General features: G+C 41.3%; 36 protein-coding genes, 2 pseudogenes and 1 riboswitch (1 of these 39 only partly in view). Of the genes and pseudogenes, 35 read left to right on the forward strand and 3 right to left on the reverse strand.

Annotated elements, in window-relative coordinates; genetic code table 11:
• The 22 genes and pseudogenes from OCV72_RS01775 to OCV72_RS01880 form a co-directional block, all read left to right on the forward strand.
• Window positions 1-3,082, forward strand: a pseudogene (locus OCV72_RS01775) (SpaA isopeptide-forming pilin-related protein); its annotated part reaches 158 nt to the left of the window's first position; the annotation flags it as partial.
• Window positions 3,083-3,309: 227 nt separating this feature from the next.
• A complete protein-coding gene (locus tag OCV72_RS01780) occupies window positions 3,310-12,666 on the forward strand; it encodes a DUF6531 domain-containing protein (RefSeq protein WP_242859186.1) in 9,357 nt (3,118 codons plus the stop codon).
• A gap of 66 nt (window positions 12,667-12,732) precedes the next feature.
• A complete protein-coding gene (locus OCV72_RS01785; RefSeq protein ID WP_007884653.1) occupies window positions 12,733-13,593 on the forward strand; it encodes a contact-dependent growth inhibition system immunity protein in 861 nt (286 codons plus the stop codon).
• Between the two features lie 17 nt (window positions 13,594-13,610).
• Window positions 13,611-14,237 carry a hypothetical protein gene (locus OCV72_RS01790; RefSeq protein WP_007884654.1) on the forward strand — a complete coding sequence of 209 codons (627 nt, stop codon included), beginning with the start codon at window positions 13,611-13,613 and terminating at the stop codon, window positions 14,235-14,237.
• Window positions 14,238-14,564: 327 nt separating this feature from the next.
• Window positions 14,565-14,999 (forward strand): helix-turn-helix transcriptional regulator, encoded by a 435-nt coding sequence (locus OCV72_RS01795; RefSeq protein WP_007886453.1) that lies wholly within the window; start codon window positions 14,565-14,567, stop codon window positions 14,997-14,999.
• A 534-nt stretch (window positions 15,000-15,533) separates the two neighbouring features.
• Complete coding sequence (locus OCV72_RS01800; protein WP_007886452.1) at window positions 15,534-17,501, forward strand: ATP-dependent DNA helicase; 1,968 nt, start codon at window positions 15,534-15,536, stop codon at window positions 17,499-17,501.
• A 155-nt stretch (window positions 17,502-17,656) separates the two neighbouring features.
• Window positions 17,657-18,781 (forward strand): tyrosine-type recombinase/integrase, encoded by a 1,125-nt coding sequence (locus tag OCV72_RS01805; protein ID WP_006426957.1) that lies wholly within the window; start codon window positions 17,657-17,659, stop codon window positions 18,779-18,781.
• A gap of 697 nt (window positions 18,782-19,478) precedes the next feature.
• On the forward strand, window positions 19,479-20,540 hold the full coding sequence (locus OCV72_RS01810) for a tyrosine-type recombinase/integrase (protein ID WP_226853056.1): 1,062 nt from the start codon (window positions 19,479-19,481) through the stop codon (window positions 20,538-20,540).
• 121 nt (window positions 20,541-20,661) lie between these two features.
• Entirely contained in the window at window positions 20,662-22,029 is a 1,368-nt protein-coding gene (locus tag OCV72_RS01815; RefSeq protein WP_226853055.1) for a tyrosine-type recombinase/integrase, read from the forward strand.
• Window positions 22,004-22,387 (forward strand): DUF6262 family protein, encoded by a 384-nt coding sequence (locus tag OCV72_RS01820; protein ID WP_015513361.1) that lies wholly within the window; start codon window positions 22,004-22,006, stop codon window positions 22,385-22,387. Before OCV72_RS01815 ends, OCV72_RS01820 begins: the two co-directional genes overlap by 26 nt.
• 140 nt (window positions 22,388-22,527) lie before the next feature.
• The gene (locus OCV72_RS01825) at window positions 22,528-23,271 is read left to right on the forward strand and encodes a hypothetical protein (RefSeq protein ID WP_006426953.1); all 744 of its coding nucleotides are present in this window, start codon (window positions 22,528-22,530) and stop codon (window positions 23,269-23,271) included.
• Window positions 23,272-23,358: 87 nt separating this feature from the next.
• Window positions 23,359-23,586: a flavodoxin gene (locus tag OCV72_RS16720; RefSeq protein ID WP_080543125.1), complete on the forward strand. Its 228-nt coding sequence runs from the start codon at window positions 23,359-23,361 to the stop codon at window positions 23,584-23,586.
• Between the two features lie 144 nt (window positions 23,587-23,730).
• Window positions 23,731-24,732, forward strand: coding sequence for an aldo/keto reductase (locus tag OCV72_RS01835; RefSeq protein ID WP_055281467.1), 1,002 nt, complete (start codon window positions 23,731-23,733; stop codon window positions 24,730-24,732).
• Between the two features lie 128 nt (window positions 24,733-24,860).
• Window positions 24,861-25,364: a flavodoxin gene (locus tag OCV72_RS01840; RefSeq protein ID WP_055281468.1), complete on the forward strand. Its 504-nt coding sequence runs from the start codon at window positions 24,861-24,863 to the stop codon at window positions 25,362-25,364.
• Between the two features lie 20 nt (window positions 25,365-25,384).
• Entirely contained in the window at window positions 25,385-25,939 is a 555-nt protein-coding gene (locus OCV72_RS01845) for a flavin reductase family protein (protein WP_055281470.1), read from the forward strand.
• Window positions 25,940-25,962: 23 nt separating this feature from the next.
• Window positions 25,963-26,133 (forward strand): annotated as a pseudogene (locus OCV72_RS16725) (carboxymuconolactone decarboxylase family protein); the annotation flags it as partial.
• Between the two features lie 237 nt (window positions 26,134-26,370).
• Window positions 26,371-26,637: a hypothetical protein gene (locus OCV72_RS01855; RefSeq protein WP_055281473.1), complete on the forward strand. Its 267-nt coding sequence runs from the start codon at window positions 26,371-26,373 to the stop codon at window positions 26,635-26,637.
• A gap of 25 nt (window positions 26,638-26,662) precedes the next feature.
• Window positions 26,663-26,791, forward strand: coding sequence for a hypothetical protein (locus OCV72_RS01860; protein WP_262568814.1), 129 nt, complete (start codon window positions 26,663-26,665; stop codon window positions 26,789-26,791).
• An 851-nt stretch (window positions 26,792-27,642) separates the two neighbouring features.
• Window positions 27,643-27,810, forward strand: coding sequence for an excinuclease ABC, A subunit (locus OCV72_RS01865; protein ID WP_306418541.1), 168 nt, complete (start codon window positions 27,643-27,645; stop codon window positions 27,808-27,810).
• Between the two features lie 7 nt (window positions 27,811-27,817).
• Complete coding sequence (locus OCV72_RS01870; protein ID WP_055281475.1) at window positions 27,818-28,339, forward strand: hypothetical protein; 522 nt, start codon at window positions 27,818-27,820, stop codon at window positions 28,337-28,339.
• Between the two features lie 71 nt (window positions 28,340-28,410).
• A complete protein-coding gene (locus tag OCV72_RS01875; protein ID WP_055281477.1) occupies window positions 28,411-29,757 on the forward strand; it encodes an MATE family efflux transporter in 1,347 nt (448 codons plus the stop codon).
• Window positions 29,758-29,812: 55 nt separating this feature from the next.
• On the forward strand, window positions 29,813-30,334 hold the full coding sequence (locus tag OCV72_RS01880) for a phosphatase PAP2 family protein (RefSeq protein ID WP_055281479.1): 522 nt from the start codon (window positions 29,813-29,815) through the stop codon (window positions 30,332-30,334).
• A 30-nt stretch (window positions 30,335-30,364) separates the two neighbouring features.
• On the opposite strand, the gene OCV72_RS01885 is transcribed toward OCV72_RS01880, so the two are convergent.
• From OCV72_RS01885 to OCV72_RS01895, 3 genes are read right to left on the reverse strand one after another with little or no spacing between them, the layout of a single operon-like run.
• A complete protein-coding gene (locus OCV72_RS01885; RefSeq protein ID WP_055281481.1) occupies window positions 30,365-31,522 on the reverse strand; it encodes an ABC transporter permease in 1,158 nt (385 codons plus the stop codon).
• Window positions 31,509-32,651, reverse strand: a complete 1,143-nt coding sequence (locus OCV72_RS01890) for an ABC transporter permease (RefSeq protein ID WP_055281483.1) — start codon at window positions 32,649-32,651, stop codon at window positions 31,509-31,511. The genes OCV72_RS01885 and OCV72_RS01890 overlap by 14 nt, the downstream gene beginning before the upstream one ends.
• Window positions 32,652-32,665: 14 nt before the next feature.
• Complete coding sequence (locus OCV72_RS01895) at window positions 32,666-33,598, reverse strand: ABC transporter ATP-binding protein (RefSeq protein ID WP_055281485.1); 933 nt, start codon at window positions 33,596-33,598, stop codon at window positions 32,666-32,668.
• A 110-nt stretch (window positions 33,599-33,708) separates the two neighbouring features.
• On the opposite strand from OCV72_RS01895, the gene OCV72_RS01900 reads away from it, so the two are divergent.
• The 13 genes from OCV72_RS01900 to lpdA all read left to right on the forward strand — a co-directional run bounded on the left by OCV72_RS01900 (window position 33,709) and on the right by lpdA (window position 47,509).
• The gene (locus OCV72_RS01900; RefSeq protein ID WP_055281487.1) at window positions 33,709-34,875 is read left to right on the forward strand and encodes a sensor histidine kinase; all 1,167 of its coding nucleotides are present in this window, start codon (window positions 33,709-33,711) and stop codon (window positions 34,873-34,875) included.
• Window positions 34,872-35,528: a response regulator transcription factor gene (locus OCV72_RS01905; RefSeq protein WP_055281489.1), complete on the forward strand. Its 657-nt coding sequence runs from the start codon at window positions 34,872-34,874 to the stop codon at window positions 35,526-35,528. The genes OCV72_RS01900 and OCV72_RS01905 overlap by 4 nt, the downstream gene beginning before the upstream one ends.
• A 17-nt stretch (window positions 35,529-35,545) precedes the next feature.
• The gene (locus tag OCV72_RS01910) at window positions 35,546-36,940 is read left to right on the forward strand and encodes an MATE family efflux transporter (RefSeq protein WP_055281491.1); all 1,395 of its coding nucleotides are present in this window, start codon (window positions 35,546-35,548) and stop codon (window positions 36,938-36,940) included.
• Between the two features lies 1 nt (window position 36,941).
• A complete protein-coding gene (locus tag OCV72_RS01915) occupies window positions 36,942-37,889 on the forward strand; it encodes an ornithine cyclodeaminase family protein (RefSeq protein ID WP_055281493.1) in 948 nt (315 codons plus the stop codon).
• Window positions 37,890-37,893: 4 nt separating this feature from the next.
• Complete coding sequence (locus tag OCV72_RS01920) at window positions 37,894-38,271, forward strand: RidA family protein (RefSeq protein WP_006428875.1); 378 nt, start codon at window positions 37,894-37,896, stop codon at window positions 38,269-38,271.
• 5 nt (window positions 38,272-38,276) lie between these two features.
• Window positions 38,277-39,110: an Mrp/NBP35 family ATP-binding protein gene (locus tag OCV72_RS01925; RefSeq protein WP_055281496.1), complete on the forward strand. Its 834-nt coding sequence runs from the start codon at window positions 38,277-38,279 to the stop codon at window positions 39,108-39,110.
• Between the two features lie 203 nt (window positions 39,111-39,313).
• A riboswitch (glycine riboswitch) is annotated at window positions 39,314-39,387 on the forward strand.
• 102 nt (window positions 39,388-39,489) lie between these two features.
• Window positions 39,490-40,737 carry a serine hydroxymethyltransferase gene (locus OCV72_RS01930; protein ID WP_055281498.1) on the forward strand — a complete coding sequence of 416 codons (1,248 nt, stop codon included), beginning with the start codon at window positions 39,490-39,492 and terminating at the stop codon, window positions 40,735-40,737.
• 12 nt (window positions 40,738-40,749) lie between these two features.
• Entirely contained in the window at window positions 40,750-41,838 is a 1,089-nt protein-coding gene (gcvT, locus tag OCV72_RS01935) for a glycine cleavage system aminomethyltransferase GcvT (RefSeq protein ID WP_055281500.1), read from the forward strand.
• Window positions 41,839-41,875: 37 nt separating this feature from the next.
• Window positions 41,876-42,256 (forward strand): glycine cleavage system protein GcvH, encoded by a 381-nt coding sequence (gene gcvH / locus OCV72_RS01940; RefSeq protein WP_055281502.1) that lies wholly within the window; start codon window positions 41,876-41,878, stop codon window positions 42,254-42,256.
• A gap of 33 nt (window positions 42,257-42,289) precedes the next feature.
• Window positions 42,290-43,609, forward strand: a complete 1,320-nt coding sequence (gene gcvPA / locus OCV72_RS01945; protein ID WP_055281504.1) for an aminomethyl-transferring glycine dehydrogenase subunit GcvPA — start codon at window positions 42,290-42,292, stop codon at window positions 43,607-43,609.
• Window positions 43,603-45,027 (forward strand): aminomethyl-transferring glycine dehydrogenase subunit GcvPB, encoded by a 1,425-nt coding sequence (gene gcvPB / locus OCV72_RS01950; protein WP_055281506.1) that lies wholly within the window; start codon window positions 43,603-43,605, stop codon window positions 45,025-45,027. Before gcvPA ends, gcvPB begins: the two co-directional genes overlap by 7 nt.
• 24 nt (window positions 45,028-45,051) lie before the next feature.
• Complete coding sequence (locus OCV72_RS01955) at window positions 45,052-46,050, forward strand: lipoate--protein ligase (RefSeq protein ID WP_055281508.1); 999 nt, start codon at window positions 45,052-45,054, stop codon at window positions 46,048-46,050.
• 52 nt (window positions 46,051-46,102) lie between these two features.
• On the forward strand, window positions 46,103-47,509 hold the full coding sequence (gene lpdA, locus OCV72_RS01960) for a dihydrolipoyl dehydrogenase (protein WP_055281511.1): 1,407 nt from the start codon (window positions 46,103-46,105) through the stop codon (window positions 47,507-47,509).
• Window positions 47,510-47,982: the final 473 nt, after the last annotated feature.

Genomic DNA, 47,982 nt, shown 5'->3' on the forward strand with positions numbered 1-47,982 from the left:
CATTCATTCGACATTCAATGAAGGTCACATGAAAGTAGAGGGCGAAACAGCCTATTGTGTAGATATTAACACCGGATTTAAAAATGGATATAAAACCAGACACGATGCAAATACCAGTATGAGTGCTACACAGATCGAAGATGTGGCATTGTCACTGGAATATGTAAAGCAGTATAGGGGCAGTCACAGTAACCTGAATGCGAATCAGGGATATCTGTTGGAACAGTGTGTGGTATGGCAGAGACTGAGTGAGTATTTAGGCTGGCAGTGTGATAATGTACGAGCTGCATATTCTGAGATTTCACAGGATATTCAGAATGAAGTGTATGCAGGAGCGAGAGCATTTGTACAGGCGAACAAAGGTCGGTATAAATGTGGAGGATATATCTATACTGGAGAGGGACAGGATCTCGGACAGTTTTGGGCAGAACTGAATGTCGGAAATGCAAAAGTAAAAAAGACAACAGCAAATGAGATTGTCACAAATGGAAATGCGATGTATACCATTGCCGGAGCAACCTTTGGCATATTCTCAGACCAGAATTGCAGCAATCAGATTGGAACACTTACAACAAATGAGAATGGTGAGACAAATGAGGTTGAAGTGACTGCAGGGAATGTTTACATCAAAGAGCTTTCTGCACCGAAGGGATATAAGCTGGATACGACAGTACACAGTCTGAAGGTTGAAGCCGGAAAAACAGCCGTATTAAATGTTTCCGATGTTCCGAAAGTGACAGAGACACTGGTAGACCTGTTCAAGATTGATATGGAGACGGGAAAAGCAACCGCACAGGGTAATGCAGCACTGACAGGAGCAGAATTTACCTGGCATTATTATGACGGACTTTATACAAAAGACAATTTGCCAGAGAAAGCAACACGTACCTGGGCTACAAAGACGGTAGCTGAAAAAGACAGTAATGGAAATATTCATTATGTGACAAAACTGGCAGATGCTTACAAAGTATCAGGAGATACATTTTACACCCAGAATGAAAAAAGCGTATTGCCACTTGGAACACTGACTGTTGAAGAAACCAAAGCACCAGACGGATATTTACTGGACGGAGCTTATATGCAGGCAGGGGACAGTACAGAGCAGATCAAAGGAATGTATCTGACACAGATCACAGAGGACGGAGAACTTGCAGTTCTTTCCGGAAGCAACCAGTATTCCGTATCTGATCAGGTAATCCGAGGTGGTGTGAAGATTCAGAAACGTGATATGGAGACAAAAGACACTAAGGCACAGGGAAGTGCTACATTAAAAGATGCAGCATTTGCAATTATTTCTCTGAACGAGAATCCGGTTCTGGTAGAAGGAAAACTGTACAAGAAAAATGAGACAGTTAAGACAATTCAGACAGGAATTGATGGAGTAGCGACAACATCGGCAGATTTACTTCCATATGGTAAATACAAACTGGAAGAAACCAAAGCACCGGAAGGTTATCTGACTGACGGGGCAAAAGCGATTGAATTTTCGATTACGGAAAATAGAAAAATAGTGGATTTAACAGGCGAAAGCCATTCCATTTACAACCAGATTAAACGTGGAGATTTGGAGGGAGTAAAGATTGGAGCAGGCACACATAAGAGACTTGCCAATGTTCCTTTTAAGATTACGAGCAAAACAACCGGAGAGAGCCATATCGTAGTAACAGATAAAAACGGTCAGTTTTCAACTGCTTCCGATTGGGCGTCTCATAAGAAAAATACAAATGCCGGAACATCCAGTGAGGACGGTATCTGGTTCGGAATTTCTGAGCCGGACGATAGCAAAGGTGCATTACTTTATGACACTTATGAGATTGAGGAGTTATCTTGTGAATCCAACAAAGGTATGAAGCTGATTTCGGCATTTGAAGTTGTTGTCAGCAGAAATAAAGTAACAATCGACCTTGGAACACTGACCGATGAGTATGAAAAAGAGATTAGCATTCATACAACCGCAACAGACAAGAAAACGGGCGAAAAGGTAATTGTTGCAGGAAAGAAAGTAACGATTGTGGATACAGTTACTCTGGACGGTCTGGAAGAAGGCAGAAAGTACCAGTTAAAAGGCTGGCAGATGCTGAAAGAGGAAAATGCAGAACTGCTCATTGATGGAAAGCGTGTGGAGAGTGATTACACTTTTGTTGCTGACAGCGAGAAAATGAAAGTAGAGATTTCTTATACGTTTGATGCATCAGAACTTGGCGGACAGAATCTGGTTACATTTGAAGAATTATACGATCTGAAGAATCCGGAAGAACCTGTAAAAGTTGCAGAGCATAAGGACACTGACGATGAAGGTCAGACAGTCCTGATTTCTGTCCCGGTGATCAGCATTATAGTCTGTATCAGGATATTGCTGCCAGACAGAAGAGGTGTGCGGTCTACGATTGTATTATTCTTACTGTTTATCAATGTGTTTATTTTCTATCTGCACGATGAGGTTCAGAAAAGTTATATTGAAACAGCAAAACAGGAAGAGATGAAAATTCAGATGAGCCAGTATGCAAAAGAACTGGAGATGATGATGAAATCACAGGACAGGCTGAATAAGATACATCATGATTACAAGCACCATCTTACAACAATAGGGGCAATGGCAAAAACGGGAGGAAATGAAGAGATTCTATCGTATCTGAAACAAATGGAGAATATAGCCGGAACAGCCTTATGTCATCATTTATATACAGAAAACCGTAATATGAATAATCTGCTGAATTATATTTTGGAAGATTCGAAATCAGTAATTGAAAATCCGGAGATTTCTGTAGAAATACCGAATCATATAGGGGAAGAATTATTTGATATAAGTATAATAGTGGGAAATCTTATGGATAATGCTATTCGTGGGACAGCAGCTTCAGATGAAAGGAGATTATCGTTTCAGATGTATTATGGAAAAGGAATCATGAATATCCAGATTGAGAATAGCATAAAAGATACACCAAAAGTGCGGAATGGAATTTATCTGACAACGAAAAGCAGGAAAGAAGGACATGGAATAGGATTACAAAATGTGAAACTCGTAGTAGAAAAATATCATGGTCAGATGGAGATCTGCCATACGGAGAAATCCTTTCAAGTGAAAATATTATTATATATGAAATTAGATGAAAAATAGTAAGGCGATGGTGTCTTACTATTTTTTTCGACCGATTTCGTCTATTTTTGCCACCTCAAGGGGCATTTTTACCATTTATGAAAATTTTGTGATTTTTTAGATTATAGTAGTGCCAAAGTCAGAAAAAAGGAGGGTAGCGGTTATTTTGTAAAGGAATTATAGAAAAAGATTACAAGAGGGAGAAAGAGACTATGAAGAGATTTCGAAAGTCGGCTATAGCCTTAGTACTTGCACTCCTGATGGCACTACAGGGAACAGAGCCTATTTTTGTACAGGCAAAAGAGGCCATTGAGGATGTACAGAAGAATGCAGATTTCTCCAGACCAGAGGCTTTGACGGAAGAGGAAGCAGGGATTACAGATTCCACATCTGGAGAACAAGATAAGAGTCAGCAGTCTGATGCGGACGTACAAAATGAAACGACGCCATCAGAAGATACAGAGACGCAGGAAGAACAGACAACTCCAGCGGAAGAAACAGAAGAAAATCCGCAGGAAAAAGAAGTGGAGTTGAAAGAACCACAGGATTACTATCCGATTCCAGAAGAACCGGAAGGTGAACTGATTGATTATGATGCCATTTCCAAGACTTATAAGACAGGGGACAAGCAGTATACAACCGTTTATGGAGGTTATGTCGGAACTTATAAGAATGAGGATGGAGATACCGAGCTGGTTGATAATACACTTGTAAAACCAGAAGAAGCAGATACTCCGGCATCCGAAGAAGCACAGGAAGCCAGCAGTGTAGTGGCAACTGAAGAAAAGGAAGAGAAAACAGAAGTTTATCAGAACAAGGCAAACGATTATGCTATCCTTCTTCCGGAACAGATGTCAGAAGAGAATGGTGTAACGATTGAAAATGGAAAGACCAGAATCGGGATCATTCCGGTAGATGGAGATTATACACATTCCGTTATTAAAGACAATGCGATCCTTTATAATGAAGTTTACGAGGGCGCAGATGTTCAGTATACAGTACTGGATTCCAGCATTAAGGAAGATATCGTACTTCAGCAGCCAACAGACAGGGAAGTCTATGAATACGAGCTGCAGATTCCGGGGTATCAGGCAGAAGTAAAAGACAATCAGGTCTATATCTATCCGGAAGGGAAGACAATCAAAGATGCGAAGTATCTTCTGGAGACGCCATCAATGGAAGATGCTGCCGGGGAAATCAGTTTCCTGATCACATTGGAACTTCGGGAAGAAGATGGAAAAACAATCCTGACCGTAAAACCAGATAGGGATTGGCTTTCGGCAGAAGAACGTCAGTATCCGGTCAGGATCGATCCGACACCAGTAGAGATTCAGAAGAGTTCCTTTAACATGATCGGTGTGGAAGAGGGAAGTCCTACCAGTCAGATTGGTGACAACAATTATCCGTATGTCGGATTTGATGATGGTATTAAGTCTGGGAACCTTGCAGGATTTGGTACTGCACACCAGAACTGCCGGACTTATATCAAAGTAAATTCAAATTTTAGTCAGATTCCGAAAGATTCCAAAATTGACAGTGCAACATTTGCAGTCAGTCAGAAAACTGCATACAGTGGTGGTGCATCCCAGTTTGGACTTTATCGTGTAGATCAGTCGTGGAACACCTCCATCACATGGAAAACAAAACCAGTAAATCTTACGTTTCAGGATGTACAGAATGCAAGTACCAGCAGGAACAGCTATATCAATTATGACGTCAAAGATCTGGTCAATGACTGGGTGCAGGGAACTCATGCGAATAACGGATTTGCACTGGTAGCCATTGCCGAGGCAAATAACCTTGGAGCTTCTATGCAGTGTGAGGTACTGAATAACAGGGCATCCGTTTATGGACCGAAACTCAGCATCCAGTGGTCACCGGCTGAAGATCCATATCTGCGAGATATGTCACTGGATGAAACAACGATCCTGCTTCGCCCGATGACAGAAAAGAATACAAATGGAAAGCTGAAGTTTGATGCCGTATTTGCAGACGGAATTGCAAAGAGCAAATCTACAGTAGAATATTATCTGCTTCCAGATGAGGAAAATGAAGAACATCACGAAACAGATGCAAAACCATTGTATTCCTATCCAGACAGTACTGAATACAATAAGCAGTTCCCGGAGGCGAATAAGTATTACAGCAAAGATTCCAACTGGCAGAGTGCACTGTATTCAGGGCTGACGAAGGACAAGCTTTATAAGATCAAAGCAAAAGCATCGAAAGAGATTGATGGAAAGCTGGAAACAGGAAAAGAAGTGACCAGTGACAGCTTTGTGATCTATGAAGTGAAGCAGTTTGATACATTCCCGAAGATTGCAAAATATTATGGTGTTCCGCTTAAGAACATTATGAAAGACAATCAGGTTATGGACGCACTGGTAGTCGCAAATAACACGATCTTTATCCGTAACCCACAGACAAATGTTCCATATAGTCCTGCACCGCTTACCGATCAGGATAAGATGCGGATTGACGGAGCATTGATGGGAAGAGGCCTGCACTGTGAATTTGGATTTGAACCAGTCAACTTAAATACTGGTAACTTCTACATGGATCAGTCCGATGCGACGATGAATGAACTGAATGGAGAATTCTCCATTACAAGAAGCTACAATTCCAAAGGAACAGACCAGCATTCCATGTTCGGACGTGGATGGAGCTTTAACTATGACCAGTCACTTTCTCAAATGGAGGACGGAAGTCTTCTGTATATGAGAGGGGACGGAAGTTATCTGATCTTTGATAAGAATGAAGATGGAAGCTACACTACTCCGGATGGTTATGTATATGATTTAAAAGCAGTCAGCTATAAAGATACAGACCATGACTACATCGGATGGGAACTGACAGATGCGGATCAGAGCGTCTGGTCATTTGATAAATATGGAATTTTACGTTATGTAACGGATGTGAATGGATTTAAGACAGTATTAGATTATGACGATGATTATAATCTGAGTAAGATTACAACACCATCCGGAAAAACATTCGGGGTAAAACAGGATAAATTCGGGCATATCAAGGAACTGTCTCTTCCAGATGGTGGAAAAGTTTCTTACAAATATGATGAGCAGGGAAATCTGATATCTGTAACAGATCCGAATGGAACAACAAAAGAGTACAAATATGATGATGACAGCCGTATGACAAGCTGGAAAGATGAGAATGGCAATACGGTTGTAAAGAATACTTACGATAAAGAAGGAAGAGTTGTAGAGCAGACTGATGCAGAAAAAGGAACGGCAACTTTCAAGTACGGAAAGAGTTCTACTACAACAACGGATAACGAAGGAAATAAGACCGTTTATCATTATGATGATCAGTACCGCACAACATCCATTGAATATCCGGATGGAACAACCTGTGAAAAGACTTATAATGCAGAGAATCAGCTTGCTTCCGAAACGACAGCAGCCGGAACAAAAACTTACACTTATGATACATTTGGCAATGTAGCAACAGAGACAAGAGAGGATGGAAAGACAGCCTCTTATACTTATAATGAGCAGAATAAGCTGACCAGTGCAACTGGATATAACGGAGCAACGGTTACTTACAGTTATGACGGTAATGGAAATATGGTCACATCTACAAAACCGGATGGAACAGCCATTACCTATACTTACGATGACAAACATCGTATGGTATCCCAGACAGACGGCAGAGGTGTCACAACAACGTATTCGTATGACGGACCGAACATGACCGGATATGTGGATGGAAATGGAGCAGCATGGGGATTCACGTATGACGCGATGAATCGTGCAGTTACCATGACAGATCCACTTGGAAATGTAACCTCGAACAGTTACGATGCGAATGGCAATCTGACTTCCAAGACAGCAGCCGATGGCGGTGTGACCGCTTATACGCTGGATGGTGTGGGAAATATTACAGCAAGTACTGACGCACTGGGGAATACCACCACTTATACTTATGATAAGATGTACAACATGACCAGTGGTACAGATCCGAAAGGAAATCAGATCAGCTACGTTTATGATAAGAATTATCAGCAGGTCAAAGCAACCGATGCAAAAGGAAATACAATTACTTATAAGTATGACAGCATGGGACGTGTCATAGAAGAGAGTAATAAAGATTTTGGAACAAAGCTCTATGAATATGACAAAGCAGGAAATCTGAAAAAATATACCGATGGAAATGGAAATGCAACCGTATCCAAGTTTGATTCTCTTGGACAGGTGCTTCAGTCCAAAGATGCAGTTGGTAATATAACCAAATATGAATATGACGCATTAGGAAATGAAACCAAGATTACTTATGGAGATGGAAGCAGCCATTCCAAGGAATATGATAACTGCGGAAGACTCGCTAAAGAGACAGATGAATTAGGTGCAGTTACCACTTATACTTATGATGCGGCAGACAATCTGGTATCAAAATCAGATGACAGTGGAAGAACCTGGACTTATACCTACGATAATACAGGAAACCGCTTAAGTGAAACCAACCCAGAAGGTGGAACTACCACATATACTTATGATAAAGCAGGAAATCTGGTATCTTCTACCGATGAAGAGGGAAGAACAGATACTTATGCTTACGACAAGGCAGGAAATCTGACTACATCCAAAGATGCCCTTGGATATACCGTATCCATGAAGTATGACTTAAATGGAAATCTGGTATCCTCTACCGATGAAAATGGAAATACCAGTACCATGACTTACGATGGTAATGGAAACATGACATCGGTAAGCGATGCAAAGGGCAACATTACAGCAATGAAATATGATTCCACCGACAATCTGGAACAGACGGTGGATGCCCTGAAAGGAAAGACCACTTACGAATACGATTCACAGGGCAACAGCACAAAGATGACAGATGCCCTCGGCAATGCGTATAGTTATGTGTATGATAAAGAGGGAAATAACACATCCATAATACTGCCGACAGGGGACAAGGTGCTGATGGAGTACGATGCCATCGGACAGCTTGTAAAATGTACGGATGCACAGGGACTCGTAATTACCTATCAATATGACGGAGCAGGCAACCTGATCCATTCCTCCGACAATGGTGGAAACAGTATGGATTATACTTATGATGGTGCCGGAAATGTACTGACACAGACCGATGAACTTGGCAGGACAGCAACATACAAGTACGATCAGTACGGCAGACTCCTGAAACTTACTGAAGCAGACGGAAGTATCACATCTTATGAATATGATGTTATGGACCGCATTACAGCGGTAACGGATGCGGAAGGTCATAAAACAACCTTTACCTACGATAAAGTCGGCAACCAGTTATCCATGACAGAAGAAGAGGAAGCCACATATAAATACGCTTACGATAAGAAAGACCGGGTTATTTCTCAGACAAATCCACTGGGAGCATCCAGCACCTTTAAGTATGACGGAAATGATAATGTGACGGAATCTGTCGATGAAAACGGTACGGTTACCAAGTATGCTTACGATAAAAATGACAATCTCGTATCCCAGACAGACGGAAATGGAAATACGACAACCTACCAGTATGATGAACTGGACCGCAAGATCGGTGAGACTTCTCCGTTAAAAGAAACAAATGAATACCGTTATGATGCCATTGGAAATCTTACCAAATCAAAAGATCCGATGGGACTCATTACCGAATACAAATATGACAGCCTGAGTAACATGACGGAACAGATTTCTCCAAAGGGAGCAGTTACCAAATATGATTACGACAAGCATGGCAATGTCATTTCTGTAACGGATGCAAAGGGAAATGAGACACAGTACAGTGTTGACCTGAATGACAATGTCACAAAGATGACACAGGCGAATGGTGGAGAGTATACCTATAGTTATGATAAAGCCGGACGTCTGAAGAGTATGACCAGTCCACTGGGTTATACTAAAAATTTCTCTTATGATAAAGTGGACAACGTGGTAAAAGAAAGCGACAGCTTAAAGAGTACCACTACTTATACTTACGATAAGCTCCATAACATGAAGTCTTCTACCAATGCACTGGATGGAACAACCAGCTTTTCTTATGATAAGTATGGCAATCTGGTGAAGGAGACAGATCCGCTTGGACGGAGCAATACCTACAGTTATGACCTGGCAGGTCAGATGACTTCTGCAGCTGATCCGCTTGGTAAGATAACTGCTTACACTTACGACCCGGCAGGAAATATTACTGAGATCACCAAACCGGGTGGAAGAAAGACCAGCTATGGATATGATAAGAATTATAATGTTACATCTGTAACAGATCCGATGGGCTATGTTGCAAAGACAGTCTACGATAAAGACAACCGTGTAACAGAAGAGACCGATGCACTGGGGCAGAAGGAATCCTATACCTATGATAAGGACAGCAGGGTAACTTCTATTACAGACAAGCGTGGATTCACAACGGGATTTGATTACGATGCACATGGGAATATTCAGGTTGTTACAGATAAGACCGGATTAAAGAGCCATCTGGAATATGACAAGAATGACAACCTGACCAAAGTAACTGATGCCCTTGGCGGTGTAACAACTTATGGTTACGACAACATGGATAACCTGGTGACCTTCACCAATGCAGCAAATAAGACAACGAATTATACTTATGACTTAGAAGGCAACCTGACATCCATCAAAGATCCGGCAGGAAGAACGGAGAAATTCGACTATGATGAAAAAGGCAGACTGACCGGACATACACAGGCAAGCGGCAAGAAAACCACGTATGATTACGACAAACTGAATGACCTGTTGGAGAAATCTTATCAGGACGCAAAAGGCGAGACATCCGAAAAGGACGTGACCTACGCATATAACAGTGCCGGGGAACGGGTATCCATGAAGGATCAGACAGGCAAGAGCAGCTACGAATACGATGCACTTGGAAGAATCACCAAAGTGACAAGCGGTTCGAAAAAGGATGTCAGCTACGTTTATGATGACGCAGATAATCTGCAGGCAATCGTATACCCGGATGGGACAAAGATCAGCTATGAATACGACTTAAATGATAATCTGGTAAAACTGACAGACCGTAATAGAAAAGTAACCACTTACAAGCATGATGCACTGAACCGTGTGACAGAAGTTACTAGAAGTAATGGAACAAAGACGGAAGTATCTTACGATGCAGAAGATCATATCACAAAGATTGTGAATACCTGTGGTTCCTGCGGCAAAGTAATCAGTACTTATGAGTACAAGTACAATGATCAGGGATATGTAGTTGGAGAAACAGCTACGGAACTGGAAGCTGGAACAAGAAAGACGCCAAGCTGGGAAGACTGGTACAACTGGGGCGATACACAGAAAGAGACAGACAAAGCAGACTGTGAGCATCAGGAAAAAGAGATCCAGACGACACGTACCTATGAATACGATGACAACTGGGAACTGACACGCTGTACAGAAAAAGCAGAGGGCGGTAAAAAGACAGTCCATAATTATACTTATGACAAGATTGGAAACCGGACCTCTTACGAGAAGATCGAGGATGGTGTCAGCAAAGCAAAATATAACTATAAGTACAACGATTCCAACCAGCTCATCAAACGCACCAATGCAAAGATCTGGGGCGATCCGGGAACAACCTACAGCTATGATAAAGATGGCAATCTGATCCAGGAATGTGATAAGACAAACAGTGCAGATCCGGTTACTTATGAATACACAGCAGAGAATCGTTTGGCAGTAGTAAAACAGGGTGGAACAGTCCTGATGGCAGCCATGTACGATGGAGATAACAACCGGGTATTCGAACTTGATAACACCTATAAATGGGAAGACTGCTATGGCGATGAAGTCCTGATCCCGGCGAACCAGCGTACCGAAGATGGAAACAGCCCGAAAGAGCAGCTTGCCTCTCTGGTAAAAGGCGGTTCCAATGCCAAAGGATACACACTGACAGAGTATATCAACGATATCAATCGCGAGAATACAGAAGTCCTTGCAGAGTATGGAGCAGACGAGAAAGTACGTCAGGCTTATACTTATGGAGAAAGTGGAATCGGAGAACGGGTAAGCGTTGATAAATCGGAAGAAAGCAGTTATTATTTATATGACGGAAGAAACAGCGTGACCGGAATCCTGACCGAAACAGCTAATCTGACGAACAGTTATCAGTATGATTCATACGGTAACCTTACATCAGGAACAGCAGACGGTGTCAATTACTACGGTTACAATGGGGAGTCCACAAATGTAAAAACAGGACTTCAGTATCTGCGGGCAAGATACTATAACGCAGAGAACGGAACCTTTACAACTGAAGATAGTGACTTTGGAACGACAGAAAATCCATTGACCAGAAACCGCTACGATTATACGACCAATAATCCGCTGAATTACAGTGATCCGACAGGACATTCATTGTGGAGCAGGATTAAGAGTACAGCTAAAAAAGCAGCGAAAGCAGTCAAGAGTGTCGGCAAGAAAATCGTTAATACTGCGAAAAAGGTAGTCAAAACAGTAGTAAATACAGCTAAGAAAGCAGCAAAAACTATTGTTAACACAGTGAAGGGGGTAGCAAAAACTGCCAAAAATGCAGCTAAACATGCAAAACAGACATATCAATCTGTGAAAAATCGTGTAACCAGTAGCAGTACATATCAAAAGATCACATCCAGAGGAAGTCAGTTTATTCGTTCTGTAAGCAATGGGGTACAGAAAATTGGAAAAACTTATACATCTTTCAAATCCTATGTTTCAGAAAGAACGGCAGAAATCCGCTCAGAAGTGGTACGACATATGTGTACGACAACAAATCGTATTACAGATAAGCTTGGAAAAGTAGACTGGAATGCGGTGAAAAAAGTAGCCATTGGTATAACTGCGGTTACAGTTTCTGGTCTTGTAGTTGCTGCAACAGGCGGTTTGGCTGCAGGAGCAGTTCTGGCAGCATTGCCAGCAATGGGTGGCTTAGGAACGGCGATGGTTTCAGGAGCAGTTATTGGAGCTATTGGTGGAGCTTCATATAGTGCAGTGAATTCAGGTTTGTCTGGAAATAGTCTGAAACAAGTAGCAAAAGATACGTTAGTCGGTGGTATTGCAGGAGCAGTGACAGGTGGCGTTATGGGTGGCCTTAGTTATGGGGCTGGGAAACTTTTGAATGTAGTAAGGAGTGCAGGAAGTACCCATAATGATGGGATTGATAAATCGTTTAAAAAATTAGTTGCAGAAGTAACCGAAACAAAATTGCCAGAAGGCACTTGGGAAAAACCACCATTAGAGCGAGGAGATATTATTGACAAAGCTATGGGAAATAACTTGGGACACAATTTCCCGACCATAGATAAAGTAGAAAATGGTGTTGTGACTAGTGTTAAAAGCCGAGACTTAGGTGCAAAGACTTATCAAAATGGTAATAAATTGGAAAAGGTAATTGTCAAGGACATTAATAAAGTTTCAGGATTTATAGGAGAAACATTTAATGGTAAATTTGTTAATGCGGAAGAAATAGTGGGTAGACAATTACAAGTAGTTGTTCCAAATGTAACATTAAGCGAAGCTCAGATAAATGCAGTTAATAATGCTACAAAACATGGTATTGATAAAGGTGTTAAACTCATTATTACAGTAGGAAAATAATAGCAAAGTAAATAGCTTAAGGGGAATATTTTATTCCCCTTAAGTAATAGAGAGGAGAAAACGGATATGATTTCTGTATATTATAATCAAAAATATGGTTTCTTAATTGTGCCTAATGCCATTGAAAGGTTTATGGGATGTTATATTTCTATCGAACCTACAATTGAAATTATGGCTGAAGAAACAATAGATAAGATAGGCTGTGCAATTAGAAAAGGAATAAAAATTGCAGAAAGTTCCCCAAAAGTAGACGAATCTCAATTAAACAATTTTTGGAAACAAACAAAATATAAAAGTTTTCCAACATTTTCCAAGAATTATCAAAGAATTGATTTGAAACAAAATGGAGATGAATTAGAAATTAGAAGATGGGAACGGAATAATAGAGGGGGATATTCGCGAAAAACGGAAGAAAAAGATTATATTAATTTTATAGAAATGTCGGATTATGAATTGGGCTTGTTTATAAAAAAAATGTTTGAACCATGTGAAATTAGAATTGATGAAACAGAAAGATTTGAAACATTAGAGGGGAAAATAATTAGTTATTCGATTCCAAATGAGCATTATAAAAATATTGGTGATGGTCATACAGATTCTTATATGACATATAGAAATGAAGATTATGATAAGTTGTATATTTCTTTTTTGATAGGTGATGGAACTGATTGTACAGATGAAGTAAGCATAAAAAATCATTACAAAAAAATATACAAGCAAATGTCGAATATTAAATTTGAAAGTAAATGTAATAAAAAATATGTACATTTTTTAACAGAAAATGGAGAAGTATTGCTGAGTTTTATTGATAATGGTTATGTGGAGTTTTTTATGTGCATTCCATATAATATTGAAAGAAAAGTTCAAAAGGAGTCAATAGAACAGTATTTAAAAATGTTATTTTCGATAAAAATTGAAGATAAATAAAGCGTGAAGGAGAGAATATGCAAAAGAAGAATTGTGTTTTGTGCATAAGTATAGGAATTATAGTATGTATATTGTTATCAGCTTGCTCCAGACAACCAGACTTTGATGCCAAATCCTACGTCCAAAGTTCTCTTGATGCACACTATCATGGAGAATATAAGGACTATGCGAATCTGTTAGAAATCTCGGAAAAAGATGCCAAGAAAGAAATCGAAGAGGATTTTAATGAGAGTATCCAACAGCAATTTGATGATTCCGATAACATTACGGATAAAGGAATTGCTGATTATGCGGAAAAACTGACAGAAGTAAAGAAACTGGCAAAATACAAAGTACAAGATGTGAAAGAAGAGGATGGAGTCTATACAGTAAGTGTACAAGTTGAACCATCCAATGTATTTCAGACATTGCAACAAAGCTCTACAGAGGTAAGCAATGAAAAAATAAAGCAGGGATTGGATGGAAATGATCCGGAAGTCTTTGCAGCTGTATTAACAGAAAGTGTCCAGAAGAGTCTTGAAAAGAACAGATATGGAAAAGCTGTTACTGTAAACGTATCCGTGGAAAAAGATAACTCAGGAAAATATGGTCTTTTGGATACAGAGATGAATAAGTTGGAAGCAGCGATGTTCCCAACAGAATAAGAATGAATGGAAAGCTATCAGAGGAAAAAAACTGGTAGCTTTCTTTTAAACTCCAAGACAAGAAAACTTGTTAAAAAAGCTATTGTAATAGTAGAAAAATTATAATAAATAATGGATGACAAGAGTCTTTTATTCATTATGAGAAAAAGAAGGAATCTCCTATGAACCAACAAGAAATATTCACGTAAGATGGAAAAAAGTGCTGTAATCGAAGAGGTTGCAGCATTTTTTTCTTCGACATTTTTCGAACATTATAACGTACCTATCCGGTCACCGCCATGCTCCGATTTGATTTCTATATCAAAAATCAGATCGGAGGAAAGATAAATGGCTTATAACAAGACAAGTGAAGAACGAAAGTGGAATTATTGGAAAGAACAGGAAGAAAAGAAATTGCGTGAACTGGGAATGGAAGAAGAGAAGATCCAAAAGCTGCGCCAGATGGACAGGGAAGACTTTCTGGAAGAGCGCAGATACCGGGAACATCTGGATGAAACGATGCAGGATATGGATTCCATAAAAGAAAAGGACAGCGAGCTGTTTGCAAGGGATGTAAAGGAGCTTCTGGATCACATAGGTGATAAGCGAATCTATGAACTATTGAAAGAAACGGAGCATCAGACACTGGAAATCCTCTTACTCAGTACATGGGGATATTCTGGAAGAGAAGTTGCTAAGATTATGGGAATGGCAGAACAGACGATTTATACCAAAAGAAACCGTTTGAGAAAAAAATTAAAAAATTTATCAAAAATTGAATAATTATGGCGTTTTTCGTCGGCTATTTAATAGGCAGGTAAATTTTGCCAGTGTACTTTGACAACCTCATACCAGCATTACAGGTACGTTCCCGTAAGTAGAAGCGTGGCAGGAAGACGCGAGGACAGATGAAAAGGGCATGGAAGAAATTAGACCAGAAAGTGAGAGGCAGAGTTCTTTTGTGGCGTTTTCGTTTCGAGCGAATCATCTTTAACTGAAACAGGACCGTGGCGGTCTTTTGCGAGGATCACTTACGAGGGGATAATGATACATAGGAACTGCCAGTGAGCAGAGGATGGACTTTGGGTTGTAATCAGCAAGACTTTTAGAAAATCCGTGAGCGGTGCAATGCCAAGCATCCGCCTGTAATGTTCCCGTAAGGCAATGGGGGAGTCGAGGACAAATACAACGCCAAAAATCAAAAGTATAAGAAATCAAGGAAGAATGTGTCGTTGATATCAGATACATACGGCTGTAGGGAGAAATCCTTTACAGCCGTATTGATGTGATATCAGCACGCATATCAGGTAACAAATTATGTATTACACAAGAGAATATCTCAATAGAGCGCATCGAGAAATTGATACTATTTTCCGAGTGCTGTTCCCGGAACATGGAATGGCAGTAAGGGAAGAACAGATTATGTTATGCCACAAAATGCTGGATAACCTGCTGGGAAGAAACATAGCACTGTGTGACGCGGGTGTCGGTATCGGCAAGACGTATGCCTATCTGGTGGCCTGTGTTCTGATGAGAAAATATTCCCTCCTTGCAGAAGGATGTTCCCCTTATGAGCAGCGTCCGGTCGTGATATCCACTTCCAGCATTGCACTCCAGAAAGCAATTCTTACAGAATATATCCCTTTTCTCTCCCGGATTCTTCAGGAGAACGGGACGATTCAGGCCCCTATTAAAGCTGTGATACGAAAAGGGAAAGAGCATTTTGTCTGCGATGAGAGGTTGGAGCACCGAATCGTTGCAATCGAAGAAAAAAACAAAAATGCGTTGCAGAAAGAAGCTCTGCTGTCGTTGAAAGAACATTATGATATGGACGAAGTGTCCAACTTAAGTGGGTTTGACAGAAGGATGGTGAGTGTACCGAAGTTCTGTTCGGGAGACTGCCCGAAAAGAGGCTCATGCAGGTATCAGCAGTATCTGGAGCGTTCCAGAGATCATGAAATGTTCATTCAGATCTGTAATCACAATTATCTGCTGGCTGATGGTTATCACAGGCTGCAGGATTACCGCCCGTTATTAAAAGACTACCGAGCATTGATTGTCGATGAAGCACATAAGCTGCCGGATGCGGCAAAGCAGATGTTTGGGAAGAGCCTCTGTTATGACGATATCCGAGAAATCTGCTTTTATCTTGGGAATGAGTACCAAGGCCCGGAGATAAGAAAACTGTCCGGGACGATCCGGATGGTGCTGGACATCATAGGAGAAAACCACAGAACCAGATATGGGATAAAAGAAGAATTCCACATGACAGAAGAGTGTGCAATGTATTTATATGAGGGGATACAGACCATGAATAAGATCATAGAAAAATTAGAAAAGAAGATTCCAAAGTGGATCAGAAACAAGCTGGAAGAAACCAAAAGTGTGCTGGAATGCTTTTTCCATCAGGATAAGAAGTATGTGCTGCATCTGAAGCAGGACCATGACCACCGGATTATATTGTGTGCATCCAGCAGACGGATTCCACAGTATCTGGACCAGATGTTATGGAGCAGAGGAATGGGAGCGATTCTGACAAGCGGAACTTTAAAAACCGGACAGGGATTTTCCCACATTCGGAAAATGACAGGATTACAGAGAGTGCGGAGAGTCCGGGAATATGTGGCAGACTCCCCGTTTGAATATCAGAAGAACTGTCTGTTATATCTGCCAAAGAATTTGAAGACATGCAGAAGAGAAAGTCAGGAAGAGGCAGAGATGATAGCAGGCCATATCCATTCACTGATCTGTTCGACTTACGGGCATACGCTAGTGCTGTTTACATCTTATCATTTGATGGGAAACGTTTACCAGATGTTAAGGGATGAAATTCCGTTCCCGATGATAGAGGTGTGGAGACATTCACCGGAAGAGATCACAAGATTTAAACAGATGGACAATGCTGTCCTTTTTGCAGCCGGCTCCTGTTGGGAAGGAGTAGACTTCCCTGGAGATATGGTATCTTCGCTGATTATAGTAAAACTGCCCTTTGCTGTTCCTGATCCCATCAGTGAAGCACAGAAGAAGGAATATGCCAGCCTGAAAGATTATATTCAGGCAGTGATTGTTCCAGACATGCAGAAAAAACTAAGACAGGGATTCGGACGTGCTCTCCGCACCGAGACAGATACTTGTGTCGTGTCCATTTTAGACGAGCGTGCAGGAGAAGGTGGCAGGTATCATGAGGAAGTAATGTGTGCGCTTCCGAGCTGCAAGATGGCAAAAGATATCAAGGATGTCCAGCACTTTATTCGAAACCGGAAAGGCGTGGAATACTACCTGTAACCGTTCGTGGTTCTGCTACAGAAAAAGCAGATTTTGCACGAAAAGTTTGGTGGTATTTCAAGGGCGTTTTCGGTGGGATTGTTGGTATTGATGAATAGCTATTTCGGCATGAAGTGGGTATACTGTGTATAGCGTTAGAGGAAAGGAGGCAGCTTATGATATACAAGGTGGAAACGATAAAAGATGGAACAGAAAAATATTTTTTCATCAGAAATCTGGAAACAATGAGTATTGAAGAACTGCCAAGTAAATATCTAATGCATAAGATTAAATGTAAACGTTCACCAAATACAGTGAAACGCACAGCATTTTCAATCTGCTATTATATGAAATATATGGCAGAGAAAGAAATGGAACTCACAGAAGTCTATCAGTTAGATTATGAAAAACAGACAGAACACTTTGTGGAATTTTTATACTGGCTTAAAGCCGGAAACCATACAGAGCAAACGGCTGGAGAAAAGAAGTGTCCGAATGAAGGAACCTGCAACGCATACTTAAAAGATGTGTTCAGGTTCTATTTATTTATAGAGGCAGAATATGAACAGTACGGAAGTCTCAAAACCTTATCGTATAACCAGATTATAGCGGTTAATCAGGTGGGAGTAAAAAAGGTACTGCGGAATCATTCTTTTAAAGCCTATCTGAAGGAAGAGGAACATCGTGGGAGAACAGCAAAAGAAAATCAGATTATTACAATTTTACAGGCCTGTACGAACCGAAGAGATCAGCTTCTGTTACTTATGTTAGCAGAAACCGGATACAGAATTGGGGAACTACTGGGAGTAAAATATGTCAAAGATATTGATTATAGGAATCACATGATAAGGGTATGCTTCCGGGAAGATAATGAAAATGAAGCGAGAGCCAAAAATGCGGAATACAGAAGTGCCAAGATAAGTAATGATACGTTTGAATTTCTCATGGATTATCTGGCAAAATATCGGAAAATCCTGCAACATCAGGATTACCTGTTTGTGAATATCATGGGTGAGAACATTGGAAAGCCATTAAGAGTGGACAGTGTATATGATATGTTGGACCGAATGGAAAAGAAAACCGGAGTTAAAATCACACCCCACATGTTACGTCACTATTTTGCAAATATGCGAAAGCAGGCAGGATGGGAACTGGAAATGATCAGTCAGGCATTGGGGCATAAACATTTGGATACGACTATAAAGTATCTGGACTGGCTGGATGATGAACTGATAGAAGCAAGTAATGAGTTTTATGCACAACACACTGCTATTTATGGGGCGGAACGTCTGCTGGAGTAGGGAGGTGTGAGAAATACCTATATATTTATTGCAACAGGCAGAACACATAACAGAATCTGAAGTAGATATTGAGAAGAAAAAGCAGGAACTATATTCAGAAATTGATGCACTTGGAATAAAAAGCGATTCAAGAATTAACAAATTGAAAAAGTTCTTGGCAGATAGAAAAATCTGGCATCTGGAAGAAATGGATTATCCTTTGCGAAATTCGTATGAACAATATTTAAGAGGACAGATACGATCACAAATTGTATCTTTCTATTTGAAAATATATGATACGGTAAAACAACAACATATCTATCAACAAATGCAGACGCTAAATGGAAAGCGGATATATGAATGGAAATATCAAAATAAAATTTATTTTCTGAAGTATTATCCGGAAAAGGAAATAGCTGAGACCTTTGAAACTTCTTATAAAACAAACCTATTGGTGTGGGATTTTACACAAAATTGTTCAGAAGTTTTAAAGAAACAAATTTTTTATACGTTGAGTCGTATCATTGCCAATACTTCAATGTCTAAGGCTTATAGAAATGTCAGGTTAAAATCCTTAAAACTTCTTTATGATTCTTGTGTTCAGTTAAATATTACGGATATTGGATTGCTGGAAATGGAACAAGTGGAAACTATTTTAAAGAATTTTCCCGAAACGAGTCAACGAAGTATTTTAGGTGAATGCAGAAGAGATGCGTTTATGCAGCAGGAACAGATCCAATGGGAAGCAAATGTATGGTATCTGGAACGATTACATCTTGGAAAACATCGGATAGACGAAAGTAAATCCTTAATTAGCATTTCTTTTATGGAAGTCAAGGAAATACAGAATCGAGAAATTTTACAGGCATACATGAAATATGAACTGGGAATTACTGGACAGGCAGTCAGCACGATTGTACGAAGATTTGTATGTATTAGAAATTTTATTGAACTGCTGGAACAAGAAAAGATACTGGCGATTCATGCAACTGTCGCAGAAGTAAAAAAGTATGCAGACGGCTTGCGAGAACGGGGAATACAGGCAAAGGGATTTAATGAAAGAATTTTCGGTATCGGTCATTTTTATAAATTCATGGAAGTTAAACAGTATATTACAAGAATGCCATTCCGAATTGAATATTTCCAACAAAAAGAAGTAATAGTACATCATGATCGTAGCGTTGAGGAAACAGTATATATGGAAATTTTGAAAAAATTATATCTTTTTCCAGAGCGATTACGATGTATGTTCCTACATCTGTGGTGTCTAGGATTACGGGCGAGTGAAGTGTGTACATTGAAAGGAAATGCTTATTATCAGCAGGGCGAGGATTATTGGATTCAGGTGTATCAGGTCAAAATGAAGAATTATAAAAGGATTCCAATCCCACAGGCACTTTATCAGATTATGAAAGTATACTTGAAAAAACATGAAATTCAGCCTGAAGAATTCATTTTTAAAAACAGCAGAGGTGGTGCTTGTCTATATGGTACATTCCGAACTCAGATGATAGAAGCGTGCCGGGAAAATAAGATTGCAAATGGAGAATATTTATTTCAATCACACGATTATCGACATACAGTAGCAACTATGTTTTATGACAGTCATGTATCACTGCAAAGTATCAGGGATTATCTTGGACATACTTATGAAGAGATGACAAGACAGTATATTGATTATATGCCGCAAAGGATTGCAAAAGCAAATGATGAGTTCTTTGAAATGCAAGGAAGTAGTTTAGCATCATGGCTAAAGAAAGAGGAAAAAGATGGAAAATGATATTATATACTTCAGCGATTTCCCCAATTTACAAGAAACAGGGACACGTAAGGATAATGGAAAATTTGATTTAACGTTGCTTCCAACGCAAGAATTAAAGGAAGAGTTTCGAGGTTATATTATGTATCGCTGCAAAAACGGAACGTTTAGAGCATTGATTCAGGATCGAACAGCTTATAATCATATTGCAAAGTTTTTGAACAGCAGAATAAATCGGAGAATCAAAAGCCTTGGAGATAGAAATCCAGAAAAATGGATATCACTTTTAAAAGGCTGGATGTTAGAACAGGGAATAACTATTGTAAAAGAAAAGAAGAGTGTGTATGGTACAGTAAGCTATGGCGAAGCAGTGACGATATTATATTTCAGAAACGTACTGAAATTTTTAGGGCCAGAAGATTTACGGGATGAGATAGAAAAAGATGTTTGGGAACTAAAAAATCTGGATATTAAAATCAGATCCAATCCAATTTATAATGTAAAAACACTGGATTTCAGAAAAATATATCAGCCAGATATCAGGGAAGAATGTAAGAAAGCTGTTTATATGAATCTGCAGTATGAAGCAATAGGAACTGTACAGGGAGAATTGACAATAATGAGGATATTCTCAGAATATCTCCAAAAAGAGTATTCCAAAATAAAAAGCTGCAGTGAAATAGACAGAGAAGTGTTGGAAGAATTTTTGATACATCTGTCAACAAAAGATACTTCCCATAGTGCGAATAGTTCTTATGTAATTTCATTAAGACGACAGTTAGAGACAATCGGAAAAATTTACAGCTATGAAAGATTGGAGCATTTATTTATTAATACGGATATTCCACCGGAAGTAAATGCAGAATTTAGAGTGTATTCTGATGATGAAATGAAACGACTGAATGCGGAAATTACACAGATGGATGTACAGATTGCAAGATGTCTTCTGATACATCAGATGCTTGGAACTAGGATATCAGATACCCTTACACTGAGACCAGATTGTCTGACGAGAGAAAATGGCCAAGATATGATTGAAATATATCAAGTTAAAACTAAAAGATATAAAAAACCGATCAGTAAAGAACTTGCAAAACTGTTACAGAGTTCTATTGAATATACACAGGAAAAGTTCGGTGATACAGAATACATATTTGTTAATGAAAAAGAACCTGACCGCCCGATGCAGTATATGGCTATAAAAACAAAAGTCATGTCCATGATACAGGAAAAGCAGTTGAAAGATGATCATGGCGAATTATTCGGGTTTGGAACGCACATGTTCCGGCACTACTATGGCGTCAAACTTACAGAAATGCATCTGGATGACTGGACGATAGCGAGACTATTGGGGCATAAAAGACTGAATAATGTACAGCATTACCGGAAAATGAGCAATCAAAGAATGGCAGACGAAACCAGAGAAGTAAGACAGAGGATGAGTGACATCATATATATGAGTCTGGCAAGATGGGGTGAAGAATATGAGCAAATACGACAAGATGATTGAGGAAAATCAGAGAAAAAGTAAAGAGAAAATTGAACTGGCATTGCAAGCAATACAAGATATGCTGGCAAATAAAGAACGTATCAGCGTTCCAAAGCTGATGAAGAAAACTGGATTGTCGAGAGGATTCTTTTATAAAAATCCAACCGTCCGGGATACATTGAACCAAGCAGTAGAGCAACAGGCCGGAATGATAGATCCAAGAAGAGAAATTCTGAACATGGCGATGGAAAAACAGATTGAACTGTTGAACCAGAAGGTGGCAGCTCTGAGCAGAGAAAATAAGGAACTGAAGAGAAAGAACGAAAAGTTACAGAAGGCATTACGGAAACAGGATTTGAATTTTATTAAGAACTTATAACATTGAAAATAATAAGATGGAAGAGATGTGTGCAGACACATCTTTTCATCGTTGAGGATAAAATATATAGAATGAGAATGGGATTGTTTTATGGTATACTAAAAGTGAAATGCTAACTTTGATATGAGGTATAAAACAATATGACAGAAATACAAATTAAAAATTTAATTAAAGAATATGAAAAAGAATATATTGAGTTTATGGAAATTGAGAAATTACCACAGTATAAGATAGATTTTTTTGAAATTAATGTTGAGGAAAGCGATGCAGCAGGATTCGCTTCAGCCGCCCAAGCTTACTATAATACGAAAACAGATGAACATATATTAAGGATATGCAAAAGTTCGGAAATACCAAGGTATATTGTGTTTCATGAATTTACGCATATTTTAGATACGGAAATGTATGCAAAGCAAGATTCTTGGAAATATATGGCTTTGTCTGGTTATACAGAATATCATGCAGCACAAGTTGAATTGATGATAATGTTAGGAGCAGATAGTATACAAACTCAAGATTTTTCATTTACAGTTGATGTTGAAATAGGTAATAGTACAGTTAGGAATTACCTAAACTCAAGACATCAATTAGTAGTGAATATGATGAATAGAACAGATTTTCCAAGAGATATTGAAGCATTAAAAACAACGGTAGGTGTGCTATATAATTATTTTGGAGTGCGTTCTATATGTAAAATGTATGCGAAAGATTATACTGAAGAAGTGGATAACACAATTATTATTCAGAAACTTTCAAAAGTATTATTTGAAGAGATAAATAGCTTTATGGTTGGATGGTTTAATGAAGCACAAGTAGAGCTGAGCTTTGTGTCATATATGAAAATAATGTGGCCTATGCTTCAAAGCTATTTTGGAAAAGAATGAAAGATAGTAACAGTAAACACAGTTTTGTATACAGTTAAACCCAGTAAAATCAACGCATGAGGGGAACTGGCTACATTTTACTATCCTATCTGGTGGGGAATTGCAGCATGGCCAGTAGATAACTTTGTAAAAGAGAATGACTTTACAGGAAAAACAGTCATCCCATTCTGTACAGCAGCGACCTCGGGAATCGGTGACAGCGGTAATCTTCTGGAAGAGATGACAGGAACAGGTGACTGGAAAGAAGGGGAACGATTCCATGGTGGAGCGTCTGAATCAGATATCAGTTCATGGATAGACAGTCTTGGATTATAAAAGGATATAAAAATATTTGGAGGAATCGTAATAAGTAAGACATAACCTTTAGGTTTAAACTGCCTAACAAAGAGAGACTTCTGTCCGGAGTCTCTTTTTCTTATACTTACAGTAAAGTTTGAAATATAGAAAAGGAAGATAAAGATGGAGAAAAGAATTTTAGGAAGAGACTTAGAAGTATCAGAAATCGGATTTGGATGTATGGGAATGAGTCATGCATATGGAACTGTTTCAACACAGAAAGAAGCAGAAGAATTGATTGAAAAAGCGATTGATGAAGGCTGCACATTTTTTGATACGGCAGAGATATACGGAACAACAGAAGACCCTCATCACAATGAAAAACTGCTTGGGGAAGTGTTAAGGCCATATAGAAACAAAATTGTCCTTGCATCAAAGTGTGGGATACGTTTTGATGAAACTGCAACAACTGTAAATAAACCTTTGATTCCTGATGGACGACCGGAGACGATTAAGGCATCGATTGAGGGATCTTTAATGAGACTTAACACAGACCATCTTGATTTATATTATATTCATCGTATTGACATGACTGTACCGATTGAAGAGACGGCAGGAGCTATGAAGGAGTTAATGGAGCAGGGAAAAATCACACACTGGGGGTTATCAGAAGCCAGTGAAGAGATTATTCGACGTGCACATAAAGTATGCTCGGTTACAGCGATTCAGAACAGATATTCCATGATGTACAGGGATTATGAGAAATTATTCCCGGTGCTTGAAGAATTGAAAATAGGATTTGTTGCATTTTCGCCGCTTGCAAATGGATTACTGACAGCAGCATATCATTCCCATAGGGAATTTGAAAAGCAGGGAGATTATCGAAGCGCAATGCCACAGTTTACAGAAGAAGGATTAAAGGAAAATAATGAATTTATGTCCTGGATGAAAGTGATTGCAGAAGAAAAAAATGCCACGCCTGCACAGATTTCTCTTGCCTGGATGATTGCAAAGAAACCATATATCGTACCAATTCCGGGAACAAGAAAAGTAAATAGACTGGAAGAAAATATGGAATCAGCAGATATAAAGCTGACTCAGGATGAAGTAAAATCTATTGATGAGATGCTCGCCCATATGCCGATGTCGCAGGTGTTTGGAGGTTCAAAAATACAGAAGAAATAAAAGAGGTGAGCAATGAAAACAAGGAAAAAGATAACCATCGGGGTAATAGTGGCTTTCTTAGCGGTAGTCATGGTGGGTTATATCTATCTGTTTACAGGGACTAAAATAAGTAAAGGAGAATAGAGATAATGAAGAAAATGTTAGTTGTATATTATTCCTGGTCAAATGGAAACACGAAAAGAATTGCAGAGCAGCTGACTAATGGGACAGGTGCAGATATTGCGAGAATCGAAACAACAGAGCCATACAGCGGCAGTCATGAAGATGTGGTTGAACAGGGAAAAAGAGAGGTAGAGGCAGGCTTTATGCCTCGGATCAATCCGATATCTGTAAATCTTGCTGATTATGATGTGATTGCTATCGGAACTCCAACGTGGTGGTATACGATGGCACCTGCAGTGCTTACATTTTTGACAACAAATGATTTTACAGGAAAGACAGTGATTCCATTTATGACAAATGGTGGATGGCCGGGGCATGTTATAAAAGATATGGAGGAAAATTGTAAAGGAGCTGCCTTTGCACATGAAATGCAGATTCAGTTTGATTCCAAAGGAAAAGATCATCTGGAAACTTCAGAAGAGGTGATTACAGAATGGATTGGGCAGATAAATACTGATATAAACAAATAACCATAAGGAGAGATAAAACAATGAGAAAAAATTTTGGAGCAAAGCCATTTTTATATCCACAGCCGGTTATGATTCTGGGAACCTATGATGAAAATGGAAAGGCAAATGCAATGAACGCTGCATGGGGCGGAATTGTAGGTGCAAATGAGATTATTGTAGATTTGTCTGCCCATAAGACAACAGACAATATTATAAAAAATAAGGCTTTTACAGTAGGGGTGGCAGATCTTGAACATCTGGTTGCCTGCGATTATGTGGGAATTGTTTCTGCAAATAAAGAAGCATATAAGATGCAAAAAGCAGGCTTTACTACAACGAAGAGTGAATATGTAAATGCACCAGTCATCAATGAACTTCCATTGACTCTTGAGTGTGAACTTGTAAAAGTTATTGATGAAAGCAAGTATCTTGCAGAAATCAAAAATGTAAGTGCAGATGAAAAATATCTCGGTGATGACGGAGAAATTGATCTTAGTAAATTTACACCAATTACATATGATCCGGTACATCACGGATATTACAGACTTGGAGAACGTGTGGGAAATGCTTTTAAGGATGGAGCAAAGTTAAAATAAGGACAGGTGATTAAAGTGAAAAAATTGTACAGACAGCAGGAAGAAACGCACTGAATGAATTTGCACCACAGTTTGCATATTTTAATGATGATGTTTTGTTTGGAGAAAACTGGAATAATCAGGATATTGATGTAAAGACAAGATGTATAATAACAGTCACAGCACTTATCGCTTCAGGAATGATTAATACATCTTGTATCAGATTTTTACCTATGTAAAAACCGCAGCTATCAATTTGGAGAAAAAGAGAATACAGTTTCAGGGATGCTTCTTTACGCGAAGACGGAAGAAGAAATCCAACCGGACAATGTATATCAGATGCATGGTAGTCGGATAAGTGTTAAGATGCTTGATTTGAATTTGCCGTTTGCAGAGATTGCCAGTCAAATGGATAGAATTGTGGAGACACATTTTTCTGGATTAACAAAGGCATGTTCTATGCAATCAGTCAGAAAATACCTGGATTAGAAATAAAAGCCGGTATAGGAGAACTTACTTCGGAAAATGTAGTTGTACAGGCAGATAAATTTATCCAGACAGCAGATGCCGGACAAAGATTTATATTGCGTCTTGGAGTTGTAGCTGTTCCGGTAATTTCTATAGGAGCTGCGTACATACTGATTAAACGGAAATATATTATTGACGAACGTAAGTATGAAGAACTGGTATCGGAAATAAAAAGCACAAATAAAAAATGATTCAATAATAAAGCGGAGCAATAGAATGAAAAAAAGAATTATCGTCGGTATATCCATTGCAATATTATTATGTAGTGTTGTTTTTTATGTGGCAGTTCAAAGAAAAAGTTCATTTGTTGAAGGAGTCGTTATCGAAAAAAATGAGCAGTTTTAAATACTAGAAACAGATATACAAGAAGAAATAATCTGTTATTGGCCAGAAAGATATGATTATTCAGTTATATCGCCGGGAGATAATATAAAAGTTTATTATAGTGGCGAAATTTGGAAAACGAGTCTTGCACGAATAAAAAATGTAAAAGAGATTGAAAAATAATATCCTTGCAAACAGGAAAGAGCGAATATAAAGAAAAAATTTTATTGATTTTTTACAGAAATTGAATATAATATAGTTGAACAAAGAGATTTGTTCAATTTGAAGTGCGTTGCTACTTTGAGTGCAAGCCTTTAATTTAAGTACTTCACTACTTTGAATGTGAACCTTTAATTTAAGTGCTTCGCAGCTTTGAATGCGAACCGTTAATTATCAGGGAGATAAGTGTATATCTCCCTGTTTTGCTTTGCCGCGGAGGATAAATATGGATTTTTATCGTATAAATGAGAAATACAATCAGTTTCTGTAAAATTATGAAAAAGAGAAAAGAGGAGTTACAAAAGTACCGAATATCAGATATACAGATTGTAATAAATTTGCTTTTGGTGTGGTTATGCAGATAAATGGAATGAACTATTTTTAATTAAATGTATTTATAACATATTGAAAAATACAGTACATAAAACATAAAAAACCACAAACCCAGATCTCCCCACACCTCTCACAAACTCAAGTGATGTGTCCAACGGGGAGATTATTTTATTGACAAAAAGAAGGAATCCCCCATGAACCAACAAGAAATATTCACATACATCCAAAAGCAATACCCCACCCGAAAGAACAACTTTCATGGAGGTTCAGGCAGAGCCGGACATGATAGGTAACTACAGCGAAATGTAGCACCTGTCATTGTGATCGAGCGTGATCTGGATGTGATGAAGAATGCAGATTACATGATTGATATGGGCCCGGGAGGTGGAGATGCCGGGGGAACGATTGTAGCAGCAGGCACGCCAGAGGATATTATGGCGTCAGAACAGAGCATAACCGAAAAATATCTGAAAACAGAAAGAGGATAAAAATTACATGAGAACATATAAAATACGTTTATTAAAATGCAGCGGAAAAGACCAGAAGATATCCGCTTATCTGCAGCTTCTGACAGGCCTCGATAAAGTGATGGCTAACCGCATCGTATCGAACCTTCCAGCCACACTGTTTGATAATCTGGACGAAGAAGGCATGGAATATTTTAAAGAGGTGTTTGATTTTTATGAAGTAGAATACGAGATCACACCACTGGAAGAAACATGTGAGGTGTGCGGCTATCCATCCAGACAGGTCATTGTACTTGGGAGAATTGTAGAATATTATGGTCAGAGAAATGGCTTCTTACAGCTTGCGAAAAAATATAATTTTGAAACGAAGGAAGACCTGTCTATGGCACCATTTCTGATCCGGGATGGTATGGATGCGGAGAAAGCCGTTAAGCTTCAGCAGGAACTGACCAACATCGGAATCCGTTCACAGGTTATCCGCAGCGGAAGTCCGGTGACAGAAAGAAAGCGGAAAAAATTCTTTCAGAGATTGCTCTCTTCGGAAGTATGATCTATAATGAGCGGTGCATGTTTTCTTGTAAAGAGAAAATCATACTGAAAAAGGAAGGACATTGAGAAAGAATGAAAGATTTAACGAAGGGAAAGCCCTCGGCACTGATACTAAGTTTCGCATTACCGATATTTTTAGGAAACTTATTACAGCTGACCTACAGTCTGGTAGATACCAGGATTGTCGGCTCGTTTCTGGGAGAAGATGCACTGGCAGCAGTAGGTGCGACCAGCACACTGAGCGGTCTGATCATCGGATTTTTACTGGGATTATCCAACGGATTTGCGATTATTACCGCACAGAAATTTGGTGCGAAGAACATCGCAGATATGAAAAAGTCCTTTGCAATGTCGCTTGTGATCGGGACTGGAATATCCATTTTATTTACGATAGCAGGACTGCTATTTTTGAAACCGATCTTACATTTCTTAAATGTGCCAAAGCATCTGGTTCCGGTGGCGAAAGGATATATCGCGATCATCATAGCAGGACTGCTTGCAACATTTTTATATGATGCCTGTGCGGCGACGCTTCGTGCAATCGGAGATGCAGTAACACCATTGATCATTCTGGCGATATCTGTAGCACTGAATATCGTGGGGGATCTGTTCTTCGTTGTGGTATTGAAGACTGGCGTAAAAGGAGCAGCAATTGCAACTGTACTGGCACAGATCATTGCATTTGTGATCTGCTGGATCTATATGATTAGAAAATATGAGATATTAAGGCTTCAGAAAGAGGATTTTAAAGATCCAAGTCCAATCATGGTAAAAGAGATGATAAGTGCCGGAATGTCGATGGGATTTATGAGTTCTCTGGTTAATATCGGTACTTTGACATTACAGACGGCGATCAATAAGCTTGGAAAAGACATTATCATTGCCCATACAGCGGCGAGAAAGATCTCGGAGATATTCATGATCATGTTCAGTGTATTCGGACAGACGATGGCAACTTACTGTGGACAGAACATGGGAGCAGGGAAGATCGACCGTGTGAAGAGAGGCATCTGGCTGGCGATTGTCTACACTGCGATCTGGTCAGGACTTACGATCATTGCAAGTTATACGATCGGAGGATGGCTGGTATATCTGGTAACCGGAAGTTATAATAAGACAGTAATCTTAAATGCAACAAATTATCTGAAGTTTGATACGCTGTTTTATATTGTGACTACCTTGATCTGTATTTTAAGAAATGCGATGCAGGGATTAGGAGATCATATTACACCACTGATCTCCAGCGGCCTTGAGATGGCAGGGAAGATCGTGATCGCGGCCACTCTGGTTCCGTGGCTTGGATATACGGGTGTGATCATCTGTGAACCGATCGTGTGGTTCATTATGGTAATCCCGCTTTTGATCCAGACATTCCGGATGCCGGTACTCAGGACAGAAAAGACAGATGGAAAAATATAGAGGGGAAATATAAAAAAATATAAATAAGAAAAATCAATTTGAGAGGATAAGATAGATGGAGATACATATTCTTGATATGATCCAGAATTTAAGAACGCCAATAGGAGATGTGGTTGTTCCGCTCATTACCAGACTTGGAGATGCGGGAATCATATGGATCATTCTGACGGTATTATTACTGATCATTCCGAAGACAAGAAAGACAGGGGTGATCATGATGGCGGCATTGCTGGTGGATGTGCTGCTCTGCAATGTGCTCATAAAGAATCTGGTGGCAAGAACCAGACCATTCGATGTCAATACAGCAGTACAATTATTGGTCGCAAAGCCGCGGGATTACTCTTTCCCGTCGGGACACACGGCGGCTTCATTTGCTTCGGTTACGGCATTGTATCTTGCCGGAGAGAAGAAGATGTGGAAAGCGGCTCTTGTACTTGCGGTTCTGATCGCATTATCAAGATTGTACCTGTATGTGCATTATCCAACGGACATCATTGGTGGTGTGGTATTCGGAAGCCTTTCCGGATATCTGGGCTATAAGATTGTGGAATGGATACAGAAGAAAAAGATAAAATAGAGATAGAAAAAAAGAGCAGGGCAGGCAGCATTATGCTGTCTGCCTTGCTCTTTTACTGACTACCAATGCGATACAGAAGATCGCAGCGGCAAAAAGTAACTGGATTCCATAGTTGCGGTATAAGAGTTGTCTCTGTGCCTGAGTGAGAACAGCAGAGTTGTTCAGCAAATTGTTACTGATCTCATACCAGTAGACCGGAAGAAAATGAGCCACGGTTTTCACGCCTTTTCCCATGATATCAAGTGGAACGAATACGCCGCACAGGAAGCTCATGCCAAGTGTGACAACATTTACGAGGGCAGTCAGGATATCTTCTTTGGTGATAAATGTACCAAGAAGGAAGGAAAGCGCAAGGCCGACCAGAAGCAGGGTCAGGCTGTTTAGCATATAATATGGCATCTTTGGCGACTGGAAAAATGCTTTCCGGTAAAAGAAGAAAGCAGGAATCCATGTTGTAAGCATCCAGACGGAGCATCCGACTGCCAGATATCCCAGTGCAAGCTGCAGGTTCTGGCTTCTGATGGATACAGCTGAGCAAAGGATGCGTTTTTGTAGATCCGGCTGATGGAATGCGATCATGATCAGCCCCATTACATAACACAGAATGGAGATTAACACATATGGCAGATACTGATACATGTAACCATAACCCGGCGTCTTTTCGGAAGAAGCAGATTTTAACATCGTAACATGAGAAGAACTGTCTGCATGTTTCAGAATATATGCAGCTGCCTCTTTATCGGAATAACCACTGTCTGTCAGGACACGTGCCTGATTCAGATAGGTGTTGATCTGTTGATCGACGTAGTATCCGTCTGTGCTTCCCGGAATCTTGGATACCGGTAATTCCTGATGCTTACGGAGACAGGAGACTTTAAAATCTTTCGGAATGGTTACGATATAAGAGACATTCCGGTTAAAGAGTGCGTCCTGGAGTTTCGCAGTGTCATCCGGCATTTGCCTGACGGTATGATACTGTGATAAATATGTGGAAAGCCCTTTGGAAAGCACGCCTCCGTCATGATCAACCACACCTACCGTGAGTGCTTGGGCATGGAACCCGGTGCCGGAAGTATTGCTGTCGCTGCCGGAGGCAAGGATTCCGATCGTAAGGAAGATTGCCAGATACATAAATACCATCAGGAGATTGCGTTTGGTTATGATTAAAAATCCTTTAAATACTGTCATAACGTTCCCTCCTTATCATAAGAAATGAGAAGCTGATGCAAAGCAGGCACATGATTACAAGAATCAGGATACACCTGCGGTAGCGGACAGCATCATCATAGACACTGAGGCAGTAGAATGCATCACTTAAGACACTGGCAGGATTGATCCGGTTGATGACCGGGCAGTGCTGTTCGATCACATTTTTCATTCCACCGAACATCAGGCCTGCAAGGAAACTCGGTAACAGTGTAACGAGGACACCGATTCCGGATTTGACACTGTAGGACAGTTTGCCGGCGCATCCGATCAGGATTCCGAGACAGATACCGATCAGGGTTCCCATAAATGTAATGAGAAGAAGTTTCGGAATGTCATGCCCAAGGCTGATATGAAGTACCTGGGTAAGGTAAAGCTCCAGGATCAGGATGTTGACGAAATGAATACTTTCCAGTACCAGCAGATCGCCGAGAATCAGGGAAAGTTTGTGGGTCGGTGTGATGCTGCGCCGTTCTCCGAGTGCACTTAAGTTCGCCTGAAGCTGAACCGCGGAATGGATGCTTAAGTAGACTCCGCTTAAGCAGGCAAATGCGATCAGTGCGAGAAAATAAGTCAGTGTCGGATCTAAGGAATGTCCGCCTAAGGACTTTTCTTTCACCAGTGTCTGATAGTCGTTCAGGGAGGCAAGGGCGTCCGAAAGCTTTTCCGGATGCTGTGTGGCAATATCCCGGATCATGTCAGCATTTTTTTCATAGCTGTCCAGAAGGGAAGACAGAATGCTCTGGTTAATGCCATTGGAAACAATGGTAAGGGAAGGAACCGACTTCACGTAATAGATGCCGGATATTTCCTCCCGCCGGAGCGATTTTTTGGCAGCTTTTTCTGTCTTGTAAGAATGGATATCGATCATGTCCTGATCCGTTTCATTCAGAAATGTCAGGAAAGATGCTGCATTTGCGGAACTGCTGTCTACTGTGACGATGGCAACAGGAACCGGTTCCCAGTCAGTCTCTCCGGTTCCTGCAAGACCGGTATTTCCAAAGGACACATAGAACAGGGTTCCAAGGATGAGCGGAAATGCGAGAGCCCAGAACATGATAGAGCGGGAACGTATTGTCTGTAAGAACTGATATTTTAATAAATGTAACATAAAGTGTCCCTCCTTTAATCCCTGAGTTCTTTTCCTGTGATCTCAAGGAAGACATCATTGAGAGTCGGAAGCTCGGAGAAGACGCGTCCGAATGGAATGTCCTGTTCCTGCAGGTAATTCAGTACCCGGATCAGATTGTGTTTTGCACCGCTGCAGCGTAGGATCATTGTCTGATCTTGGTATGATAAGTCAAATACATGCGAAAGGGAGCGGATATCTGCCAGGTTGTTTTTCGTTAACGCAACCGCTTCGATCGTGATCGTCTCACCGGTCTTGATCATTTTTTTTAGTTCTTCGGTTGTGCCGGAAGCAAGTACACGGCCATGATCAATGATCGCGATACGGGTACAGATCTGTTCGACCTCTTCCATGTAGTGGGAAGTGTAGATAATAGTTGATCCCTGGCGGTTGAGCTCTACGATTCCTTCCAGAATCTTATTACGGCTCTGAGGATCTACAGCAACGGTCGGTTCATCCATGATGATGAGTCTGGGCTTATGGACAATGCCGCATGCGATATTCAGTCTTCGTAGAAGTCCGCCGGAGAGTTTCTTCGGGCGCATCTTACGGAAATCGGACAGACCGGTAAATGCGATGGCCTCTTCCACGAGTTCTTTTCGTTTTTGTTTGTCTTTGATATAGAGTCCGCAGAAATAATCGATGTTTTCATAGACGGACATCTGCTCGAAGACGGCAACGTTCTGCATGACAACACCGATATCCTGCTTGATATCGTAGCTGTCCGGCTTCATATCCTTTCCAAAGATCGTGATCGTTCCTTTGTCATATTTTAACAGTGCGAGCAAGCAGTTGATGGCGGTGGTTTTACCGGAACCGTTTGGTCCGAGCAGTCCAAAGATCTCACCTTCTTCGATGTCGAGTGACAGGTGGTCAAGCGCTAACAGATCACCGTAACGTTTTACCAGATTTTCTATATGTACAAGCATAAGATTCCCTCCTTGATGATTTGTTACTTGTAGTATAGCGGATGGCTGATTATAATGGTAGTGTCACCGGTCATAAATTGAATGTGACAAATGTAATATAGGAGAAAAGAATGAGAAAGATAACAGATGAAGGATTTTTGTTCCTTTACGGAGCAGGACTTCTGGTAACAGCGGAAACAGGGATTCCGGCGGTTATCACTATTCTGTTTGCGTGTATCTATACCTGTGTGAATCTGGTAGGGAAAGAAAAGTATCTGCATTACATTATGACGATTGCTTTCGTGGCAGCTGGAATTGTTTTTAAAGAAATGTGGATGTTTCTTCCGGTAGTTTTATATAATATGCTATGCTTTTATTCTCCGGTTTATATAGGGGTTGGTGGTATAATCGTGGCCTGTGAGGCGCCGGCGTTCCGGGAATATTACGGGCTGGAAAAAGAGATGCTTATTGTTGCCGGACTGGCAGCAGCAGTTCTGTTATATGGACGGACCAGGAGGCTAAATGAATTGGAGCAGGAATATAAAAGGGCCAGAGATGACAGCAGAGAACTGACACTGATGCTGGAAAAGAAGAATCAGGATCTGCTGGAAAAGCAGGACACAGAAGTATATCTGGCCACACTGAAAGAACGGAATCGTATCGCCAGAGAGATCCATGACAATGTGGGACATATGCTGTCGCGATCCATCCTGATGGTGGGAGCGTTAAAGACTGTTAATCAGGCTGAGAATCTGAAAGTCCCGATGGAGCAGCTGGATCAGACGCTGAACGAAGCCATGACGAATGTAAGACAGAGCGTGCATGATCTGCATGATGAGTCGGTAAATTTAAAAGAAGTGATGGAATCGCTGGCAGAAGAATTCCGTTTTTGTCCGGTACAGCTTACTTATGATATGGGATATGATATTCCAAAAGAGATCAAATACAGCTTTATAGCCATTACGAAAGAGGCACTGAATAACGTGATGCGCCACAGCAATGCAAATGAGGTGAAGATTTTGGCAAGAGAACATCCCGGACTATATCAGCTGATCATAGAAGATAATGGAACGTTAGATGAGCGGATCCGGCCAAACGGAGACCGAGAAGAATATGCAGAGAAGGAAAGTGCTGGAAAGACCGGAAACACTCGAAAAACAGAAAACACAGAATGCAGCGGAATCGGAATCAAGAATATGAAAAAACGTGTCCGCATACTGGGCGGAACCATACAGATTCAGAAAGAAAATGGCTTCCGGATATTTATTACGGTTCCAAAAAATGAGGGGAAAAGATGAAGATAGTAATTGTAGATGATGATATCCTGGTGTCCAGTGCGTTAAAGACAATCCTGGAAGCAGGAGGAGAAGTAGAAGTAACCGGCACCGGACAGGATGGAAAAGATGCCGTCCGGTTATATGATGAACTGCTGCCGGATGTTCTTCTGATGGACATCCGTATGAAGGACATGAACGGTCTGGATGCCGCAGAACAGATTTTGAAAAGGCATACGGATGCAAAGATTCTTTTGCTTACCACGTTTTCCGATGATGCGTACATCGTAAAAGCATTAAAATATGGTGTGAAAGGATATCTGATAAAACAGGATTACGGCAGTATCCTTCCGGCATTGCAGGCGGTGCAAATGAATCAGACCGTATTCGGAACTGAGATTATGTCCAGAATCCCGGGATTGCTTCAGAAAGAGCAGAAAGAAAAAGAGCAGACATTTGACTGGAACAGTTACGGAATCGGAGAACGGGAACTGGAGATCACAGCACTGGTTGCTGAGGGACTCAGTAACAAAGAGATATCGGAGAAAGTCTGCTTAAGCGAAGGAACGGTCCGGAATTATATCAGCAATGTGCTCGAGAAACTGGAATTAAGAGATCGGACACAGCTTGCGGTGTATTATCTGCAGAGAGGAAGAAAATGTGATAAGAATAAATAGGAGCAGAGAAAAAATAAATGGAAGAAAAAAGTAAATATACAAAAACAATCAACTGGAAGCAATTCTACCGGAATGTATTCGCTCTGGTCATCCCGATCGCAATCCAGAATCTGATCAATGTAGGAGTCACGGCAACGGATGTGATCATGCTCGGAAAAGTCGGAGAGAAAGTATTATCCGGTGCATCTCTTGCAGGACAGATCCAGTATATAATGACACTGATCTTTTACGGAGTGACTTCCGGAGCAACCGTTCTGACGGCGCAGTACTGGGGAAAGAAAGATACCAGAACGATAGAGAAAGTTCTGGGTATGGGATTAAGTGCCGGACTTATCGTTGCAGTAGTATTCGCAGCAGCAGCCCTTGGCATGCCGGAGACACTGATGCGGATCTATACCTCTGATCCGGAAGTTATTGCAGAAGGAGTAAAGTATTTAAGAATCGTAGGATTTTCTTATGTGTTCATGGCGGTGACACAGGTGTATCTGAATATTATGCGCAGTATCGAGAGGGTAATGGTGGCTACATTTATTTATCTGATTTCATTGCTGATGAATATTGTGGTAAATGCGGTCCTGATCTTCGGACTATTTGGATTCCCGGTAATGGGAGTAAGGGGTGCGGCAATCGGTACGCTGTGTGCCAGAGCAGCCGAGACAGTGATGGTTCTCGTTTATGCCATCTTCCGAAATAAAGTAGTAAGGATTCGGCTTAAAGATATGGTGAAGATCGATAAGGTTCTGTTAAAAGATTTCGCAGTTTATTCTATGCCGGTGGTATTAAATGAACTGATGTGGGGACTGGGAACGTCGGCGAATACGGCGGTGATCGGGCATCTTGGAAGCGCAGCAGTGGCAGCCAACTCGGTGGCGCAGGTGGCAAGACAGCTTGCAACAGTCGTAACATTCGGGATTTCCCATGCAACGGCGATCTATCTCGGCAAGACGATCGGGGAAGGCAAGATGGAACTGGCAAAGGCATACGGAAAACGTTTCGTGTGGTTAAGTCTGATTCTTGGAATCCTGGGTGGTGTGCTGATACTGATCTCGGCACCAATCGCCAATGCGAATCTGGCACTGACCGGACCGGCAAAGAATTACTTAAGTTTCATGTTCTTCGTTATGTCGTATTTTACTGTGGCACAGGCATTTAATACCACAATGGTAGTGGGGGTATTCCGTGCAGGCGGGGATACGAAATTCGGATTGATCATGGATGTATCGACGATGTGGGGATTCTCCATTTTACTCGGGGCAGTGGCGGCATTTATTTTGCATGCCAGTGTGCCGGTCGTATATGTTATACTGATGAGTGATGAACTGATCAAAGTACCGATTACTTTAAAGCGGTATTTGACATACAAGTGGCTGAGAGATGTCACAAGGGAACAAAAAGAACTGGAGGAAATGTAAAATGATCGTATTAAGCAAGGAGCAGATCGAAAAAATGGTCGATCCGGATCAGATGATGGATCAGATCGAAGAGGCATACCGGATCTATGGATCAGGTGAGTTCTATATGCCGCCAAGACCGACGGTAGAACATGAAAATAAGCAGCTCATGTATATGCCATGTTACACAAAGGATATCATAGGGACAAAGATCCTGTCGATCTTCCCGGAGAATTCTAAACTGGGATTGCCGTCGATAGATGGTATCGTGTTACTGAATGATTATACGACAGGCGCGCCGCTTGCTGTTATGGACGGGCAGTCGGTAACCGCATGGAGAACCGGAGCTGTCGGTGGTGTGGGAATCCGCCATCTGTCAAGAAAGGACTGCCATACGGTTGGAATCATCGGAGCAGGAATGCAGGGATTCCATCAGGCTGTGTATGCATGTGCGGCAAGAGATATCCATACCGTATATGTGTTCAACCACAGTGACCGTGATCTGACAGATTATCTGGAAAGACTGAAAAAAGTTATTGATAAGGAAGACGTAAAGGTAGTACAATGTAAAGCAGTGGAAGAGCTTGTACGAAACAGTGATATCATCTGTACAACAACTCCTTCTACCACACCTGTTCTTCCGGATGACAAAGAACTTCTGAGAGGAAAATGCATCATTGCGATCGGCTCTTATATGCCGGAGATGAGGGAAATCCCGGATGCAGTACTGGATCTGGTGGACAATGTATACATTGAACTGCCATACGCATGTGAGGAAAGCGGAGATCTAAGCCAGCCCCTGGCAAGTGGAAAACTTACAAAAGACCGCATAAAACTGATGCATGAATATCTCGTATCGGGGGAAAAAGAGATCAAAGAAGGTCAGACAACATATTTCAAATCGGTTGGAATGGGATTATTTGATGTGTGTATTGCACAGAAATTATATGAAGTAGCAAAGGAGAAATAACATTATGAAAATCGTAGCAACAGAAAAAGCACCAAAGGCACTTGGACCATACTCACAAGGATATGTACACAACGGAGTACTGTATACAGCAGGACAGATCGCAATCAATCCGGAAGTGAATGATGTAGAAGCAACTACAATTGAAGCACAGACAGAGCAGGTATGCAAGAACTTAGGAGAGGTCTTAAAAGAAGCTGGAACATCATTTGACAAGGTATTAAAGACAACATGCTTTCTTGCAGATATGAGTGACTTTGCAGCATTCAACGAAGTATATGGAAAATACTTTACATCAAAACCGGCAAGAAGCTGTGTTGCAGTAAAGACACTTCCAAAGGGAGTTCTGTGTGAAGTAGAACTTATTGCGGCTGTAGAGGAGTAAGACAAATGGCAGAAGAACAAAAAACAGGCTGCAGTCCGTCCGATTGTGCGGGCTGTTCCCATGCAGGTGAATGCGGAAGCAAACCGCAGAGTCTGATCAAACCGGAAAATAAAAAATCACACATCAACCATGTGATCGCAGTTGTCAGCGGAAAAGGCGGTGTTGGAAAATCTATGGTTACCGCATCGCTTGCAAGGCTGATGAGAGAACAGGGATTTTCTGTAGGTATCATGGACGCAGATATCACAGGTCCATCCATTCCGAAGATGTATGGAATCCATGAAAAAGCAAAAGGGGATGGAGAAAATATTTTCCCATGTGAGGCAAAGGATGGAACGAAGATCATGTCCATCAACCTTTTACTTCCGGAAGAAGATGCTCCGGTTATCTGGAGAGGTCCGGTCATTTCAGGTGTTGTCACACAGTTCTGGACAGATGTTGCATGGGGAGAACTGGATTATCTCTTCGTAGACATGCCGCCGGGAACCGGTGATGTACCGCTTACCGTATTCCAGTCCCTTCCGGTAGAAGGCATCGTGATCGTAACTTCTCCGCAGGATCTGGTACGCATGATCGTAAAGAAAGCTTACAACATGGCAGGACAGATGGATATCCCGGTACTCGGAATCGTGGAGAACTACAGTTATCTGGAATGTCCGGACTGCGGACGTAAGATCTCCGTATTCGGCGAGAGCCACATCGACGAAGTGGCAGAAGAACTCGGCGTTCCGGTCATCGGTAAGATGCCGATCGATGCAAGTCTTGCAGAGGCAGTGGAGAATGAGAACTTTGCAGAAGTAAGCAATGATTATCTTGCGGAAGCAGTGAATAAACTTTAGAAGATACCATTTTTGTGATAAAAAATTAACTTATGGATTTAATGTTGACTTAGAGAAGATAACCTGTTATGCTAATTGCATAGTTGATGGATGAATTTGTGAGATACCTATGTACAAAGTGCATAAATGAGAAAGTGGAGATAGCACGCAGCATAGGAGCCGAAGGGGCATGCAGAAACTCTCAGGTAAAATGGAACGAATTCGGACGACGCTCTGGAGAACAATAAGAATTGTACCGAAGAAGTAATCTTTCAGGTAAAAGGACAGAGGCAGACAAAAAACACTTTTGAAAAGAAAGTATTTTTTGCCTGCTTTTTTAGTGCTCAAAATGGGGAATGGGCATGAAAAGCAGGCAGATTCCGAAGGAGGTAAAACAAAAATGAACAGAATCGAAGATGTAACAAATTACATCACAGAATGTGACAAAGAAGTTGGGGAAGCACTTTCATTAGAGCTTGGCAGACAGAGAAGAAATCTGGAACTGATCGCATCTGAAAATATTGTAAGCCCGGCAGTGATGCTGGCAATGGGAACCGTACCGACCAATAAGTATGCAGAAGGTTATCCGGGAAAAAGATATTACGGCGGATGCGAAGATGTAGACATTCTGGAGAATCTGGCAATTGAAAGAGCAAAAGAATTATTTGGATGTGAGCATGTATGTGTACAGCCGCATTCCGGAGCCAATGCCAATACTGCAGTGTATCAGGCACTTCTCGAACCAGGCGATACCGTTATGGGTCTGAACCTTGCACATGGCGGACACCTGACACATGGTTCACCGGTGAATTTATCCGGAATCTTATATCATTTCGTACCATATAATGTGAACGACGATGGATATCTGGATTACGATGAGATCCGTAAGATCGCACAGGAATGCAAACCAAAGATGATCGTTGCAGGCGCATCTGCATATCCGAGAGAGATCCGGTTTGATATCTTTGAAGATATCGCAAAGGAGGTAGGAGCATATCTGTTTGTAGATATGGCACACATTGCAGGACTTGTGGCAGCTGGACTGCACCAGAGTCCGGTTCCATACGCAGATGTTGTAACCACGACCACGCATAAGACGCTCAGAGGTCCGAGAGGCGGTATGATCATGTGTAAAGAGAAATACGCAAAAGCGATCAACAAAGCCATTTTCCCTGGAACACAGGGAGGACCACTAATGCATATTATTGCTGCAAAGGCCATCTGTTTCGGAGAAGCTTTAAAACCGGAGTTCAAAGAATATCAGCAGCAGGTGATCAAAAATGCGAAAGCACTTGCACAGGCAATGATCGACGAAGGATTCAATCTGGTAAGTGGCGGAACAGACAATCATCTGATGTTAGTGGATCTGCAGAATATGAATATCACAGGAAAAGAGCTGCAGAACAGACTGGATGAAGTCTATATCACAGTTAATAAAAATGCAGTGCCGAACGATCCGGCCAGCCCGTTTGTGACAAGCGGAATCCGTATCGGAACACCGGCAGTGACAACGAGAGGTCTGAAAGAAGAAGATATGAAGACCATCGCAAAACTGATCAAGATGACGGTTACAGATTTTGATACAAAAGCAGATGAGATCCGTGAAGCAGTAAATGAAATCTGTGGTAAGTATCCACTTTACAACTAGGAGGTGTTGGCAATGGAATTAAAGACTCCACTTTATGATGCGCATGTAAAAGCCGGTGGAAAGATTGTAGAATTTGGGGGATATCTTCTTCCGGTACAGTATGAAACAGGTGTGATCAAAGAACATATGGCAGTACGTACACAGGCAGGACTTTTTGATGTCTCACATATGGGAGAAGTATTATGTGAAGGGAAAGATGCACTGGCGAATCTGAATCAGATCCTGACGAATGATTTTACCAATATGGTAGACGGACAGGCAAGATACAGCCCGATGTGTAATGAACACGGCGGGACAGTGGATGACCTGATCGTATATAAGAAATCGGATGAACACTACTTTATCGTTGTAAACGCAGCAAATAAAGACAAAGATTATCAGTGGATGTTACGTCATCAGTTTGGCAAAGTAACATTCAAAGATGTATCATCTGAGTATGCACAGCTTGCACTGCAGGGACCGAAAGCAATGGAGATCCTTAAGAAGCTGACCGCAGAAGAGAATATTCCGGAGAAATATTATCATGCAGTATTCGATGCTGAAGTTGCCGGAATCCCATGTATCGTTTCCAAGACAGGATACACAGGTGAAGATGGCGTGGAACTGTATCTGGCAAGTGAGAAAGCAGAAGAAATGTGGAATACACTGTTAGAAGCAGGAAAAGAAGAAGGACTGATTCCTTGCGGACTGGGTGCAAGAGATACACTTCGTATGGAAGCAGCGATGCCGTTATACGGACACGAGATGAACGATGACATCACTCCACTGGAGACGGGACTTAAATTCGCAGTGAAGATGGCAAAGAATGATTTTATTGGGAAATCAGCTTTAGAGGAGAAGGGGACTCCATCCATCAAACGAATCGGTCTTAAAGTAACGGGAAGAGGAATCATCCGTGAACATCAGGATGTATACGTAGGCGATAAGAAAATCGGACATACAACAAGTGGAACACATTGTCCGTATCTTGGATATCCAATCGCAATGGCACTCGTTGATGCTGATTCTGTAGAAATTGGGGATACAGTAGAGGCAGATGTGCGAGGAAGAAGAGTGGCAGCAGAGGTGGTTGCACTTCCGTTTTATAAAAGAGAAAAATAAAAAGATATAATAAAAAGATATAAAGGAGAATAATATCATGATTTTAAAAGAAGAATTAAAATATTCAAAATCACACGAATGGATAGCATTAGACGGAGATACAGCAGTTGTAGGATTGACAGATTATGCACAGTCAGAACTTGGAGATCTAGTATTTGTTAACCTTCCGGAAGTAGGAGATACCGTAGAAGCAGGAGAAGTATTCGGAGACGTAGAATCTGTGAAAGCAGTATCCGATGTCTATTCACCGGTAACGGGAGAAGTAACGGAGATTAACGAAGAACTCTTAGATTCACCGGAACTGATCAATGACGATGCTTATGAAGCATGGTTCATCAAAGTAAAAGATGTATCAGCAACAGAAGAACTCTTAACTGCAGAAGAATACAAAGCATTTGTGGAAAGCGAGCAGGAATAAACCCAAGTCATTGAAAAAGGCGGTGAAAAAGCGATGGGAAGCTATGTACCGAATACGTTAGAAGAACGGAAAAAAATGCTTCGGGAAATCGGCTATTCGTCCATTGAGGACTTATTTGCACATATTCCGGAAGAAGTAAAATTAAAAGGGGAACTGAATATTCCGAAGGGAAAGACAGAGTTTGAAGTACGGCGCGAGATGGAACAGATTGCAGAAAAGAACCAGGTGTTCCGGACAATTTTCCGCGGAGCCGGAGCTTACAGACATTTTATCCCGGCCATGGTAAAAAATGTGACATCCAAAGAAAATCTGCTGACAGCATATACGCCATATCAGGCAGAGATCAGTCAGGGAATCTTACAGTCAATCTTCGAATATCAGACGATGATCTGTGATCTGACCGGAATGGATGTATCCAATGCCTCTGTATATGACGGTGCAACTGCAGCGGCAGAAGGTGTTGCAATGTGTCAGGAAAGAAAGAAACATAAAGCGTTGATATCAGGAACTGTTCCGCCATATGTACTGGAAGTGGTAGAGACCTACTGCTTTGGAAATGGAATGGAACTCGAAGTTATTCCGGAAAAAGACGGACTGACGGATAAAGAATATTTAAAGGAACACATCGATGCACAGACAGCCTGCGTATATATCCAGCATCCGAACTATTACGGTAATCTGGAAGACGCAGAAGAGATTGGCAAGATCGCACATGAGGTAGGAGCCAAATATGTGATGGGTGTGAACCCGATTTCACTTGGAGTGATAAAGACTCCTGCAGAATATGGAGCAGATGTGGCAGTTGGTGAAGGACAGCCGCTTGGGCTTTCACTTGGATTCGGAGGCCCTTATCTCGGATTCATGGCAAGTAAGGAAGCAATGATGAGAAAACTTCCTGGAAGAATTGTTGGTGAGACAGTCGATCATAACGGAAAGACCGGATATGTATTGACGCTTCAGGCAAGAGAACAGCATATCCGGAGAGAAAAAGCATCCAGCAATATCTGTTCGAACCAGGCACTTTGTGCACTGGCAGTCGGTATTTATCTTGCAACGATGGGAAATGAAGGTGTCAGACAGGCAGCAATTCTGTCTATGTCTAAAGCACATTATTTTGCAGAGAAACTGGAAGAAATCGGTCTGACAGTTTGTAACCAGGCAGAGTTCTTCCATGAATTTGTCACCAGATCAGAAGTGGATTCGGATAAGATATTAAGAGCATTGGAAGAAGAAGGAATCCTTGGCGGATATCCGTTAGATGAGCATCATATTCTGTGGTGCTGCACCGAGGTCAATACAAAAGAAGAGATGGATCAGGCAGTCCATATCTTAAGGGAGGTGCAGGGATGTTAATATTTGAAAAAAGCAGACCGGGAAGAGGCTGCGACCTGTTACCGACATCAGATGTAGAAATCTACTTACCGGAAGAAAAAGATAAAAGAGAACAGCCGCTTCACCTTCCGGAATTGTCCGAAGGTGAATTGAGCAGACACTATACAGAACTCGCAAAGAAATCACACGGCGTGAATGACGGGTTCTATCCACTTGGGTCATGTACGATGAAGTATAATCCAAAGATCAATGAAGATATGGCTTCACTGCCTGGATTTACAGAAATCCATCCGTTACAGCCGGAGCATACCGTACAGGGATGTCTGGAGGTTATTGGGGAGATTGAGAATTCCCTTTGTGAGATCACGGGAATGGATCGTATGACGTTACAGCCGGCAGCAGGAGCGCACGGAGAATTTACGGGACTTCTTCTGATCAAAGCTTATCATGAGAGCAGAAATGATGAGAAGAGAACAAAGATTTTGGTACCGGATTCTGCACATGGAACGAACCCGGCAAGTGCAGCGATGGCCGGATATAAAGTTGTCAGCATTCCATCTGCACCGGATGGAGGCGTAGATATTGAGAAATTAAGAGAGGCAGCAGGAGACGATGTAGCAGGACTGATGCTTACCAATCCGAACACAGTCGGTCTCTTTGATAAGAACATTCTGGAGATTACAGATATCATTCATGAATGCGGCGGCCTCTGCTATTATGACGGGGCAAACTTAAATGCAGTTATGGGCACGGTACGTCCTGGCGATATGGGATTCGATGTTATCCATCTGAATCTTCACAAGACATTCTCCACACCACATGGCGGCGGCGGCCCGGGAAGCGGCCCGGTCGGATGTAAGGAAATGTTATCCGACTTCTTGCCATCTTATCTGGTGGAAGGTGAAGAGACGTTACATCTGGAAAAACCGGCAAACAGTATCGGTGAGATGAAGAGCTTCTACGGCAACTTCCTTGTAGTAGTAAAGGCTCTGACCTATATCAAGACACTCGGAAGAGAAGGCATCCCGGAAGCAAGTCAGAATGCAGTACTGAATGCCAACTACATGATGAACAAATTAAAAGATCTGTATCCGATGGCATATGATGAGATCTGTATGCATGAATTTGTTATGAGTCTTGCAGATCTGAAAAAGAAGACCGGTATCTCGGCAATGGATATCGCAAAAGGTCTGCTGGACAATGGTATTCATCCGCCTACAATGTATTTCCCATTGATCGTGGATGAAGCACTGATGGTAGAGCCAACCGAGACCGAATCGAAAGAAACGCTGGATGATGCGATCGCAGTATTCCGTAAGTTATACGAACTGGCAGGAACAGATCCTGAAAAATTACACCAGGCTCCTGTGACGACTCCGGTGACAAGACTGGATGAAGTCAATGCGGCAAGACATCCGCATCTGAGGTATGCGTTTTAAGGAAAAGTGAAGAGAGGAACAGTTATGGTCACAAAGCTTACATATATAGAAAGCGATCAGGTGAACCCATATAAGAATCTTGCAGTGGAGGAGTATTTACTCCTCCACTGTGAGGATAAAGAGTGTATTTTGTATCTCTGGCAGAATCAGAATACCGTTGTAATCGGGCGTAACCAGAACGCATGGAAAGAATGTAAAGTTACAAAATTAGAAGAAGAGAATGGTCATCTTGCGAGAAGACTTTCCGGTGGCGGAGCAGTCTATCATGATCTGGGAAATCTGAACTTTACATTTTTGGTAAATAAAGATGAATATAGTCTGGAAAAACAGTTACAGGTAATCATAAATGCAATGGGACGGTTGGGATTGAAAGCAGAAAAATCCGGAAGAAACGACATCCTGATCGATGGAAAGAAATTCTCCGGTAATGCATTTTATGAGCAGGAAAAACACTGCTATCATCACGGAACCATTATGGTAGATGTAAACAAGGAAATACTGTCCCGATATCTGACCGTATCCAAAGATAAGTTGAAATCCAAAGGTGTGGATTCTGTAAAATCCAGAGTGACAAATCTGAGGGAATATCTTCCGGAACTGACACTGGAAGAGTTAAAGAAGGCACTTCGCGAATCTTTTGAAGAGGTTTATAATCTGAAATCGGAAGAAAAGAAGATGCAAGATCTGGATGCAGATGAGGTTGAAGAAAAGAAGGCACATTTTTCATCCTGGAAATGGCTGTATGGAAGAAAACTGGACTTCCAGTACGAGCTGAGTCACAGATTTGCATGGGGCGGGATTACTATGCAGTTTCAGGTAGATGCAGGAAAGATCAAGGATGTGGAAGTCTATTCCGATGCGCTGAACATTGAACTGGCGGAGGCAATTCCAAAATTTTTAAAAGGAATCAAATACCGAAAAGAAACCATGTGTGTGCAGCTTGGATTATTCTGGTCGAAGGATGAGAATGTCGAAAATATGATGAATGATGTGATTGCCTGGATTCAGGAAACAGATTTATAAGAATGATAAGAAAACCTTGTAAAGATCACAGATTTTACAGGAGGAAAATGAAATGAGCGGAAAATATGATGTTGTGGTAATCGGCGCCGGGCCGGGGGGATATGTGGCTGCGATCAAAGCTGCAAAGCTCGGGCTTAAGACGGCAATTATAGAAGAACGAAGAGTCGGTGGAACCTGTCTGAACCGTGGATGTATTCCGGCAAAAGCAATGATCCATGCGTCTTCGTTATACAGAGAAATGCAGGAGGCAGAAAGGTTCGGAATATTAGCTTCGGATGTAACATATGATTACGGAAAAATTGTTGCTTATAAAGAAGAAACAACGGACAAACTGGTGCAGGGAGTCGAGCAGCTTCTGAAGGCAAATGGCGTAGACGTATACGATGGAAAAGGTACGCTTCTGGAAGAAAAGAAAGTGCGGATCAGGAAAGAACAGGAAGATGTTGTGCTAGAAGGGGAAAATATTATCCTTGCCAGCGGTTCCAAACCATTAATACTTCCAATTCCAGGAATGGATAGTGAAAGAGTCCTAACCAGTGATGCACTCTTTGCGATGAAAGAAGCTCCGAAGAGTCTGATCATTATCGGAGGCGGTGTTATCAGCGTGGAATTTGCCACAGTATACGCGAACCTTGGATGCAAGATTACAATCCTGGAAGCAATGCCAAAGTTAGTACCGAATATGGATAAAGAGATCAGTCAGAATCTGAAGATGATCTTGAAAAAGAGAGGTATTGATATTCATACTTCGGCTGCAGTACAGGGGGTAACAACAGAAGACGGAACCTGTACCTGTCACTATATAGAGAAGGATCAGGAACAGGAAGTAACGGCAGATTACGTTTTGTGTGCAGTAGGACGTTGCCCGAATACGGATGGTCTGTTTGGGGAAAATGTAAAACCAGATATGGAGCGCGGCCGTGTGCTGGTGAATACGAACTTTGAATCCAGCATCCCGGGGGTCTATGCAATCGGTGATCTGATCTTTGGTGTACAGCTCGCACATGCGGCAAGTGCCCAGGGAATCGTGGTAGCAGAAAAACTTGCCGGAAAACAACCATCCATAGATCTGAGTATTGTTCCGGGATGTGTCTATACAGATCCGGAGATCGCATCTGCAGGAATGACAGAAGATCAGGCAAAAGAAAATGGAATTGCTGTAAAATGCGGCAAGTTCATCATGAGTGCAAATGGAAAATCTATCATTACGCAGGAAGAACGGGGCTTCATCAAAGTCGTAGCAGACGAAGCAACCGGCAAGATCCTGGGAGCTCAGATGATGTGTGCCAGAGCAACGGATATGATCGGAGAATTTGTGACTGCAATTACAAATGGGCTGACTGTAGAGCAGATGCTCAGAGGAATGCGGTCGCATCCGACTTATAATGAAGGAATCGGGGAAGCACTCGAGGAACTCGAAGGCGGTGCAGTGCATGTGGTGCCGAGAAAGAAAAAATAAATTTGGGATTTAATTCAGAAAGGCTGTGGATACCCGAACCGGAATAAAGCTTGGAAAGGTGTTCCTGTTCAGGTTCCATCGGCTGGTCAATTCTAAAGGGGCAAAATTCTGCTAAAAGCAGGCTTTCAAAATTTGAAACTCGGCATACGCCTCAGACAGTCAAATTTTGAAAACCTAACGCAGAATTTTGCCCCTTAAGAATTACCAACGCCTCTTTCACATTCACTGGAACGCCTTTTCAAGCTTTATTCCGTGTGTATCAAATGCCTTATGAATGAAATGGCAAATGCGTAACGGTTGTGGCAGCGGAAGGTTACAGTAATCAGCTGTCATTAGTGGATTTTCAAGGCTTTTGACAAGATTGTGTACCGTAGTGGACTACACCAGGTTATAGTTCCGGGTATTTCATTTCTTAACATCCGCAGCCAGTCACGACTTGAAGAAAACAGTATAAAGTGGTTCTGGTGAATGTG

Origin of the sequence: Dorea amylophila (assembly GCF_025567265.1) — a bacterium.
Taxonomy (GTDB): Bacteria; Bacillota; Clostridia; order Lachnospirales; family Lachnospiraceae; genus Dorea_A; species Dorea_A amylophila.

Excerpts from the sequence above, each read along its gene's own strand:
- gcvH (WP_055281502.1), top strand. The coding sequence starts at position 41,876 with ATGATTTTAAAAGAAGAATTAAAATATTCAAAATCACACGAATGGATA.
- OCV72_RS01855 (WP_055281473.1), top strand. The coding sequence starts at position 26,371 with ATGTTCTATGCAATCAGTCAGAAAATACCTGGATTAGAAATAAAAGCC.
- OCV72_RS01895 (WP_055281485.1), bottom strand. The coding sequence starts at position 33,598 with ATGCTTGTACATATAGAAAATCTGGTAAAACGTTACGGTGATCTGTTA.
- OCV72_RS01915 (WP_055281493.1), top strand. The coding sequence starts at position 36,942 with ATGATCGTATTAAGCAAGGAGCAGATCGAAAAAATGGTCGATCCGGAT.
- OCV72_RS01825 (WP_006426953.1), top strand. The coding sequence starts at position 22,528 with ATGACAGAAATACAAATTAAAAATTTAATTAAAGAATATGAAAAAGAA.
- OCV72_RS01815 (WP_226853055.1), top strand. The coding sequence starts at position 20,662 with ATGTATCGCTGCAAAAACGGAACGTTTAGAGCATTGATTCAGGATCGA.
- OCV72_RS01835 (WP_055281467.1), top strand. The coding sequence starts at position 23,731 with ATGGAGAAAAGAATTTTAGGAAGAGACTTAGAAGTATCAGAAATCGGA.
- gcvT (WP_055281500.1), top strand. The coding sequence starts at position 40,750 with ATGGAATTAAAGACTCCACTTTATGATGCGCATGTAAAAGCCGGTGGA.
- gcvPB (WP_055281506.1), top strand. The coding sequence starts at position 43,603 with ATGTTAATATTTGAAAAAAGCAGACCGGGAAGAGGCTGCGACCTGTTA.
- OCV72_RS01920 (WP_006428875.1), top strand. The coding sequence starts at position 37,894 with ATGAAAATCGTAGCAACAGAAAAAGCACCAAAGGCACTTGGACCATAC.
- OCV72_RS01780 (WP_242859186.1), top strand. The coding sequence starts at position 3,310 with ATGAAGAGATTTCGAAAGTCGGCTATAGCCTTAGTACTTGCACTCCTG.
- OCV72_RS01880 (WP_055281479.1), top strand. The coding sequence starts at position 29,813 with ATGGAGATACATATTCTTGATATGATCCAGAATTTAAGAACGCCAATA.
- OCV72_RS01905 (WP_055281489.1), top strand. The coding sequence starts at position 34,872 with ATGAAGATAGTAATTGTAGATGATGATATCCTGGTGTCCAGTGCGTTA.
- OCV72_RS01795 (WP_007886453.1), top strand. The coding sequence starts at position 14,565 with ATGGCTTATAACAAGACAAGTGAAGAACGAAAGTGGAATTATTGGAAA.
- OCV72_RS01820 (WP_015513361.1), top strand. The coding sequence starts at position 22,004 with ATGAGCAAATACGACAAGATGATTGAGGAAAATCAGAGAAAAAGTAAA.
- OCV72_RS01875 (WP_055281477.1), top strand. The coding sequence starts at position 28,411 with ATGAAAGATTTAACGAAGGGAAAGCCCTCGGCACTGATACTAAGTTTC.
- OCV72_RS01870 (WP_055281475.1), top strand. The coding sequence starts at position 27,818 with ATGAGAACATATAAAATACGTTTATTAAAATGCAGCGGAAAAGACCAG.
- OCV72_RS01790 (WP_007884654.1), top strand. The coding sequence starts at position 13,611 with ATGCAAAAGAAGAATTGTGTTTTGTGCATAAGTATAGGAATTATAGTA.
- OCV72_RS01925 (WP_055281496.1), top strand. The coding sequence starts at position 38,277 with ATGGCAGAAGAACAAAAAACAGGCTGCAGTCCGTCCGATTGTGCGGGC.
- OCV72_RS01805 (WP_006426957.1), top strand. The coding sequence starts at position 17,657 with ATGATATACAAGGTGGAAACGATAAAAGATGGAACAGAAAAATATTTT.
- OCV72_RS01785 (WP_007884653.1), top strand. The coding sequence starts at position 12,733 with ATGATTTCTGTATATTATAATCAAAAATATGGTTTCTTAATTGTGCCT.
- OCV72_RS01900 (WP_055281487.1), top strand. The coding sequence starts at position 33,709 with ATGAGAAAGATAACAGATGAAGGATTTTTGTTCCTTTACGGAGCAGGA.
- OCV72_RS01890 (WP_055281483.1), bottom strand. The coding sequence starts at position 32,651 with ATGTTACATTTATTAAAATATCAGTTCTTACAGACAATACGTTCCCGC.
- OCV72_RS01800 (WP_007886452.1), top strand. The coding sequence starts at position 15,534 with ATGTATTACACAAGAGAATATCTCAATAGAGCGCATCGAGAAATTGAT.
- OCV72_RS01810 (WP_226853056.1), top strand. The coding sequence starts at position 19,479 with ATGCAGCAGGAACAGATCCAATGGGAAGCAAATGTATGGTATCTGGAA.
- lpdA (WP_055281511.1), top strand. The coding sequence starts at position 46,103 with ATGAGCGGAAAATATGATGTTGTGGTAATCGGCGCCGGGCCGGGGGGA.
- OCV72_RS01885 (WP_055281481.1), bottom strand. The coding sequence starts at position 31,522 with ATGACAGTATTTAAAGGATTTTTAATCATAACCAAACGCAATCTCCTG.
- OCV72_RS01845 (WP_055281470.1), top strand. The coding sequence starts at position 25,385 with ATGAGAAAAAATTTTGGAGCAAAGCCATTTTTATATCCACAGCCGGTT.
- OCV72_RS01860 (WP_262568814.1), top strand. The coding sequence starts at position 26,663 with ATGAAAAAAAGAATTATCGTCGGTATATCCATTGCAATATTATTATGT.
- OCV72_RS01840 (WP_055281468.1), top strand. The coding sequence starts at position 24,861 with ATGAAGAAAATGTTAGTTGTATATTATTCCTGGTCAAATGGAAACACG.
- OCV72_RS01910 (WP_055281491.1), top strand. The coding sequence starts at position 35,546 with ATGGAAGAAAAAAGTAAATATACAAAAACAATCAACTGGAAGCAATTC.
- OCV72_RS01955 (WP_055281508.1), top strand. The coding sequence starts at position 45,052 with ATGGTCACAAAGCTTACATATATAGAAAGCGATCAGGTGAACCCATAT.
- OCV72_RS01930 (WP_055281498.1), top strand. The coding sequence starts at position 39,490 with ATGAACAGAATCGAAGATGTAACAAATTACATCACAGAATGTGACAAA.
- gcvPA (WP_055281504.1), top strand. The coding sequence starts at position 42,290 with ATGGGAAGCTATGTACCGAATACGTTAGAAGAACGGAAAAAAATGCTT.